The sequence below is a fragment of the Rhodococcus sp. ARC_M5 genome, from assembly GCF_022810405.1.
GTDB classification, from domain to species: Bacteria; Actinomycetota; Actinomycetes; order Mycobacteriales; family Mycobacteriaceae; genus Rhodococcoides; species Rhodococcoides navarretei.
Map to the genome: position 1 here is coordinate 1 of NZ_JALGQE010000016.1, position 57,671 is coordinate 57,671.

Genomic DNA, 57,671 nt, shown 5'->3' on the forward strand with positions numbered 1-57,671 from the left:
ACCACAACGCACGCTCGGAAATGCTCCGCAAAGCCGTCACCGGGACCCGCCAACCGCTACAGTGATCACCGCTACCGGGTGAGCACTTTCACTGAGCGAGGTTGAGCATTTTCGCTGAGCGCCGTCAGGGGTACGTCCGGCTGTACCAATGCGGAGACCATGAACGCCAGGACGAGTGGCCTGTCCTCTGGCGCGATGCTAATGAGCGCCCACAGGCTGTCAAGGTTGCCATCTGTGGTCGGCGGAGAGTATTGGCCGGTCAAGGCTGTCCTACGGAACAGCACCGGCACATTTTCGCGAGTCAGTGACCACTCGCCTGCCTGGATAACGATGACCGACTCGTCGATATCACCCAGGTCGATGTAAACCGCGTCGTTGTATTCAGCAGTCCGAAGGTACGCGTTCACCACGGGCCCGTCAGTTGCGATGCCTTCGAGGGTTGCTACAGCGTCTGTGAGTGCTGACGACGAGGCGATCTTGCTTTCGCGTCGATAAAATTCACGTGCCAGCTCGGCCCGCAGACCGCCCCTGCCGCCTTTGATCGGCCGAATAACATGGCCGGCGGGACCACGTGCGAAAGCCAACCCCTCCGGTGTGCAGCCAAACGTGTAGCGATCGAGCGCAATTCGCATAAGAACTGTCGCCGTCGAACTTGAACGAACCACACCGCGGGACGCGGCGACTGTTTCGCCTGAGTCCCCAGCCGCAGCCGCAGGATGGACAGCAGGCTCAGGCCATTCCGAGTAGACGAAGATCGAACCCAATTGCTGATCTTGGGTCGTCCTTTGTGCCGCGTCGTCAGCGGTGCCCTGCTTATTCGGAGCCAAGACGATCACCACCGTGGTAAGAGCGTTGCCGAGTACGACGCCAGACGTTGGCGGGCGCTAGGGGCGAACTTGGCCGTCTCGCTGGACCGTATCCTGCGCGCACGATCAGACCACGATGGCGGGCCTCTCCGATCAATCGAGCAGATTCATAGCTGTGATCGGGATGAGGAAGATCTCCCGCAATTTCAGCAAGGACAAAGCACCGGTTTCTTGGCAGCCTTTGTATGAGCGCAAGTCCGGCAAGGATGTAGGGCGAGAGTTCTCGCCTATGCTTGTTCATGGTGACCTTCCTGTCGGTAGGGAACCGGGCCCCCGCGTGGTCTCGCTGCTCGAACAGCAAGGCGGGGGCATTTCCGGTTTAGGGGTACTGAGCAGCTAATAGGACCTCAACCACTCAGTTCCTAACTGTGCTGATCCGTGCGGCAAAAGCGGTTGCGCTCGACCCAGCCGTTAACGTCCTCCCAGCGATACATGACTTTTCGATTCCCAGCTCTTACGAAGTCGGGACCGTTTCCTCGGTGTCTCATCTGCGCCATGCCCGCGACAGTGGTGCCGATGAAGTCAGCAACCTCACGCGGCGTAGCAAGTCTTGAACCTATGTCCATTTCGTCTCCTCATGCTTCGTCATTCGACGATGCTTGATACTGCGCTTCTAGTCATGAGTTGTCAACCTACGTCGAACGACGTAGCCTGCTGTTATGAGCAGTAAACAGTCTGCGCTCTCGCGGCTAATCGGCCTAAACGCCAAAGGGTTTCGCCTGTCAGCAGGTGTGACTCTCGACGAATTTGCGCTGTCGGCACGGCGGGTAGGGCTCCCTTGGACGGAGTCTCGGGTCGCCGATTTCGAGTCTGGTCGAGCCTCCCCCTCAGTACCCACACTCATCGCGGTTTGCCTAGCGCTGTCTGAGGCGGGTTGCCACGACGTGACCGTAGCGGCTCTGTTGTCGACGACCGAGAGTGTCGATATCAACGACTCCTTGACTGTCAGCGGGACTGAACTAGCAGGCTGGTTCTCCGGCAAGTCGATTGAGCGATTTCCAGAAGCCTCCCTACAGATACGGCGTGACCTAACGATCCCCGTCAAGAAGGAAGGCACGGTTCGAGCGGTACGAGTCAAGCGAGAGGCGACAATGCGGGAGTTATCTACCGCAGCCGCCATCTTGGCCGTATCAGGAAGCGCCGAAGAGCGCGTCCGCAAACGTCTTGGGCTTTCCAAGCGCGGTCTCGCGGAGCTATGCGCGGTTACGTGGGGACGGAGCTTTGCCGCCGAACGCGATGCGCGCGCTGGAGAGGGCGCAAACGCGCAATTACGCGGGAGCATCGCGCGCCAACTTCGGGCAGAACTACAAGAAGCCATCGATCGTGGCGACTGTAAGTAGCTACGACACTGCGCATGGGACGAGGTATCGCGTTCGTTACCGCACGCCAGATCGCAAGCAGACCGACAAGCGCGGCTTTAAGACCAAACGCGACGCCCGGGCGTTCGCCGCGACGGTAGAAGTTGAAAAGATGCGAGGCGAGTACGTGCCTCACAGATTGGGCATCGTTTCAGTGGAGGAAATCAGCGCGGGCTGGCTCTCTCGCAAACAGGTAGATGTCAAACCGTCCACGTTCAAGTCACTTGACACAGCTTGGCGCGTACACGTGCAACCTCGTTGGGGGACAACGCGGCTAAATGAGATCGACCTGGACGCGGTGGAGCGCTGGATTGCCGACCTGACCCGCTCGGGCAAAGGCGCAACGGTGGTTATACGGGCTTACGGAGTCCTCGCAGGGATTCTCGACTCGGCCGTCAAGGCCAAGCGACTCGCAAAGAATCCCGCTCGCGGAGTGGAAAATCTGCCACGAAAGACCAGGAAGTCCCACGTCTACCTCGACCACGTACAGGTGGACCAACTTGCGGCCGCCGCCGGCAGACATAGGGTGCTGGTCCTGTTGCTGTCGTACTGCGGTTTGCGGTGGGGCGAAGCAATCGGACTGCGCGTTCAACATCTCGATCTACTACGCAGGCGTTTGAACGTTGTCGAGAACGCCGTCCAGGTGGACAACCAGATCCACGTCGGTACGCCCAAATCTCACAAGACACGGTCGGTTCCCGTTCCACGATTCCTGATCATCGAGTTGGCGCGAGTCTGCGAGGGAAAGTGCCGCGGCGACCTCTTGTTCCCCGGTCGCGACGGTGACTACCTCCGGCGGTCTGTGTCGTCTACAGGCTGGTTCACACGGGCTGTTTACAAGTCCGGGGTTCCTCGGCTCACCCCTCACGACTTGCGGCACACTGCCGCAAGCCTTGCTATCAGTGCGGGAGTGAACGTCAAGGCGCTTCAGCGAATGCTCGGCCATGCGTCCGCTGCGATGACGCTTGATGTTTACGCCGATCTGTTCGACGACGACCTCGACGCAGTCGCGGAGGCGCTCGATCTGGCGGTATCAGCGCTACTGCACAGCAAGGCCTGAGTAGACCGCAACCCCTGCGGTCCCGATCCGAATCGACTAGCCGTACGAATGGACCCGCTGTCTGGTTTGTTGCGACACACCGGCCCACTAGCAGGAGATATTCCGGTTTTGTGCAAGAATATGAGGACGCAACCGGAAGCGAGACACCGTATGACTCAGCCCGTACCTCTGCAGCCGCCAACCGTCATCGGGCCGGATGAAGCAATCAGCTATCTCGAAAGAATGGACATAAGCCTCACCGACATCACGGAGGCCATCGAAGCGGGAGAGGTCGCAGCCGGGAACGTCACAAACTACTACCCCGTGACAGCTGCAGGGCTCAGTCGGTGGATGACGGTCGTCGCTCTCCTTCGAGAACGCCTCGCCGACGGTGGTAAGTGGTCGCCGCAGAACCCCCAGAACCGACCCATCTCGAAACACACGAACAAGCAGTACACGTTGTCGACAGTGGGCGGAGATGACGTCACGGGTATTGCCGACCATCCTCGCGGCCCAAATGCCGCGCGGAGGAAGGGGCGTTCAACTGCCGAGGCTGTAAACGGGACCGCGTCGTTGATCACCGTTCAGGCTCTGCGGGGCGATACCGGAGCCTTGGACTCGTCTGCACCGCCGAGCGGCAACTGGTTCCTGATCTATCACCGCGCAGAGGGGTCCATCAGGCGCGAGATCTCACTACCGTTAGGCTTCGACGAGTCACTTGGCCAGTTCACAGGATGGCGTGTGCGCGTTATCCTTCCGAGCTGGGAACCGCAGAACATCCCAGGCAAGAAGCCGCTCGACGTAGGAGGTCAGGATGTCGACTTCCGAGTGGTCGAGGCCGGATAGTTCCTATCTCGATCCGGATCGGATCCGTATCGCTCGTGCGCGACGCGGACTCACAAAGACCGAGTTGGCGAGAAAACTCGGCCTCACGCCACGCACGATCACTAAGTACGAATCTGGGAGCGCTCCTGCCTCAGCCGCAGCGTCAATAGCTGAATCGCTAGATTTTCCGGTTGAGTACTTCGGCCGGGGAGGCGCACCCAGCTTAGAGTCGTCTGAGGTCAGGTTTCGTGCTGCTCGGCGTGCGACCGCACGCGAGCGCGAGGCAGCCGTTTCGGCCGGCATCTCTGGTGTCGAGATAGACAGATGGATTTCTTCTCGTTTTGTCCTGCCCGAAGTCGACCTACCGTCCTTCGCGGGAGAGGATCCGCGAATGGCTGCGCGCCTCCTGCGGGGTATGTGGGGATTGGGTACGAAGCCTCTGCCAAACCTGGTCCAGTTGTGTGAGTCACGCGGCGTGAGGGTCTATAGCCTGCCCCCCTTCGCCGACGCAGTGGACGCGTACTCGGTCTGGCGCGGTACTTATCCGTACGTATTCCTCGCTAGACGCAAGACACCAGAAAGAATCCGGTTTGACCTGGCACACGAACTCGGACATCTTGTGCTGCACAGCGCCGAATCAGAGGAGACGACCGCCCAGGAACGCGAGGCCGACGCTTTCGCATCTGAGTTCTTGATGCCGGCCGCGAGCATCCTTGAATACCTACGGCAGAACCCTTCCGTTGACGATGTCATCGAGACTCGCAGTCAGTTCAAGGTGTCGGCGATGGCACTTGCGTTCGCAGCTCACAGAGCAGGCCGAATGTCCGAGTGGGCCTACCGCCACTGCTGCATCGAACTGTCTCAGCGCGGGTTCCGCAAGGATGAGCCCGGCGGAATGCCGACCTACGAGATCTCGCGCGTCTTCACGCAGATACTCGATCGCTATAGGTCGAGCAGCATCACGGCGCGAACAATCGCCAACGATCTCCACCTGCCCATCAGCGACGTTCACGCCCTGACCTTCGGCGTGGAACTCCGGACAGCCCAGGAGACAGAGGTACTGAGCGATTCCGAGCGTGAAGTTCCGACCGAACGGCACCTACGCGTCGTCTAGTTACTGCTGTGCGCCGTCGAGGCGGGTTGATCGATTCCCCGGTTCGTCCATGCTTTGTTGCAGATCGGTGCGCAATTCCCGCTGAGTCTGTCGCATTAGCCGGAGACCCGGCAGGCTGGCCGGTCGCTGGTTCCTGACTCGCTTTACTGGGGCGCTTGTGGGCAAGGTGTGGGCAACCCGGGCGTTGTTAGCCACCATAACCACAAAGAAAAAGCCCTGACCTGCACCGTTCGGTGAGATCAGGGCCTTGCTAGGTGGCGGAAGCGGAGGGATTTGAACCCCCGGACGCTTTTACACGTCTCTCGCTTTCAAGGCGAGTGCATTGGGCCGCTCTGCCACGCTTCCGTGTGCGATCTTAAACGGCCCGGCGGCCCGAGACCCAATCGCCCCTCATAGCCCGCCCCTCATCGTAGCGGTGTCGAGCCGGAGGCGTCCATCGCGGCGTCGACCTTCTCGAAGATGTCACCCAGCACCTCGAGTTCGTGGGGCGAGAGGATGTCCAGGAGGTGCCGACGTACGCCGCGGACGTGGGTGGGTGCCGCCTCCGCAAGTCGCCGACGGCCTTCCTCGGTGATCACCGCGAGCACGCCCCTGCCGTCGTTGACGCAGGTGCTGCGAGTCACCATGTCCTGCAGTTCCATGCGCCTGATCTGATGCGTCAGGCGACTTCTCGAGGACAGGACACCGTCGGCCAGCTCGCTCATTCTGATGGAGCCGTCGTCCGATTCCGACAGCATCACCAGAATGCGGTATTCCGCCATCGACAGATCGTGGCCGTCGTGCAGCTCCCTGTTCAACACCCCCATCAATCGTTGCCCGCCGTCCATGTAGGCGCGCCATGCTGTCATTTCCGCAGTATCGAGCCACTGCGGGTCCCCCCCGGGACCAATGGCTGGTTCGGCCGTCACGCGTGTCATCTTAGGCAGGAAATCTACCCACGAGTAGGTTGCCGTGGTTCGGGGCCCTGTTCGGCACCGCGCCTTAGGGTCGAGGTATGACAGACCCCAACATCGACCCGCCGTACGTTGCCGCTGCCGACAGGTACGAGTCCATGCTTTTTCGGCAAGTGGGCTCCCGCGGGCCGAAGCTGCCGGCGATCTCGTTGGGGCTGTGGCACAACTTCGGTGACGACGTACCGCTGATGAACCAGCGCGCGATCCTGCGTCGCGCATTCGATCTCGGGATCACGCACTTCGACCTGGCCAACAACTACGGCCCGCCGTACGGCAGTGCGGAGAAGAACTTCGGCCGCATCTTCTCGGAGGACTTCGCCGGATACCGCGACGAGCTGATCATCTCGAGCAAGGCAGGCTGGGACATGTGGCCCGGCCCGTACGGTTTCGGCGGTTCCCGCAAGTACCTGCTGTCCTCGCTCGACCAATCGTTGACGCGCATGCGACTCGACCACGTGGACATCTTCTACAGCCACCGCCCCGACCACGACACCCCCATCGAAGAGACTGCAGGCGCTCTGATCAGCGCGGTTCAGCAGGGCAAGGCCCTGTACGCGGGCATCAGCTCCTACAAACCCGAGGGGACTCAGAAGATGGCGGACCTGCTCGCCGACGCGGGTGTTCCCCTCCTGATCCACCAGCCCAGCTACTCGATGGTCAATCGCTGGATCGAGCCCGAACTACTCGGCACCCTCGACGCAGTGGGCGCGGGCGTCATCGCGTTCTCACCTCTGGCCCAGGGCATGCTCACCGACAGGTACCTCGACGGTATTCCTGCGGATTCACGAGCAGCACAGGGTAAGTCGTTGAACCCGGACTGGCTCACCGACGACCACATCGGACACCTTCGGGCGTTGAACGACATAGCCTCGACCCGCGGCCAATCCCTTGCCCAACTCGCCCTGAGCTGGGCCCTGCGCGACCCGCGGGTGACCTCGGTACTGATCGGCGCATCGAGCGTCGAACAGCTGGAGAACAACGTGGCGGCGCTGGACAATCTCGACTTCACCGACGCCGAGCTCACGCAGATCGACCAGCACGCCGAGGACTTCGGAATCAACCTCTGGGACCTGTAGGAGTGCCTGCGGTAGTGGTGCGACTCTGCCTGCGGGTCGTTCCGCAGGCTCCACTCCCGGGTGCTCCAGAGGGCACTTAACCGCACCACTGCGCCGGAGGCGCACTATGGAGACATGCGTGCCATCACACTGAAAGAGTTCGGCGATCCCGACGTCATGGAATGGACAGAGGTTCCCGACCCTCGTCCCAGCCGCGGGCAGGTGATCGTCGACGTCTCGGCCACCGCCGTCAACCGCGCCGATCTGATGCAGCGTCAGGGCAACTACCCACCGCCCCCGGGTGCGAGCGAGATTCTCGGACTCGAATGCTCGGGCATCATCTCCGAACTCGGCGAGGGGGTCAGCGGCTGGAACGTCGGCGACAGGGTCTGCGCCCTGTTGGCCGGCGGTGGTTACGCCGAGCAGGTCGCCGTGCCCGCCACCCAGCTGTTCCCCATCCCTCGTGGTCTCGATCTGCATGTGGCAGCGGCACTTCCGGAGGTGGCGTCCACAGTGTGGTCCAACCTGGTGATGGACGCGCACATGCGTTCGGGACAGGTCTTGCTCATTCACGGCGGCGGTAGCGGAATCGGAACGCACGCAATCCAATTGGCCAAGCAGATGGGCGTGACCGTTGCCGTCACGGCCGGATCGAAGTACAAGCTCGACATGTGCGCAGACCTGGGTGCCGACATCCTGATCGACTACAAGAACCAGGACTTCGTCGCCGAGATCCGTTCGCAGACCGAGGATCACGGCGCAGACCTGATTCTGGACAACATGGGTGCGAAGTACCTCGATCGAAACCTCGACGCCCTGGCCATGGACGGCACCATCGTGACCATCGGCATGCAGGGTGGTGTGAAAGGCGAGCTGAACTTTGGCAAACTCCTCGCCAAGCGCGGATCGGTGCACGCCGCCGGGTTGCGTGGCCGCCCCGAAACCGGCCCGTCGAGCAAGGCGAACATCGTCGCAGACATGACCGCACACCTGTGGCCGATGATCTCCGAGGGACGCGTCACCGCCGTGGTGCACGCCGAGATCCCGATAACCGAAGCAGCACAGGGACATCGAATGCTCGATGAGGCCGAGACGATCGGGAAAGTGATCCTGCGAATCCAGTAGCCCGACCCGCTGATGTGAGCGGAACTTCGTAGTGGGCTACGAAGTTCCGCTCACGTGCGGCGCAGCCGCTCTCAGAGGGCGAGTGCAGTGAGCGCTTTGACGAGCTGATCGATCTCGTATCGGGTGGTGTACGGAGCCAGACCGATGGTGACGGCACCACCCTCGTCGTTGACGCCCAACGCGTCGAGCAGCCGACTGCCGCCGTGGACTCCGCTGACACTGCCGATTCTTGCCTGCGCGAGTTGCTCGGACACCTTCACCGCGGGCATTCCCTCGACCGTGAAACTGACGGTGGGAACACGGGTGGGTGCGTTGCCCAGCACCATGACGTGATCCAAGGAGTTCAGGGCCTTCATCAGGTAGTCGAATAGACCGTCGTGGTAGTACTGCAACGATCCGATCGACAGCTCGAGCCGCTCACGACGCGTTCCCGTCGCAGCGTCGTCGAGATTGGCCAGGTAATCGATGGACGCCACCACACCGGCCAACAACGCGTACTGGTGCGCGCTGACCTCTAACCGCTCCGGCCCCTTGGCCGACGGGTTCAGCGACATCGACGGCAACTGTTCCAACAGCGTCGGATCACGGAAGATCAGCGCGCCGACCGACGGCCCGCCCCACGCGGCCGCGTCGATCGCGACGATGTCGGCCCCGAGTTCCTTGATGTCGACGTGGGCGTACGGGGCGGCTCCGGCGGCGTCGACGACGATCAGCCCACCGACCTCGTGCACCAGATCAGCCGCGACTCGAACGTCGGGCGCACTACCGACGATCGGCGACGCCGCAGTGACCGCGACGAGCCGAGTGGTGGAGGTGATGAGGTCGTCGAACTGCCACGTGGGCAACTCACACGTATCGATTTCGACTTCGGCCCACTTCACGTGCGCACCGGTTCGGCTGGCCACTCGCAGCCACGGGGCCACGTTCGCTTCCTCGTCCAGACGCGAGAGCACCAGCCCGGTCCCCAGACCGAGCCGCGAGCTCATCGAATCCGCGAGCCACGACAGCAACGTCGCGCGGTCCGGTCCGATGACGACCCCGGACGGATAGGCCCCGACGAGATCTGCGATTGCGGCGCGAGCGGATTCGAGCAGAGCGGCACTCCGCTTGGCCGCGATATTGCCGGCCGAATGATTGGACGCACTGTGCCGGAAAGCCGTCGAGACGGCCGTCGACACGCGGTCCGGAATCAACATTCCCAGCTGAGGGTCGAGATGAATCCACCCGTCGCCGAGGGAGGGAATGGACCCTCTGACCCGTGCGACGTCGTACCCCATGCCGGACACTCTAAGCGCCGACCGGTAAAGCATGTGTTCCACGTCCTGTTTCGCCAGGGAACGGTTGCCCACTTCGCACGCTCGATCCCTCCCTGCTTCCACTGTTCCCGACGACCGAACCAGGATAATCGCCCCGGACGATCGCGCAACGACGAGCGACGCGTAAAGATGGGTACATGACCCAATCCGAGTCGAACAGTGCCCCCGGGGACCACGTCGTTGTGATCGGCCCCAACGGAGAGCCGCTTGCTTTGAGCCGCGAGGAGGCCACGGCCGCAGCTGCGCGCGCCGCCGGATCGTCTGCGAACGGAGATTCGGACGACGGATCGGGCCTGTCGGAGATGGTCGAGCAGCCTGCGAAGGTGATGCGCATCGGCACGATGATCAAGCAACTGCTCGAGGAAGTGCGCGCGGCACCGCTCGACGACGCCAGCCGCACCCGTCTCAAGGAAATCCACAAGTCGTCGATCCACGAACTCGAACAGGGACTCGCGCCGGAACTCCGCGACGAGCTCGAGCGTCTGGTGCTTCCTTTCGGCGACGATGTCGTCCCCACCGATGCGGAACTGCGCATCGCCCAGGCTCAGCTCGTCGGCTGGCTCGAGGGACTGTTCCACGGCATTCAGACGGCCCTGTTCGCACAGCAGATGGCCGCCCGTGCCCAACTCGAGCAGATGCGTCAGGGCGCCCTGCCTCCCGGCGTGATGGGCGCACCAGGTGGCACCGGTCACGGTGGCAGCGGTACCGGCCAGTACCTGTGACGCGCTCGGAGTGAGCCGAGAAGACGATTGCAGGTAGTGTCGACCGTCGTGTCGGCACCAGCGAAGGATCCCGAGAGCGAGGCAGGAGATCAGATGCCTGCTCCGGTTTCGGACTCACAGACTTATCGGCGCGCGTTCGGCGACCTGAGAACCGGTTTCAATCAGCGCGAACTGTGGCTGCACCTCGGGTGGCAGGACATCAAGCAGCGGTATCGCCGGTCGGTGATCGGCCCGTTCTGGATCACCATCGCCACGGGCGTGCAGGCCATCGCCATGGGGTTGCTGTATTCGGTCCTGCTCAACATCGATCTGCGCGAGTTCCTGCCGCACGTCACGGTCGGCCTGATCGTGTGGGGCCTGATCAGTGCCGCGATCCTCGAAGGCGGAGACGTCTTCGTCGCGAACGAGGGGCTGATCAAGCAACTGCCGAGCGCGCTCAGCGTGCACATCTATCGGCTGGTGTGGCGTCAACTGCTGTTGTTCGGGCACAACATGCTGATCTACGTGATCATCATCGCGATCTTCTGGCCCGAGGGTGGGCTGCACTGGACCGTGGTCTTCGCGATCCCCGCGTTGGTGCTGATCCTGCTCAACGCCGTGTGGGTGTCCATTCTGTTCGGCATCATCGCCACCCGTTACCGCGACATCGCTCCCATTCTCGGCAGCTTCGTCACGCTGATGTTCTTCATGACGCCGATCGTGTGGACCACCTCGGGCCTGCAGCAGATGGGCGGCGAGGCCGCGAATCGCGCCAAGCTCGTCGAGATCAACCCGCTCTTCCATTACCTCGACATCATCCGGGCCCCCCTGATCGGCGAGGATCAGCAGGCGTACCACTGGTACATCGTGCTCGGATTCACCGTCGTCGGCTGGGCGCTGGCCATTCTCGCTCTCAAGAAGTACCGGGCCCGCGTGCCCTACTGGGTTTAGGGGTCAGCAGTTGTCCATCAGCATCAGTACCCATGACGCATGCGTCGACTTCCCCATCTTCGACGCCAAGACGCGGTCACTGAAGAAGGCGTTCCTCGGCAAGGCCGGTGGCGCGATCGACCGCAACTCCTCCGACGTCGTCGTCGTCGAGGCCCTCAAGAACATCACGATGAATCTGAAGGACGGCGACCGCGTCGGACTCGTCGGACACAACGGTGCAGGCAAGTCGACCCTGCTGCGGCTGCTCTCCGGCATCTACGAGCCGACCCGAGGCAGCGCGACCATCCGCGGCCGCGTCGCGCCGGTGTTCGATCTGGGCGTCGGCATGGACCCCGAGATCTCCGGCTACGAGAACATCATCATCCGCGGCCTGTTCCTGGGGCAGACCCGCAAGCAGATGCTCGCGAAGATGGACGAGATCGCGGACTTCACCGAACTCGGCGACTACCTCGACATGCCGCTGCGCACGTACTCGACGGGCATGCGCGTGCGCGTCGCGATGGGCGTCGTCACCAGCATCGACCCGGAGATCCTGCTGCTCGACGAGGGCATCGGAGCCGTCGACGCCGAGTTCATGAAGAAGGCTCGGCATCGCCTGCAGGAGTTGGTGAAGCGCTCGGGAATCCTGGTGTTCGCCAGCCACTCCAACGAATTCCTGGCTCAGCTGTGCGATACCGCGATGTGGATCGATCACGGCCAGATTCGGCAGCAGGGCGGCATCGAGGACGTGGTGCGCGCGTACGACGGTGACGACGCGGGAGACCACGTCGCGCAGATCCTGAAGGAGATCGAGCGGGACGACCGGCAGTGAGTGGAGCCTGCGGAACGAATAGGGGATCGAGAACGTGAGCGACAAGATCGTCGGGGTCATCGTCACGCACAAGCGGCGTGAGTTGTTGGCGCTGTCGTTGGACGTGATCGGTGCGCAGACGCGTCCGCTCGATCATCTGGTCGTCGTCGACAATGCCGACGAGTCCGCCGTGCGTGAATTGGTCGAGTCGATCGGCCTGCCGACGACGTACCTCGGCTCGCAGCACAACCTGGGCGGCGCAGGCGGATTCGCGCTCGGCATTCTGTATGCGCTCTCACTCGGTGCCGATTGGGTCTTTCTCGCCGACGACGACGGCCGACCCGAGGGCCCGAAGGTGCTCGAGACCCTGTACGACTGTGCCCTCACCCACGGACTCGACGAGGTCTCCCCCGTCGTCTGCGACATCGAGGATCCGGACCGGTTGGCGTTCCCGCTGCGCCGCGGCGTCGAATGGCGTCGACTGCGATCGGAATTGATCGACCCGGCGAACCCGGACGACGATCTTCTCGAAGGCATCGCATCGCTGTTCAACGGCGCTCTGTTCAAGGCGTCGACGATCGACGCGGTCGGCGTGCCCGATCTCCGTCTGTTCGTGCGCGGTGACGAAGTGGAAGTACATCGTCGACTGCAGCGTTCGGGGCTGAAGTTCGGCACGTGCCTCACTGCCGCCTACGTCCACCCCAACGGGGCCGAGGAGTTCAAGCCGATCCTCGGTGGCCGGATGCACACGCAGTACCCCGAGGACGCGACCAAGCGCTACTTCACCTACCGCAATCGCGGCTACCTGATGTCGCAGCCGGGCATGCGAAAGCTGCTGCCGCAGGAGTGGATTCGGTTCACCTGGTTCTTCCTGATCACCACTCGGAACCCGAAGGGTCTGGCCGAGTGGTTCCGGTTGCGCGGGCTGGGGCGTCGGGAACACTTTCGTAGGCCCTGACGCTGCCGCCAAGGGGTGCGCGCACCCACGTGATACCGCTACCGTGTGCCCATGACGGAACCTCGGAAGCTCGCTGATCGCATCAAGTCGTCGGCACGGGAGAAGCTTCAACGAGCGATCGGCGAGGTTCTGGCTCAGCAGACCGCACAGCTGGCCGAGCAGACCAGCGATCAGCAGGCGACATTGCTCGACGTTCTCGAACGTCAACGGCGTGAGATCGAGGATTTACGCGGCTTTGTGCGCGGGCTGGAGCTACGCATGCGCCGCGACCTCTATTTCGCTTCCGAGGTCGAGGCCGCCGCCCAAAGTGCCGAGTTCGCCGAAGAAATGATGTCGACTGCTCCCACCTTTCCGTTGCCCCACGCGACGTTGAGATTTGCGCTCGGCGAGGTGTCCATCCGCGGTATGGCACTCGAATTCGGTGTGGCCAGCGGCACGACGCTCGAGATCATCGCCGAAGAATTGGCGTCGCGTAAAGACATCACCGTAGTCGCCGGATTCGACGTGTTCTCCGGTCTACCCGAGACCTGGCGAACCGGCTTTCCGAAAGGACTGTTCGAGCAGGAGAGCATTCCCGAAGTGCCGGGCGCGCAGATTGTTCCCGGGTTGTTCGAGGACTCACTTCCGGGATTTCTGAAGGGCCACCACGAGAAATTGGCGTTCCTGCACCTCGACGCAGACCTGTACTCCTCGACGGTCACGGTGCTGGACCTGGTGGCCGATCGACTGGCCGTGGGCACCGTCATCGTGTTCGACGAGTACTTCAACTTCCCCGGCTGGCGCAACCACGAGTACCGGGCGTGGACGGAATTCGTGGCACGTACCGGAACCGAATTCGACTACCTGGGATACACGGTCGACAACGAACAGGTCGTCGTACGGATTCGTAAGGCACCAGTGCGTCGATCTCCGCGGTCCTCGTAGCCTCACCGCTGACGGGAGCGCCCAAATGTAGTATCGATGCGTCGGGTCGCAGGGACCTGCACGAGCGACAATATTCGATGGAGCGTTGATGACAGAGACAGCACCGGACATTGCACGCGACAGTGCACATGTGGAGGCGCGTCTGGTCGGACACGACCCGCAGGCCCGATTGGTCGCTCAACGTGGCCTGTTCGGTGGCCCGTCCACCCTCATTCGAGATGATCTGTACTTGCACGTGGGCTCCGGCAGAGCTCATCGGTCCAGGTTCGAGGTATCGATAGAGCCCAACGCCAAAGCCGACACCAATACGTATTTCGGGCGATTTCCGGCGAGTTACTGGCAACGATGGACCGCCGTCACCGAGGTTCAGGTGACATTCACGTACAACGGCTCCGGACGAGTGTCTCTGGTGGCTTCCGATGCGGACGGACGCAGCCGGACGGTCGCTGCGATCGACATCGAGGGCGCAGGGACCGCCGAACTGTCAGGTGCACTCGATCGCTTTGTCGATGGTGGGGCGTTGTGGCTTCGTTTCGACACCGACCGGTTTGCCCTGACGGTTTCTCAATTGACGTGGAATGTGCCGTCGCCCAACAAAATTCGTCCTGCTGCTGTGGTGGTGTGCACCTTCAATCGGGCAGACGAGTGCGCTGACACCGTAGCGTCGCTCGGGAACGACAGTCAGGTCATCGAGGGGCTCGACGCCGTGTACGTCGTGGATCAGGGTACCGACCTCGTCGAGAAGCGCGAGAAGTTCAAAGCCACGGCAGAGCGACTCGGGGACAAGCTCGTCTACATTCGCCAACCCAACCTCGGGGGTGCGGGCGGCTTCACCCGAGGCATGTACGAGGTGACCGACGTTGTCGGCGCGGAACACGCCAATGTCGTTCTGATGGACGACGATATCTTGTGCGAGCCCGAGACAGTCTTGCGCACAAACGCTTTCGCCAACATGACCGTAGAGCCGGCAATTGTCGGAGCGCAGATGCTCGGGTTGTTCCACCCCGACTGCGTTCTTGTCGGTGCTGAACATGCGGATCTGAACGGTCCCAAAGTAGGAATTCCGTCCAGCAATGCGTTGGTCAATGCCAGCGTTGTGAAGAAGAAGCAGGAAATCCGTGTAGACGCCGGATACAACGGTTGGTGGACATGCCTGATTCCTTCCGAGATCATCTCCCGAATCGGCTATCCCCTACCGCTCTTCTTTCAATGGGATGACGTCGAATACGGACTTCGCGCGTCTCGAAATGGTTTCGCCACAGTGACTCTTCCCGGGGCCGGCGTATGGCACGCCGACTTCTCCTGGAAGGACTGGGACGAGTGGCATCGGTATTTCAACATCCGAAACGGCCTTCTGACTGCTGCACTGCACAGTGAATTCGACGGAAAAATACTGTTTCGCAGCTTGTCCCGCGATCTACTGAAGTTTTTGGTCGGAATGCAATACGGACTGGCGTTCACACAGATCAAAGCCATCGAAGACTTCATGGAGGGTCCCGCCGCATTCGCCGACGGTGGCGTCGAGGCAGCCAGCATGATCAGGCGCGAACGCGCTTCCTACGCCGAGACCGTGCGTCACTCCGCTGCACACGCACCGGACCTCCAGAGCGCCGACTACCAGATAGCCAGCGCAGCGCCGTGGCCGAGCATGGAGGGCCTCGTCCTCGCCAAACGCCTGCTGCAGCAGCTGCGCGGACGCGTCAACCCGCATCCCGTGGCTATCGCGAGTCGGGACGCGCACTGGTGGCACGTCTCGCTCTTCGGTCATGCCGTCGTGACCGACGCCTCTCAGGAAGGCGTTCGCGTTCGACGGCACAACGCCGAACTGATGAAGCAACTGCTCGTCCGGGGTCTCCGTGCGCAATGGAAGTTGCGGTCCCAGGCTCCACGAATACGTGACAGCTACCGCAGTGAGTTCGAGTCCATGACGGACCGGTCCAACTGGGCAAGGCTGTTCGGCAAGTAGTCGACGTCTACCCCGCTTCCCACGCCTGTTCCAGCAGCACGCGAGCGGCATCGGCAGGGTGCGTGTACGGCCACCAGTGGCCCGCATCGACTCGGACGACGCGCAGCTGTGGGATCCATCGATCGAGACCGTCGGTCAGGTTCGTCGACAGCATGCGGTCGTGGGTCGGTACGACCACTGTGGTCGGCACGTCGCATCGAGGGTCGGGTCCGCGGAGCACACGCCGCAACACGTTCGCCCGGTACAGACCGATGCCGCGCTGTTGGTCGGCCACCGTCGGAGTCGGCTCACCCTCGACATTCAGTCGCGCCAACAAATCCGGCACGCGGCTGCGCAGAACGGGAACATGAAACCCGAAGACGTACCAGGACCGGGCCAACTGCCCGACCAGCGATGGCCATCGATGCGGCCGCACCAACCGCGCCCGCGCCACCTGCCGCAGGTGATCCAGACTGGGTCCGGACACCGATGTGTACGACGCGAAGGCGGTGGTTGCCCGAGGCGAGGCCATCGCCTCCCACAGCTGGACCGACCCCCAGTCGTGGGCGAAGACGTGCACCTTCCCGGTGAGCTCAGGAATCGACTCGACCACCGCGAAGACGTCTCGCGCCAGCTGCTCGATGGACACGTCCGCGGCGGGCTCGAGCGCGGACGCCCCACTGCCCCGCGTGTCGTAGGCGATTATTCGAACCGCGTCGCCGAGTTCGGCGATCAGCGGATCGAACACGTGACGGTTGTCGGGATAGCCGTGCACCAGCAGCACGGTCGAGCGCGCAGCCGGGTTCCCGTATTCGAAGACAGGAAGCTCGGCACCCGATATGCGCACCGTCCAGTGGGTCATCCGACGTCGCTCAGAGCGTGCAGAGTGCCTCCGCGCAGCAGGTGAGCAATCATCTTCAACCGCATGGCCTCCTGCTCGGGTTGCGGATGCACCACAGCTGCCAATGCCTCGCCGTCGAGCAGGTGGACCACGGTGAAGATCACTGTCTCGAGCTGTCGTGGATCGATCACACCGGCCACCGGTAGCGTGCGAGCAAGTTCGGCGATCTGCTCGTGATAACGAACAGTGAAGGGCTGCAGCCTCTCTCGCAGCTCGCTGTCGCTGCGCGCGGCAGTCAGGAGCTCGTACCAGGCACCGTTGATCGGGGCGCGGCACGCAGCTCTGAGCAATTCGAGGCAATGTTCGATGGACGCGCTACCGAAACCGGACAGCCCATGACGGAACTCCACGAACTGGCGTCGCCGAACCTCGTCCGCCGCGGCGACGATCAGATCGAGCCTGGTGTCGAAATGCCGGAACATGGCACCCGACGACACCCCTGCACGGCCGACGATCTCACTGACACTGGTTGCGGCATATCCCTTCTCGCACAACGACACGATCGTCGCGTCGAGCAACTTTCCGATGGTCTCGGTCCGACGCTGTTGTTGACTCGGGCTCACACACGCTCCCGGCGACGAGGAGCCGTTGGGGTGCCTGCCCGCAGGAAGCTACCTGCCCGCTCCGACACCCCGAACCAGGGCGCAAAGGTGCCGCCGGAGAACACTACTCGGCCCGCGATCAGAGTGGCGGTGACAGCGCGGTCGTTGCGATTGACCATTCGGCTCAGGCCACCGAACTCCGGCATGATCTCCTCGCGGTAGGCCAGGACATCCTCGTCCAGGCCCTCGGGATCGATCACGACGATGTCGGCTCGATCCCCCACCCGCACATGACCGGCATCGACACCGTAGAAGTCGGCCAACTCGCCGCTGAGCTTGTGCACGGCCTTCTCGACCGTCATGAACGGCTTACGATCGCGCTGCGCGTCGTGCACGCGGTGCAACAACCGGATGCCGAAGTTGTAGAACGCCATGTTGCGCAGATGAGCGCCGGCGTCGGAGAATCCCACGGTCACCCCGGGCTGGTTGATCAGCTTGTCCATCTGCCGCTTGCGATGATTGGCAACAGTGGTGTGCCAGCGTAGCTTTCGGCCGTGCTCGACCACCAGATCGAGGAATGCGTCGACCACGTGCACACCGCGCTCGGCCGCGACCTCCGCGACGTTCTTGCCGACGACCGACGCGTCGGGGCACTCGGTGATCTCGGCGTCGGCGAAGTCCCGATGCCAGACGCGCGAGCTGAACTTCTTCTCGAAATCGGCACGGAACCAGCGGCGGTAGGCCTCGTCCGAGAGCAACTCGTTGCGGCCCAACTCTTCTCGCAGATGCAGCGCGGCGCGGCCCGAACCGAACTCCTCGAACACCACCAGATCGATGCCGTCGGAGTAGACGTCGAACGTGGTGGGTAGGTGCTGCCAGCGGAACTGACCCTTGCCCGGTCCGTTGACGATGCGAGCGAGCGGGCCGAAGACGCGATGGATCCAGGGCGACGCCTTCGCGTCCGCCGCGGCCAGCAGCGAGATCTTGAGCGGAGTGCGCCCGATCCCGGTGGCCGAGGCGAGGAAGAACAGCATGTCGTATTTGGTGTTCAGGTTCGGGATGCTCTGCAACAACCGACCGCGTCGACGCAGAATCTTGTGCAGAGAACGGAATTCGCTCCAGTGCGCGTACGAGGATGGCAAGGAACGAGACCGGTATCGATCGCCGTCCAACTTGTCCCACGGGTTCGTCATGGTCGACATTCCGAGCAGCCCGGCGTCGAGCGCCTTCTCGAGCGCGTCGGACATGGCATGCCATTCCTCGCGGGTGGGCTTCTGACTGCGATCGGTCGAGCGGTCCAGGCCCATCACGTGTGCGCGTAGATCCGAATGACCAACCAAAGCAGCAATATTGGGGCCGAGGGGCAGGCGCTCGAGTGCTGCGATGTACTCGTCGGGGCTCGTCCACGTCTTGTGCGTATCGACGGCCTTGAGCACATGATCGCGCGGCAGCGCCTCGACCCGACTGAACAGATCCGCGATGTCGACCGGAGTGGAGTAGAGCGTCGACAACGAACAGTTGCCCAGGAGAACCGTCGTGACCCCGTGCCGGACGGACTCTTCGAGCCCCGGCCCGACGAGCACCTCCGCGTCGTAATGGGTGTGCACGTCCACGAAGCCCGGCGTGACCCACTTGCCGGTGGCGTCGACCACCTCGGTCGCCGGGCCCGCCTCGAGCGGAGTGGAGGACACGGCCCGCACGACGCCGTCGACGATGCCCACATCGGCACGCACTCCTGGACCGCCGGATCCGTCGTAGACGGTGCCGCCGGTGATGACGACGTCGAACGAAATATTCGGGTTCATGTGACCTCCGTCATAGGATGACGAAACTCTAACTTAGAGAGTGATCACTCGCAATAGCCGTGGGTCTTCCGACACCTCGGAGTTGCGCGGCTCGACGTTTCGGCTCGAGAGCAGGGCGAGAGATACAGTCGAGTGTCTTTGCCCGAACTCACGGAGTTGACCTTGCCCGCCACGGATACACAGATCGCGCCCGCTGCCCTGCAAGACAGCAGGGGAGAGCGCCTCGCGTGGGGAGCAGCGGTCGCTGCAGTCGTCATCCTCGGTTATCTCCTGGTGCTCAGCGTCGATCCCCGCTTCTTCTACATCGACGACACCGAATCGGGTGCTGTACCCAACTGGCTCCAGCTCGGGCGCATCATGCGCGACGGGCACTTCCCCTCGCTCGTGCTCGATCAGTGGATGGCGGGCAACTACCCGGTCGAAGGGCAGGGTGGGCTGTGGAACCCCGTCCAAATGGCGATCAACTACATCTCGCCGTCGATCGACAACCTGGTACTACTCGCGACGGCCGTCAAACTCGGATTCTCGATCCTGCTGGCCTGGGGCGTCTACCGCGTCGCCCTCGTCTACGGGGCACGTGCCCACTGGGCCGCGGTGGCGGGCGCGAGCGCACCGTTCGTCGGCTTCACGCTGTTCTTCGAGAACACGTCCTGGGTGACCGCTCTGATGGGCACGGCGTGGATCATGAACGCGTGGGCGAGCTCGGTGTCCTACGCCCGCGGCCGGTCCGGCCCGATCGTGCCGTTCGCCTTCCTCTACCTCGCCATCAGCGTGGGATACGTCCACGCCGCGGTGATGGCCGGAGTGATGATCGGATCCGTCGCCATCGGCGAACGACTGTTCCAGCGGCTGTGGCGTCCGGCACTGAAGGTGTGCGCGGTCGGCATCGCTGCCGCGGCCTGCGGGGCCGTCACCTTCCTGCCCGGGGTGCTGACGTCCGCGGTCACCTGGCGTAGCGGCGACGAGGGCACTTTCAACGACAACTTCCTGACGGCACCGTGGTCGGAATCGCTCACCGCGAGCATCCCGACCGCCGTGACGAGCATCGAATCCTGGGCGGGCGAGACCACCGAATCACCGGTCACGTACATCGCCTGGTTCGTGGTGCCCGCGCTGGCGTTCATCGCATGGCGTCGGGTGCCCACCGCTCTGCGTGAGCTGGCAGCCCCGCTGATCATGCTGGCGTTCGCCTTGATCTTCACCGCAGGCCCCAGCGACATCGGACCGATCCGCTGGCCCGCCCGCATTCTGCCGTTCGTCGCCCTCATCGCGCTGATTCTCGTGGTCACTCTCATCAGCCGGTACGGAACTCTCGACCGATTGCGGCCACGGCTGCTCGCGGCCGGCCTGCTGACGCTGGTGCTGCTGCTGCGCGCCGGTTCGTCGGGCCCGGAGTTCTTCGGTCGCCACGTCCTCGCTGCGCTGGTGATCCTGCTCGTCGGCGCGCTCGCTCTGCTGTTGGCCCACCGATTCTCCACCCGCGCCACCGCGGCACTGCTGCTCGTGACGATCGCGCCCGTCGCGATGTACCAGGTGGCCACCTACGAACCGCCGTTCGCCAAGTGGTGGCTGCCGGCGTCACAGTCCGAGGCCAAGGCCGAATTCCCGCAGTGGCAGGGCGCGACTCTGCAACTCGGCAGCCGTGCGCTCACCGAGACCGAAGCCGACGGACCCGACGACCCTCGGTTGCCGTGGGATTCCCAGGTGTACGGCAACTCCGCCAAGATCATGGGCCTGGACTACGCCAACGCCTACACTCCCGTCGGCTATCTCGACTTCGCCAACCTGCTGTGCTTCGAGCACGAGGGATCGACCTGCAAGGACGCCTTCCGGCGCGTGTTCGAGATCGAGCCGTACACCGGCAAGACCTACGCCGACCTGATGCAACTCGATCGAATCGTGCTGCAGAAGAACCAGTATCCGCTCGCCAACTCCCGCCCCGCACCCGCAGGCTGGATGTGGGTGACAGCTCCCACGCCCGCGTCCGCGCGACAGATCTACGTCCTCGAACGCGTCGACGGGTTGATTCCCGCCACGTCGGGACGCGTCGTCGCGACTGTCGACGCAACGGCCGAACCCCGATCCTCCGACCCGGACTCCGAGCACGTCGACGTCAGCGCACCGAACGGCGGCAGCGTCGTGTTCTCGCGTCTGGCCTGGCCCGGTTACACCGCAACCCTGAACGGTGAAGAGCTGCAGACGAAGGGGTTGGCCGACATCTTCCTCTACGTCGACCTGCCGCCCGGTACCGAGAACGCAGATCTGCACATCACCTTCCGGCCGCCGGGCGAACGTCTCGGACTGGCCGCGATGGCGGGCGGGGTGATGCTGCTGGCCGGTTTGGTGGTGCTCGATGTGCGACGACGCAGAAATTCGAGTTATCTGGAGTTCGGCGCAGGGACGTCGAACAGATAGGCTCAGACCTCGTGATGTCCGCCGCTGCTGCTGTTGATCCGCACCGCATCTCGATCGTGGTTCCGGTCTACCAAGGTGAGCGGACCCTCAGTGCGTTGATCGACGAGATCATTCCGTTGACGCAGGTGACACATACTCCGGTCGGACGGCCGATGATCGTCGAGGAAGTTCTGCTCGTCTTCGATCACGGACCCGACAATTCCGCTGCGGTGATTCGGCGTCTGACCTCTGCGCACACGTTCGTTCGCGGGGTGTGGCTGAGCCGAAATTTCGGTCAGCACCCCGCCACCCTCGCCGGCATGGCGTCCAGCGGCGGCGAATGGATCGTCACGATGGACGAGGACGGCCAACACGACCCTGCCGCCATCGGCGGAATGCTCGACACCGCCCTCGACCAGCAGTCCACCGTCGTCTACGCCAAACCGACCAACGTCGCACCGCACGGGATGTGGCGCAACGCAGCCTCCAAGGGTTCGAAGTGGCTGATCGCCAAGGCGCTGGCCGGTGACAACACCATCGACTATCAGAGCTACCGCCTGGTGCTCGGTGAGGTCGGCCGCTCCGTCGCCGCCTACGCCGGTTCCGAGGCGTACCTGGATATCGCACTCGGGTGGATCGCGGGCGACGTCACGACCAGCCCGGTGGCGTTGCGCGAAGAGGTGGACCGTCGATCGGGCTACCGCTTGCGCACCTTGCTCTCGCACTTCTGGCGGATGGTGCTCTCCAGCGGCACCAAGGGCCTGCGGCTCGTCAGCTTCATCGGCATCGCGTTCGCGCTGCTCGGACTCGTTCTGGTGGCGTACGTGCTGGTGTCGTATTTCGTCTTCGATTCGGGCGCCGAGGTGCGAGGGTGGGCGTCGACGATGGTGATTCTGCTGTTCGGCTTCGGGGCCACGCTGTTCTCCCTCGGTGTGGTGGCCGAATACGTGGGCGTCAACGTCAAGACCGCCATGGGCAAACCGCCGTACCTGATCGTCACCGATCCCGGAAACGGGCCGCTCGGTCGTACTGCGCCATCGCCCGAACCTGCACCGCCGGCGTGACCGCGACGCACACGTGGGTCGTCGGCAGCGGCGGACTACTCGGCGCTGCGGTGACCCGAGAGGCCGGTCGTCGCGGGCACCGGGTGCACACCAGCACCATCCCGTGGTCGGACAGGGCGTCTGCCGAACAGGCACTGCTGCAGCGCTGTTCGGAATTCTTCGACTCATGTGCCGACAGTGTGTGGAACGTCGTGTGGGCCGCGGGCGCGGGTGTCAACGGAACCAGCGCAGCGCAGTTCGCCGAAGAGAACGATCTGATCCGAGCCGTCCTGGCGCGCATCGGGGCCATCGCCGCCGACCGTGCGGGCGCCGGAACCGTGTTCCTCGCCTCGTCCGCCGGCGGTGTCTACGCCGGCTCGACCGGTGCCCCGCATCACGAGGGAACGAACCCGGTTCCGTTGGGCGACTACGGCTTCGCGAAGCTGGAGTCCGAGGCCATCGCAACCGAGTTCGGTGAACGCACGGGCATCAACGTGGCCATCGGGCGGTTCGCGAACCTCTACGGGCCGGGCCAGAACCTCGCGAAACCGCAGGGCCTCATCTCGCACCTGTGCCGCGGATACCTCATGGCCTCACCTGTATCCATATACGTGCCGATGGATACGTTGCGCGACTACCTCTACGTGTCCGACGCGGCCGAGATGGTTGCGGACACCCTCGCCCTGTCTGCCACACAACGACTCTCGCCGACGATCAAGATCTTCGCCTCCGGTGAGGCCGTCACCATCGGCTCGATACTCGGAGCGTGCCGGACGGTGTTCCGGCGTCGACCGAACGTGGTGCTGGCGGCGTCCCCGCTCGCGGTGTTCCAAGGTCGCGATCTACGGCTGCGGTCGACGGTCTGGCCACAGATCGATCGACGAACTCACCGAACGTTGCCCGCAGGCATCGCGTCGACCCTGTTCGCGACGCGTCAAGCATTGGGGGTCGGTCGATGACCGAACCACAGACTCCTGCTCCCCCGGCGGGCATGAACGGCGCGCCGGGGCCGCTGATGCGCATCGTCAAGAATCAGAAGATCGCGTTTCTGCTCGTCGGCGGTGTCAACACCGCACTGGGTACCGCATGGTTCATCCTGTGGCAGTTGCTGATCGGTGAGCAGTACGGATACCACGCCGCGATCGTGCTCGGCTATCTCTGCAATGTGCTGTGCGCGTTCGCGATGTACCGATACCTGGTGTTCCGCGTGCGGGGTCACTTCCTACGTGATCTGCTGAGGTTCTTCGTCGTGAACTTCGGCGCGTTCGTCGCCAACATCTCCCTGATGACGATCGCCGTGTCCGTCTTCCACTTCCCGCCCATCCCATCACAATTGGTCGTCACAGCAGTGATGGCAGTCGTGAGCTTCTTCGGCTACCGCGACTTCTCGTTTCGCAGAAAGAGTCAGGCCCCCACACCATGACCCCCCGTGTTTCCGTAGTCGTCCCTGCCTACAACAACGCCGAGTATCTGGCCGAGACCATCGATTCGATTCTCGCCCAGACGTTCACGGACTTCGAGCTGGTCATTGCCGACCACTCGTCGACCGACGGGACCCTCGCCGTCGCACAGAAGTACGACGACCCGCGCATCCGCGTTCTCACCACACCCGCGGGCGGCGGGGCACAGGCCAACTGGAATCGCGTCACCGAGGAAGCGTCGGGCGAGCTGCTCAAACTCGTGTGCGGTGACGACACCATCCACCGCACTGCACTCGCCGCCCAGGTACAGGCTTTCGACGACAGCCCGACCGCCGTTCTGGTCGCTTCGCAGCGAACGCTGATCGACGCCTACGGCAAAACTGTCATTGCCGCCCGCGGGCTCGGCGGACTGCACGGAACTGTCTCGGGTCGAGTTGCCGCGAGAACGGCAGTACGGGCCGGAGCCAACATCTTCGGTGAACCCGGCGGCGTCATGATGAAGCTCTCGGAACTGCGCGCAGTCGGACTGTGGGACAACAGTCATCCGTATCTGATCGACCAGGCCACCTTCATCGCCGTAGCGCTGCGCGGCGACATCGTTGCCATTCCACAGCCGCTGGCGTCGTTCCGCATCAACTCGGGACAGTGGAGCGTCGAGCTGGCCACCCAGCAGGCCCGTCAGGCCGCGGACTTCCACCGCTCATTGCAGGCAAGCGATCCGACGTTGCTGTCCGACAGCGACGTACGCATCGGAAACGCCAAGGCTCTGATGACGTCGTTCATGCGTCGTGCGGTGTATCTGCTGCTGCGCCACCGGATGTCGCGCAGCAGCTAGGCCCCGCCTCAGGGCAGTACGGACTCTTTGGCTGCGTAGGTGGCTTCGGTGGCGTCCTTCTGCGGTCGCCACCACTGCTCGTTGTCGCGATACCAGTCGACAGTTGCTTTCAGGCCGGCGCGGAAGTCGACATAGGTTGGTGTCCAACCCAATTCGGTGCGGAGTTTGGTCGAGTCGATGGCGTAGCGCAGGTCGTGGCCGGGGCGGTCGGTGACGAAATCGAAGGCGTCGGGGGCGTTGCCGGTTTCCTCGAGGATCGCTTCGAGGACGGTGCGATTGTTCGCTTCGCCGTCGGCTCCGATGAGGTAGGTCTCGCCGATGCGGCCGCCGTCGATGATGGCCCAGACGGCGCTGTTGTGATCGTCGACGTGGATCCAGTCGCGCACATTCTGACCTGCCCCGTAGAGCTTGGGGCGGGAGCCGCTGAGGATGTTGGTGATCTGACGCGGGATGAACTTCTCCACATGCTGATACGGGCCGTAGTTGTTGGAGCAGTTGGAAATGGTGGACCGGACGCCGAACGAGCGGGTCCAGGCACGCACCAGCAGATCACTCGACGCTTTGGTCGAGGAGTACGGGCTCGACGGGTTGTACGGGGTCGATTCGGTGAATCTCGCCGGGTCGTCGAGTTCGAGGTCGCCGTAGACCTCGTCGGTGGAGATGTGGTGATAGCGGACGTCGTGTTCGCGGACCGCGTTGAGCAAGGTGGTGGTGCCGATGACGTTGGTGTGCACGAACGGCCACGGGTCGGTCAACGAGTTGTCGTTGTGGGATTCGGCGGCGAAGTGGACGACGAGATCGGTCTCGCGGACGAGGCGGTCGACCAGATCGGCGTCGGCGATGTCGCCGTGCACGAACTCGATGCGATCGGCGACGGGGTCCAGGGAGGCCTTGTTGCCGGCGTAGGTGAGCTTGTCGAGCACGGTGACCTGGGAGTCGGGACGCTGCGCGAGGGTCTGATGTACGAAGTTCGCGCCGATGAACCCGGCCCCACCCGTGACGAGAATTCTCATGAACAGGCACTTTACCGGTGGATACTCGTGCGGGCCGTTCTTGTCGCGGCCCACAGACCGTTCCAGCGAGGGTGTCGCTGCACGGGATGCTCCACTCGACGCCCCCGCGGTGAGGATCCCGGCGACGAGACCGTCGAGTGGAGCAACAGTTGCACCGCTCACGTGGTCGATTCGAGCGACGGCCGATCTTGTCCGCCACGCGTGCTAGCTTCTGTTCGACTTCGGGGGGAGTACGTCAATGGGTCTCGGCAAAATTCTGATTCGTCTCGCGGCATCGGTAGCGCTGCTGTTCGGCCTCATGTGGGCAATTCCGCAGCTGGCACCGGAGGTGCCGGAACCGTACAAGGGCGTGCAGGCTCTTCCGCCGGTGTCGCCGGACCCCACGGGCTCGGCGACCGCCCCGCCACCCCTGCCGCCGGGGTTTCCGTCGATGAACCGACCGCCACCGAAAATCGAGGTGCCCGACGGGCAGCCGCAGCCCATCGCCACGAAATTCGGCTGGACCTACGACATTCCTGCGGACTGGGAGAATTGGAATGACGGATTCTCCGAATGGGTCGGCGAGGACGGATCGACCGCAACGTACGGCGCAATGGGCCTCCATGGTCGATTCGATTGCGAAGGCGGTGAGTTCGAGTCTTCGGCGATCAGCGGAATGACCGGTCGCCGCACCGGGGACTTGACGGTCCTCGCCTATCAAGAGGCGCAGAAAGCGTCGATGATCTTCACCAACCAAGACGGGTCACTGGCACCCACTGTTCAGATCAGCGACCCCGAATATCTACAGGTCGACGGAGTCCCGGCCGTCCGCTACACAGCCCTGGTGGAAGACATACCGGATTCGCCGTACTGCCCTCCTCCTCGTGCGACATTCGACGTTGTCACCACTACCGGTTTCGCCACGGCAGAGGTCGCGGTCTTCGTCGTGCTCGCCGACCGTGATGTCGAGAACGCACTCACCGATGAGGACGTCGACGGCCTCGTCTCGTCACTGAGAAGGAGCGCGACGCAGTGACCGAACCGCTGATCGCCAGATCCTCGGAAATCGCCGGCCTCGGGAATCTTCTCGATCGCATCGGCGCCGACACCCTGGCCAGTCACCACTATTTGCTCGACAACGCGGGCCTCGGCGAGAACGTGGTCGGGCAGATTTTGAAGCGACTTCAGCCGTATCTCGCACGGTTCCAGGAGATGACACGCACTCGGCAGGTTCACCTGTCCGTCAATTGCGGGGAGATGGGTGCCGAGCTCAACAAGGCTGCCTGGTTGTATGCCGATCAAGATCAGCAGAATTACGACCTACTCAACGCGCACACATCTCTGCCACCGCTACCGGGCATCGACCGCGGCAGCTCAGATCACGCCGCGGCCGGCCATGTAGACGAATTCGACGGTGCCGCTGACTACGGACATCCTCACGGAATCGATTATCCGCCAACCAATCCTGCCGTCGACGATCTCCGCGACGTGCTCGCCGATGCCTCCGAGTGGCTCGGTGAGATCGACCGAACGATCTTCGAACTCTCCGGATGGAGTCCGCTGCGCGAAGCGACCATTCCTGTCACCGGAAACTGGAACGAAATTCGCCGAATCGGTCAGGCGTACCAGATCGCGGGCGACGCGATGGAAGCTGCCGGTGGATCGTTTGCTGCAGGGGTGCGCCGCGTGGACAGCTATTGGAATGGCGCTGCCGCACAGGCATTCACCGACTATGCCGACCGACAACTGGCCGCAATGCGATGGGAAGGGCCTGCCGGACGGACGATCTCCGCAGTGTGCGGAGTGATATCCGAACAACTGCGCAACGCCGCCCTCGCCGTGGTGCGCAAGATCGTCGAATTGCTGGAGTCCGAAGTTGCCGTCGACAACGCCCGCGGTGCTTTGAAGGTCATGATCAAGAAGGTTCCGGTGGTGGGCACCGCCTGGCAGGTCGAGAGCATCGTCGAAATATGCTGGAAAGCAATGGATTTGACCAAAGAACTCATTGCAAAGATCGAAAAGGTGGTCGACGACTTCGGCGCGTTCCTCGACGCCCTCGGCGACCCCGAAGGCCAGGTGGGCCAGAAGATCGACGACACAATGCGCCCGTTGAACGACTTCCTCGATTACGGCAAGCAAGCCGTCGAAGCGGGTAAGACCGCGGATCTACGACCGATGCTCGACACGCCGGACGAGAACTTCTCCGTCGGAACCGGTGACGAACCATGGCGGGACGCATGATCGAGTACATGCCTCCGCACGCGCGAGCTGCATACGACCGTCTGATGACATCGTGCGGCAACCTCGAGGCCACACGCACTCGGGCCCTCGACACCGACCTCCAGGCCCGAGTGGGAACCCGTACTGTCACCGCAGAACTGCTGGCCCGACTGGCGTCTTCACCCCGGGCGTCAGCAGCAATGACTCGATTTGCCGATCGCGTCGCGTCGGGTGAATGCAGCTGGGAGCGCATCGAGTTGGAGGCGTCTCCGCTACCTCCTGAGGTCGACGACCTGAAGGGAGATCCGCAGATCGACTGGCCGGCCGAATGGCCGACACAGAACACTGAGGACGAGGTCGGAACTCAGCCGTACCGAATCCCGTGGGAATGAGCCACCTGCAGCGACGTCTCAGGAACGCGAGACAGTGCGTCCGGCGAAAGCCGCGAGGCGCTCATAAGCATTGGCCCCGTCCGGTGCGGGCTGCGCCGGGTGGAAAGCACCGGCGCGGCGTTCCTCGGTCAGATTCTCGGACATGAAGGCCATTCCCTCCTCCGCCACGGTCGAGTCGAAATCATCGGTGCCGCGACCGAGCGCGGTCGCGAGATCCCACGCGTGCACCGAGAATTCCGCTGCCACCATGCCGAGCGGCAGCGGTGAACCCGAATCGATCACTGCCAGCAGCTCATCGGTGCGCTCGGTCCACAGCGGGGTCGGGTCGGAGACGGACTGCGGCGAGATCGACCAATCGATGTCTTCGCCGCGGGCCATCGTCACCAACTGACCCGCCGTGTGCACCAGGTGGTCCGTCAGGTCGGCGACGGTCCACTCGGTACAGGGCGTCGCCGACGTTCTGGCATCGCCCTCAGCTGCCGCGAGAAGGGTGGTGACCTGCCTGATACCGGTTTCGATCTGGGTGCGGCTCGTCACGATCGTTGTCCTCGGTCCTCTCGGCGGGCGGGGTATGCGGCGAGCGTACGTGCACCTCATAGCTCACGCAGCGGAAACGGAGCAGGCACAACCGCGCGGTCGGCCGGAGGGTCTGGAAGACTTCGCCCTCATGCGGGGAATCATTCTGGCGGGCGGCACGGGCTCACGGCTTCATCCGATCACGATGGGCGTGAGCAAGCAGCTCGTTCCCGTCTACGACAAACCGATGATCTACTACCCACTCTCGACGCTGATCCTCGCCGGGATCCGCGAGATCCTCATCATCACCACACCCCAGGACGCCGATCAGTTCACCCGCTTGCTCGGTGACGGCTCCCAATTCGGCATCTCACTGACCTACAAGGTCCAACACGAGCCGAACGGCCTCGCCCAAGCGTTCGTCCTCGGTGCCGAGCACATCGGCACCGACAGTGCAGCACTGGTGTTGGGCGACAACATCTTCTACGGCCCCGGCCTGGGCACCCAACTCTCGCGCTTCGACACCATCGACGGCGGAGCCGTCTTCGCCTACGAGGTCTCCGACCCCACCGCCTACGGCGTCATCGAATTCGACGCCAACCGAAAAGCGATCTCCCTCGAGGAGAAGCCCGCCGCCCCGAAATCGAACTACGCCGTCCCGGGCCTGTACTTCTACGACAACGACGTCATCGCCATCGCCCGCGACCTGCAGCCCTCCGCCCGTGGGGAGTACGAGATCACCGACGTCAACCGCCACTATCTCGATGCCGGCCGCCTGCAGGTCGAGGTCCTGCCCCGCGGCACCGCCTGGCTCGACACCGGCACCTTCGACTCCCTCCTCGACGCATCGAACTACGTGCGCACCATCGAACAACGCCAAGGACTCAAGATCGGGTCCCCCGAAGAAGTCGCCTGGCGACGAGGGTTCATCACCGACGACGAACTGCGCGCCCGAGCTGAGACGCTCGTCAAGTCCGGCTACGGCCGCTACCTGCTGGATCTGATCGACCGAGGGAACCGATGACCTTTCGCGAGTTGAGTATTGCCGGTGCCTACGAGTACACCCCACGTCAGTTCGGCGACGACCGCGGCGTGTTCTTCGAATGGTTCAAAGCATCGGCGTTCGAGGAGACGACCGGGCGGTCGTTGGATCTGCTGCAGGCGAACTGCTCGGTCTCCGCCGCCGGGGTCCTTCGCGGGATTCACTTCACCACCAACCCACCCGGTCAGGCGAAATACGTCACCTGCGCCCGCGGAGCGTTCCTCGATGTCATCGTCGACCTGCGGGTCGGATCCCCGACGTTCGGGCAGTGGGACAGCGTGCTGATCGACGACATCGACCGCAAAGCAGTATTTCTCTCCGAAGGCCTCGGCCACGCCATCTTGTCGTTGGAAGACAACTCCACCGTCATGTACCTGTGCAGCCTCGAGTACACCCCGGCACTGGACCGCGACATCAACCCACTCGACCCGGCGCTGGGCATCGACTGGCCCACCACCGGCCGCGACGGCTCAACTCTGACCTACGAGCTCTCCGACAAGGACAAAGCCGCCCCCACCCTCGCCGAAGCCCTCGAAGCAGGGAACCTCCCCATCTTCTGAGCAAGTCGTCGTTGGGGCGACACCGCGGCCGTGCCGGCGTCGCCCCAACACCCGATGCTGTGCGCTGCGAAGGCTACGAACGGTCTGTCCGTCGACCGCGCCTGCTCCACAAAGGCTCAGCCGCAGCAAGTTCCGTTTCTGTCGCAGTTCGGAACGGAGACGCCGAGTGGTCGACCTGCGGGTGCGCAGCCTGCCCTCGTGTGGCTCGCAAACTGAGTACCACGGAGATCGCAAGAATCGACGAGATGACACCGAGCGAGACGGCGGTGGGGATGTAGAACACGTCGACCTTGAGTGCCATCTTGATGCCGACCCAGATCAGGACCAACGCCAGTCCCACCTTCAGGTACACGAATCGGTGCATCAGGTCCGCGAGCAGAAAGTACATCGCGCGCAGGCCGAGAATGGCGAATGCGTTGGCGGTGAACACCAGGAAGGGGATGTCGGTGACGGCAAAGATCGCCGGGATGGAATCGACAGCGAAGACGATGTCGGTGACCTCGACGAGGACCAGCACCGCCAACAGTGGAGTGGCCAACGCGACGCCCCCGATGCGCACCACGAATTTCTGCCCGTAGAACGCGTCGGTCATGGGAACGTAGCGACGAAACAGCCGCAGAGCTCGAGACTGCTCAGGATCGAGGTGCTCGTTGCGTTGACGCACCATCCGGTAGCCGGTGAAGATCAAGAACGCAGCGAAGAGGTAGAGCACCGCGCTGAAGCTGGCGATGAGGGCAGATCCCCCGGCAATGAAGATGCCGCGAAAGACCAGAGCACCGAGTACACCGAAGAACAGGACGCGGTGTTGCAGCTCTCTTGGCACCGCGAAATACGTGAAGATGATGGCCCACACGAATACGTTGTCGACCGCCAGCGACTTCTCGATCAAGTAGCCGGCGAAGTATTGCTGGCCGAACTCTGCACCGGCAGTGGCCCAGATCAATACTCCGAAACCGACGCCGAAGGCGACCCAGATACCTGACCAGACAGCCGCTTCGCGCACTCCGATGACGTGTGCTCGCCGATGAGCGAACAAATCGACCGCGAGCATGGCGACGATGAAGCCGAGTACTGCCACCCAAGCCCAGAATGGAACGGACATGACAACCTCCAGTTCTGTGAACTGGAGGTCTCTCCCGCCCGACGCGGGCCGCTCGCCGGGCCCGGATTGCCGGGCCGTGGTGACGACGAAGCTGCTGGGGGATACTCCCCTCCTGGGGCCATATTGAACCAGGACCTCGGCCCGGGATCAAGGATTCTTAGCGCACCTCAATATTCACCGAATCTTGAAGATCACGAACCGCTGAACGAGGAAGTTGATGACCGTCGCCGTTCCCTGCGCGATGACGAAGGCCACGTTGGCGTACCAGAAGCCGTCGGGAAGGGCCTGGTAGAGCCAGGTATAGATGCCGACCTGGACGGCGAAGGTGACTCCGTACAGCGCGACGACAGCGAGGAACCGGGCACGCGACGGTGCCGCGTTGAACGTCCACCGGCGGTTGATCAGGTACGCCGTGGTGGTGCCGAGCACGAAGCCGATCGCCTTGGCCAGCGTCACACCGACGCCGAACACGAAATGCAGGATCAGATTGACACCCTGGTCGACGATTGCCGACAGCACACCCGTGGCCAAGAACCGCACTACCTGGGTCTTGAGATCGAGGGCCGCGTCGGCGATGTTTTCGGTCAGCGGCAGCTCGACGGGTAGCGGGACGTGATGCTGCAACTCTTCGTCCTGGGGCGACCAGTCGTCGTCCGTCGAGCCTTCTTCTGCGGAGCGGTCGGGGGTGGGCACGAGGACTGACACTAGCGGCTCGCCGTTGGCAGGTGGCGTTCCTTGCCGGTCCTCATTCGTCTACGACATATGCAAGTAGCTTGTCCATGTGATGACGGCGCACGAAGTTTCGGCCAAGCACTGTTCGTGCTCCGGGGCGGCCGGACCCCGAAACGACTCACACCTGACGTCGACGTTCCTCGACAGCGCGGTAACTGCATTCTGGCGGCTACGACCGTGATCTCTCCGGGCAGAGTTGGTCTGGTGACGTCACAGTCGAATGTGGCCGACCTCGCTACGCTGGTGGGCACCCTTCGTCATAGACCCAGAGATGCGCTTCGCCCGCGATCAGAAACGGACGGTAGGTCCGAACGGAGTCGGCCTCGCGGTCGGGCTGCGGTGCCGCGGCGACCAAGTAACAGGACCTGTTTCCTGGAAACTTCCACGATCCCGGTGGCGACATACCCACTGCCGAGTGGAAGCCGTTCCACTCCAGACCGGCATTGATGTCGGTTGCTGGCACGCCGGCGGCGACCAACGCCTCGGCAGCATCCCAGCGTGCACCGTCGTAGGCGAATCCGGCGGCGGTGATGGCCGTCGAGAATGCTGCGAGAACTGCGAGAACAGCGCCCACCGCAACTCTTCTGATGATCAGCTGGCTACCCCGAACCTGAGCAACAGAATCCGCCGGACGCTTGGCGAGCACCATCGCAAGCAACGGCGGCACAGCCAGCAGCCAGTAACGGTCGTAGAGAGTCTGACCGGACAATGCACTGGCGAGGTTTCCGAGAACCACCAGTGTCACGAATATCCCCAGAACGGGGTCGGTACTGCGTGCCCGCTGCACCAGGATGCCGGCCAGCAGCACTGCGGAGATACATGCGAGCGAGACAACCAATGTCCATGACGAGATGGGGAAAATCTCTGCAGGACGGCTGTTTCCTGCTGCCCAGTAGGGGCCCGCCGGATCCAGGTAATTACCGACGAAGAAGGCTCTTCTCCCGAAGTAGTCCACGGCCACGACCGCAACAGCCGCCGTTACCACTGCGGCCAGAAGCGGGACCCGCCCCCACCTCCACGGGCGGGCGACCAGCAGCAATGCCGGTGACACAACAAGCGCCAGCAGAAAATAACCCTGTGCCAATACGGTTCCGCCGACCCTGATCAGGTTCTCTGGAACCGCAATCACCGGTGGGTCTCCGGCACCGTACGACTGGCGCCCGAGTTCGAACCCGACCATTGCCAGACCGAGCACAGCGCCAACGCAGCCGATTGTGATCACATCTCGCCGCCGGTGTGACCTCAACGCGAACGTGATGCCGACCAGGAGCACCGCTGCAGGCGCTGCAAGCGCTTGCTCGCGGATCGTGAAGCCCCAGAATCCGACACCGATCGATGCCACGAGCAGCGGTATCGACTGCCCCCGCAGAGCCCTACGTCCGACGGCGAGACAGACCATGATCGCTGCCATCGCGGGTACGTCGAGCATGAAGCTCGTAGCAAGCAACCCGAACCCAGGCCAGACCGCGACGATCAGTACCGCGAGCGAGGCTCGGACCCGTCCTGCCGTGGTGACGACCAGGTCGTACACAGCCGCGAGTGCGACCACGCTCAACGCCGCTACGAAGAGATGTTGGGCCACCAAGGAACGGGCAAGTGGCCCCAGCACCACGAATTGCCCGAACAGCGCCGACCTGTTCCAGCCCAGCAGTTCGATGTGCCCGCTGTATCCGAAAGTCTGCGCGATCCGGCCGTAGGACCAGGCGTCGTTGTGCGGAATGGCCAGCCCTCCCGAGACCGTCGCGAGAACCAGTGGCACCGCCACACCCAACAATGCGGCCGACGCAAGCAATATCCAGACGGCCCAACCAGTCGGCTTGACGCCGCCTTCGCCGGCACGTGAGGGTTCGCCCCGCAACGTGTCCACCGTGGCAGGGGGAGGAATTCGCGTCATCGACAACCTTGTTCGGTCAGTTCGCCCGCGTGCGGCTCGCTGAAGTTCGGATCCGCTGGCGCGTCGGTGTGGGACGGACGACGACCGCAGTCTGGCAACTTCGTCAGTATGCCGACCAGAGCTCACATGGCTGGGCGACACCCTGACCGGCAGACAACATGATTCCGACATGGATACAACCGTTCCGTGCAGGATTCTGTGCGCTGAGACGACTACCCCCTGACCGGACCTCACTCCGTCGAGGTTGTGCATGGAAGCAACCAACGGCGCTTGTGCTGAACAGACACTTCTCCCCGGCCGGTCGGTGGATCTCAGCAGTCGTCAGTCCTGGTGAGCTGGTTCCCATCGCAATGCGGGTACCCTCTTGAGCGATGTCCACGACAGCCGACGACGCACTCTTCCCCCTGGAACCACAGGCCGGGAACACTGCGCCGCTACCCACGCAGACCCGCACACTCACCGGTTGGGGCCGCACTGCGCCCTCCACGGGAGAGGTGCTCTCGACCTCCGACCCCGAGCTCATCGCGAACGCGGTCAAGCAGGTCGCCGAGCAGAACGACTCCAAGCCGGCCCACCTCCGACGCGGCGTCATCGCCCGCGGCCTCGGCCGCTCCTACGGTGACAACGCGCAGAACTCCGGCGGCCTGGTCATCGACATGAATGCCTTGAACGGCATTCACAGCATCGACGCGTCGACGCGGATCGTCGACGTCGACGGCGGCGTCAACCTCGACCAGCTGATGCGAGCGGCGCTGCCGTTCGGTCTGTGGGTACCGGTGTTGCCGGGTACTCGTCAGGTCACCATCGGTGGTGCCATCGGCACGGACATCCACGGCAAGAACCATCACAGCGCGGGTAGCTTCGGCAACCACGTCCGGTCGATGGAACTGCTCACCGCGGACGGTCAGATCCGCCATCTGACACCGTCGGGCAAGAACGCCAAGCTCTTCTGGGCGACGGTCGGCGGCAACGGCCTGACCGGCATCATCCTGCGCGCGACCATCGAGATGACGCCAACGGAAACGGCCTACTTCATCGCCGACGGGGACGTCACCAGCACCCTCGACGAGACCATCGCCCTGCACAGCGACGGCAGCGAGAACAACTACGACTACTCGAGTGCCTGGTTCGACGCGGTCGCTCCGCCGCCCAAGCTCGGCCGCGCAGCCCTCTCCCGTGGATCGCTTGCAACGCTGGACCAGCTGCCCGCCAAACTTCAGAAGGACCCGCTGCGGTTCAACGCCAAACCGCTGGTGACGTTCCCGGACGTGTTCCCCAACGGCCTGGCCAACAAGTACACGTTCTCCGCCGTCGGCGAGGTCTGGTACCGCAAGGCCGGCAACTACCGGAACAAGGTTCAGAGCCTGACGGCGTTCTATCACCCGCTGGACATGTTCGGTGAGTGGAACCGCGCCTACGGCTCCAAGGGATTCCTGCAGTACCAGTTCGTGGTGCCGCCGGAGGCCATCGACGAGTTCAAGAAGATCATCGTCGACATCCAGAAGTCCGGGCACTACTCGTTCCTCAACGTGTTCAAGCTGTTCGGACCCGGAAACAAAGCGCCACTGAGCTTTCCGATTCCCGGATGGAACATCTGCGTCGACTTCCCGATCAAGCCGGGCTTGAACGAATTCGTCCGCGAACTCGACAAGCGGGTGCTCGAATTCGGTGGTCGTCTCTACACCGCGAAGGACTCGCGCACCGACGCCGAGACGTTCCACTCGATGTACCCGCGGATCGACGAATGGATCAAGGTTCGCCGATCCGTTGACCCCACAGGCGTTTTCGCCTCCGATATGGCAAGAAGGTTGGAACTGCTGTGACGATAGATGCCGTCGGTAACCCCCAGACGATTCTGGTTCTGGGTGGCACCAGCGAGATCGGTCTCGCGATCACCGAGGAGTACCTGTCGAAGTCCCCGGCACGTGTCATCCTCGCTGCGCTGCCGAACGATCCGCTGCGCGAAAGTGCCGTCGCACAACTGACGGCCAAGGGCGCGAAGGCCGTCGACGTCATCGACTTCGATGCACTCGACACCGCCTCGCACCCGAAAGTCATCGACGCGGCCTGGGCCAAGGGTGACGTCGACGTCGCCATCGTGGCTTTCGCCGTCGACTTCGATGCCGAGCAGCTCTGGCAGGACCAGCGCAAGGCCGTCCTCGCCGCGAACATCAACTACACCGCCTCCGTCTCGGTCGGCGTGCTGCTGGGCGAGAAGATGAAGGCGCAGGCCTACGGCCGCATCATCGTCATGTCCTCGGTGGCAGGCGAGCGGGTACGTCGCTCCAACTTCGTCTACGGCTCCACCAAGGCCGGACTCGACGGGTTCTACCTCGGACTCGGAGAAGCGTTGCGCGAGTTCGGACCTCGGGTCACCGTCGTTCGCCCGGGCATGGTGCGCACCAAGTTCAGCGCGCACGTCAAGGAAGCCCCGATGACGGTCGACAAGGAGGTCATCGCGAAGCTCGCGGTGAACGCGTCACGCAAGGGCACTCCACTCATCTGGACTCCTGCGCCGTGGCGTCTGGTGATGATGGTGCTGCGGCACGTACCGCGGCCGATCTTCCGCAAGCTGCCCATCTGATTTCGATGACAATCGGGGTTGCACCGGCTCGAAGAACCGCCTCTGCCGTCGGCGAGATCGCTGCCGGTGTTCTTGTCGCCGTCGTGGTGGCGACGGTCGGGTTGTACGCCTTCTCACTGGTTCAGTGGCCTGCGTTCAACTCGTCCAACGTCACCCGCGCCATCACGACGCTCGGGCAGGTGGTTGCCGCAGCACTGTTCGCCGCGTCGATCTACCTGTACCGGATTCACAAGTGGCCGTGGATCGCTCGGCTCGCAGCGTGGATCGGGCTGAGCGGATTCGTCACCGTCACCCTCGGGATGCCGCTGGCTGCAACCAAGCTCTACCTGTTCGGCATCTCCGTCGACCAGGAGTTTCGCACCGAATACCTGACGCGGCTGACGGACTCGGCGTCGTTGCGCGACATGACGTACGCAGACATTCCGCCGTTCTACCCGGCCGGCTGGTTCTGGCTCGGCGGACGCGTCGGCAATCTGCTGGGCATGGACGGCTGGGAAGTGTTCAAGCCCTACGCAATCGGGCTGCTCGCCGTCACCGCTGTCGTGTCGTTCGTGCTGTGGAAGGCCCTGATCCGAGCCGACTGGGCCGTCGCCGTCAGCGCCGTCACCACCGCACTCGTCGTCGCCCACGCCTCCCCCGAGGCATACAGCGCCGTGATCGTGATGCTCTTCGCTCCCGCGCTCGTCCTCGCCTGGGGAGCGCTGCACCGCACCGCATCGGGTGGGTGGGGAGCGGTGGTCGGCACCGGGCTCTTCCTCGGCCTGGCCGCGACGTTCTACACCCTGTACCTCGGTTTGGCGGCGTTCACCGTCGTACTCATGGCGCTGTTCGCCGCCGTCCTCGCCTATCGCGAGCGGAAGTCCTGGAACGTACTGGTTCCCATCGCGATCAAGGTCGCCGCGATCGCCGCGATCTCGGGCCTCATCGCCGCGACCGTGTGGCTGCCGTACCTGGTCGAATTCCTGCGCGGCGCGCCGAGCACATCGGGCACGGCCCTGCACTACCTACCGGAAGCCGGTGCGACACTTCCGTTCCCGATGTTCGAGTTCTCCCTGATGGGCGTACTGTGCCTCATCGGCACGGTGTGGGTGGCGGTTCGATTCTCGTCCTCGCGCCGAGCGCAGGCACTCGGCGTCGGCGTCGTCTCCATCTACCTGTGGACGCTGCTCTCCATGGCCGCCACGGCCGCGGGCACCACGTTGCTCTCGTTCCGCCTCGAAGCCGTGCTGATCGTATTGCTCGGTAGCGCAGGCGTTTTCGGCTTCCTCGAAGGCAGCCACGCGATCTACCAGGCCATCAACGAGCCACCGAAGTTCCGTATCGCCGCTGTCGTCGTAGCGGCCATCGGTGCCATGACCTACGCGCAGAACATCCCCCAGGTACTGCAGACCGAGATCACCGTCGCGTACTCCGACACCGACGGCGACGGCAACCGCGCCGACATGCGCCCACCGAGCGCGGTCTCGTACTACCGCGAGGTCGACGCCGCCCTGACCGAGCAAACCCAGCGCCCGCGCGACGAGACCGTCGTACTGACCGCGGACACGTCGTTCCTCAGCTACTACCCGTACTTCGGCTTCCAAGGACTGACCTCGCACTACGCCAACCCACTGGCGCAGTTCGATCAGCGAGCCGGCGCCATCGAGCAGTGGACCGAACTCGAGACACCCGATCAATTGATCGACGCGCTCGACAACAGCCAGTGGCGTGCGCCCGACGCCTTCCTGTTCCGCCGCGGCGCGGACGGCTACACGTTGAGACTGGCCGAGGACGTCTACCCCAACGATCCGAACGTGCGCCGCTACACCGTCACCTTCCCCGATTCACTGTTCGAGGACCCACGCTTCACCGTGACCGATATCGGCCCCTTCGCTCTGGTGGTGCGCACGAGTTGAACGCGAACGCACTACCTCGGCGATGCGGTGTGAGATCGAAATTCCCTCGGTGAGCGTCCGGTCCATCGCGTGAAGGCGTGCGAGAAACTGGCGACGTCGCTGTAGCCGAGTTCGGCGGCGATCTCCCCTACCGTCACCGAACTGTCGAGCAGACGCACGGTCGCGCGCTCCTGAAGGAACGCCTGGCGCACCGCACGGAACGTGGTTCCCTCGTTGCCGAGCTTCCGTTTGAGGGAACTGGTCGAGATGGCCATTCTCCGTGCACAGTGCGCACTGTTCGTGCAGTCGCGGTCGGTGTCGAACAGCGCGCGCACGGTGTCCGTGTACGACTTCGCGCGACGGCCGTCGACAGCCTTCTTCAGTTCCGCGATCCCGAGTTGATACGACAACGAATCGGAGAACCGGCATGCCTCGGCGAGGATGGACGCAGGCACGAAGACGAACGGTGACGGCGCATCGAACACGATCCGCCGGATCTCGTCGTCGTCGAGCGTATCCCGCACCGGCGTCGGGATATCGAGGTGAAGTTCGACCGCGTGCGCCGAGCCGGCGAGCATGCCGATCAAACGAAGAAGGCACGAACCGGCGTACGCGACAGCAATGCTGTCGAGCCCGTCGTCCCCCGTGCGCCCGGCGAGTCCGATGGTCAACCCTCGATCGGTGTGGTGGATGTGCACGGCGAGAGCCGTGGAAATCAGCGGTAGGAACTCCAGCAACTCGACCATCTCTGCCACCGATCCGGCACTGATCAGCGGGAGACTGAGACGGCCGAACGACGTGGGCTGCACGTATCGCGCGAACGTCGCGCCGAGCCGGAACCCCTGTTGGCGGTCGAGATCCGGGTACACCTCCCGAAACCACCGCAGCGGCACCTGTCCGTCGCGAGTGACCAGCTCCGTCATGCTGACGCCGTCACGAACCAAGATGCGCCGGAACGCCGCTTCGGCCCGCTCGCCCAGCGCGCCACTACCGAGCAGCTGCGCGAAGGCGAGCGGGGGCACTCCCGACTCCTCGACTCCCACGTGAGCCAAATTAACAACAAATCGACGCGTTCGAGCCTGGTTCGGCAAGACCGTCGCAGAGAGACTTGGAACACAGTTACTCAGCGAGGAGAACACCATGGCCGACGTCACCTTTGTCACGCACGACGGCGAGAAGCACGAGGCGCCGCTGACCGAGGGCACATCCCTCATGCAGATCGCCGTCGACAACAACATCCCGGGTATCGACGGGGACTGCGGCGGCGAAGCAGCCTGCGGAACCTGTCACGTCGTCGTCGACGAGGCATGGAGCGACGTCGTCGGCACCAACGACGAGGTCGAGGAAGACATGCTCGCCATGAACCCCGAGCGTGAGCCGACATCTCGGCTCTCGTGCCAGATGACCGCGCGCGAATCCTGGGACGGCTTGACGGTCCGCGTTCCCGAATTCCAGATCTGACCTGCGGACCGGAGGAGAGAACAATGAGTATCGCCGACACCGTCGCGACCACCGCGAGATCCATCATCCCGATGGAACTGCAGATCCGCGGCGCGCACCTCTACGACAAGACGCGCCGGATCGTGACCCGCACCGACGGCCAGGTCATGTTCACCGAGACCCCTATACCGCCGGTCGACGACGTCGATCTCGCCGATATCGACCTGAGCAACCCGTTTCTGTACCGCCAGGGGCTCTGGAAGTCGTACTTCGAGCGGGTCCGCAACGAAGCGCCGGTGCACTTCCAGCCGAACAGCCCGTTCGGGCCTTTTTGGTCCGTCACCCGGCATGCGGACATCATCGCTGTCGACAAGAACCACAAGGTGTTCTCGGCGGAGCCGTTCATCATCATCGGCAAGCCCCCGCGCTTCATGGATATCGCCATGTTCATCGCGATGGACCCCCCGCGGCACGACTCTCAGCGTGCCGCGGTCCAAGGGGTGGTGGCCCCGAAGAACCTCCGCGAGATGGAGGACCTGATCCGGTCCCGGGTTCAGGAAGTCCTCGACGACCTTCCCGTGAACCAGCCGTTCGACTGGGTTCGCACGGTGTCCGTCGAACTCACGGCGCGGATGCTGGCGACGTTGCTCGATTTCCCGTACGAGCAGCGACACAAGCTCGTGGAGTGGTCGGACCTGGCGACGGCAATGGAACAGACCAACGGTGGCCCCTCGGACAACGACGAGGTGTTCGGTGCCATGGTCGACGCGGCCAAGGGGCTGAGCGCTCTCTGGCACGACAAGGCCGCTCGGAAAGCAGCAGGAGAAGAGCCCGGCTTCGACCTGATCTCGTTGCTGCAAGCCAACGACGACACGAAGGACCTCATCGACCGGCCGCTGGAGTTCCTGGGAAATCTCACCCTGCTCATCGTCGGCGGTAACGACACCACACGTAACTCGATGAGCGGTGGGGTGTTGGCGCTCAACGAGTTTCCCGATCAGTTCGAGAAGCTGAAGGCGAATCCCGATCTCGTACCCGGCATGGTGTCGGAGATCATCCGCTGGCAGACCCCGCTGGCCTACATGCGCAGGATCGCGAAGGAAGACACGATCCTGAACGGCCAGTTCATCCGCAAGGGCGACAAGGTGGTCATGTGGTACGCCTCTGGCAACCGTGACGAGCGCGTGTTCGATCGGCCGAACGACTTCGTCATCGACCGCAAGAACGCACGCAACCACATCGCGTTCGGGTTCGGCGTGCACCGGTGCATGGGCAACAGGCTCGCCGAGATGCAACTCCGAATCCTCTGGGAAGAACTACTGATTCGCTTCGAGAACATCGAGGTGGTCGGGAAACCCGAGTACGTGCAGTCGAACTTCGTGAGAGGCATATCCAAGATGATGGTCACCCTCACCCCGAAGCAGCAGGCTTAAGTGAGCGCCGAGCGCGCAGTGATCGTCGGCGCCAGCCACGCCGGCGCTCAGCTCGCCGCACATCTGCGACGCGAGAAGTGGGCGGGGGACATAGTTCTCATCGGTGACGAGGGGACATTGCCCTACCAGCGGCCTCCCTTGTCGAAGGCGTATCTGGCCGGCACCTCGACCCTAGAGGCCATGGCCATCCGCGGAGCGGATTTCTACGACAAACAGAACATCGAGCTGGTCGATGGTTCGGTGACCAGCATCGATCGGGAGGCTCGCACGGTCACATTCGATACCGGAGTCACGCAGTCGTACAGCAAGCTCGCCCTGTGCACCGGTGCGCGAACTCGCCGATTGACAACTCCCGGAGCAGATTTGGCGGGCATTCACTACCTGCGCACCGCCGCCGACTCCGCATCGCTACGCTCGGCCGCGACGCCGGGCACACGGGTAGTCGTCGTCGGTGGCGGTTACATCGGTTTGGAAACCGCAGCGTCCCTCCGGGCATCGGGTCTCGACGTCACCGTCGTCGAGGCTGCGGAGCGTGTTCTGGAACGCGTCACCGCACCGGTGGTCTCGGAGTTCTTCACCCGAATCCACCGCGAGGCGGGCGTAGACATTCGAACGCGGGCCCTCGTGGAGGAGTTCCGCGGAGACAGCCATGTGCGCGAGGTCGTGCTGGCCGGCGGAGACACGCTACCGGCAGATCTGGTCGTCATCGGAGTGGGCATCGTGCCCAACACCGAACTCGCCGAATCAGCAGGAATCACCGTCGAGAACGGCATCGTCATCGACGATCGGGCACGCACCAACGATCCCTACATCGTCGCCGCCGGTGACTGCGCCGCCTACGACGTTCCACGCTACTCCCGACGCGTTCGCCTCGAATGCGTCTCCGCCGCAATCGAACACGCGAAGGTGGCGGCATCGACCATGACCGGAGGGTCCGCCACCATCACCGCGCTTCCGTGGTTCTGGTCCGACCAGTACGACCTCAAGCTTCAGATCGCCGGACTCAACACCGGATACGACGAGGTCGTCATCGACGGCGACCCGGAGCGCGATCGCGACTTCACCTGCTACTACCTCCGCAGCAGCGAACTCATCGCCGCAGACTGCATCAACCGCCCGCGCGATTTCATGAACAGCAAGAAGAAAATCGCCGAGCATTCCACAATCGAACGCGCGGAATTGATCGGATAGGTTGTATTTCGGCCCGCTCGCATTGCCGGGAGCCGGCGATCCTCACCGTGTGACCCAGGTCGTTCGAGTTTTCGCCCATCGTGATCTTTCTGTAACCTCGACGCGATGACCACCCACGACCAGAGCGTTCTCGAGCGGCAGCCGACTACGGCACCGGCTCGACACTCCGGCGTCGGACGTGGTGATGTCGTTGCGGCAGTCGGATTTCTGATCGCCGCCCTGTACGTCCTGCAGGGTCAATGGCGCAATCTGGGTGGCGGCTACCTCTACAACAGCGGCCAGGACCAGACGATGTGGGAGTGGTTCTTCTCCGTCGCCGCGCATTCGGTTGCTTCACTGGACAACCCGCTGTGGAGCGACCTGCAGAACTACCCGCTCGGGGTGAATCTGATGGCGAACACGGCGATGTTCGGTATCTCCATCCCGCTTGCCCCGATCACGTTGCTCTTCGGACCCACCGTGACCTGGGCGATTGCCCTCACCGTCGGCCTGGCCGGCACCGCGTTCGCGTGGTACTGGTTGTTCTCTCGTCAGCTCAACGCGTCCAAGGGTGCCGCTGCCATGGGCGGTGCGCTGTGCGGCTTCGCACCCGGCGCAATCTCCCACGCCAACGGCCACCCCAATTTCGTGGTTCTGTTCCTGCTTCCGGTCATCGCGATGCTGGTCACGCGCATCGCACACGGCGGCGGAACCACCAAGAACACCGTCGGACTGGGCCTGATCGTCGCGCTGCAGATCCTGCTCGGTGAAGAACCCCTGCTGATCTTCGCGATGTCGTTCGCCATTTTCGCCGTCGTCTACTACCTGTCGCGCCCGCGTTCGCTGTGGCCCGCCGTCCGCAACGCCGTTCCCCGACTCGCGGTGTCGGCCGGTATCGCGTTGACGCTCGTCGCATTTCCGCTGTGGTGGCAGTTCTTCGGCCCGCAGTCGTACTCGTTCCTCGAACACGGACCGATGGGCAACGACGCCAAGGCCCTGTTCCAGTTCCCGGCGCAATCCCTCGGCGGCGAGGCGACGCCGGGGCAGAACGTCCGCATCAACGCCACCGAGGAGAACGCGTACTTCGGCTGGCCGCTGCTGGTGCTGTGCCTCGTGGCAGCGGTGTGGATGTGGCGCGTCGCGTGCGCCCGGGCTGCCGCCGCGACCGCGATCGTCATGAGCGTGCTCTCGCTCGGTGCAACGCTGGTGATCGGCAAGGACGACACCGGCATCACGCTGCCGTGGACGAAGCTCGCCGAGTACCCACTCGTCGAATCCGTGCTCGAGACCCGCTTCGCGTTGGGCGCGGTGCCCGCCCTGGCCCTGCTGCTCGTTCTGGCCACCGACCGCACCGTTCGCAACGGACTTCGCCCGCTGCCTGCGTTCTGGATCGCCGGACTCGCCCTCGCCCTCGTACCACTGATCCCGACGCCGCTTCTTGCCGTCGACAAGTCCCCGACCCCGCAGTTCTTCGCCGACGGTGACTGGCAGAACTACGTCGACGACGGTTCCGTCGTCACCGTTCCCCTGCCACGGCCCGAGGATGCGCGTCCGCTGCGCTGGCAGATGGACGCCGACATGGGCTTCAGGCTCGCCGCCGGATACTTCGTCGGACCGAGCGACAAAGAAGACAAGGTCGCCAAGTACGGGGCCGTCGACCGTCCGACGGCGTTGCTGCTCGGCTCGGTCTACGACTCGGGCAACGTCCCCGAGATCACCACGGATCAGCGCAGTCAGGCTGCGCAGGACATGGCCTTCTGGGAGGCCGACGTCGTGGTGCTGCCGCCGAGCGAGAACACCATAGCCCTGCGCACCACCGTCACCGACCTCGTCGGTGTCGAGCCTCGATACACCGGTGGCGTGTGGGTGTGGGATGTGCGGACGCTCGTCCCATAGCATCGTCGGCGTGCCCGAGACCGCTCCGAACATCGTGACCGCCCGACTGGTAGCGATCGTCACCGGCATCATCGGTGCGATTCTGGCCATCGCGACTCCCCTGCTGCCGGTTCAGCAGGACGTCGCAACCCTGTCGTGGCCGCAGAGCTCGTTCGGCAGCGTCAACGCCCCGCTGGTGAGCTACTCGCCCGTCGACCTCGAGGCGACCGTGCCGTGCAGCGCGGCCACTGCTCTCACCGACGGCGGCACGCTGATCTCCACCGCACCCATCGCAGCTGCGAAGTCCGAGCAGAGGGCACTGATCGTGCGGGTCGACGACGGCCGACTGCAGGTTCTGCTGCGTGATCGCGTCCTCGCCGAGGCTCCCGTGTCCGAGCTGTCCGAAGACTGCGCACTGACGGTGTCCTCGAACGCCACCAGCACGATCGTCGACCTCGACGGCGAGGCCAATACCGTGGACGGCGACATCCGGCCGCAGGTCGTCGGCATCTACACCGACCTCACCGCTCCGGTCGACGGCCTGAACGTGCGCGCCGACATCGACTCGCGGTACTCCTCCAGCCCCACCACGTTCAAGTTGCTGGCCATGATCGTCGGCGCGCTCGCCGTCATCGCCTCCCTGTTCGCACTGCATCGGCTCGACGGCATGGATGGGCGACGCCACCGCCGATTCCTCCCCTCCCGCTGGAAATCGATCACCGGCGTCGACGCCGTCGTGGTGGGTGTGTTGGTGCTGTGGCACTTCATCGGCGCGAACACCTCCGACGACGGCTACCTGCTCAACATGGCCCGCGTCTCCGAGAACGCCGGCTACATGTCCAACTACTTCCGCTGGTTCGGTGTCCCGGAAGCGCCGTTCGGCATGCCGTACTACGACATGCTCGCCGCCCTGGCCAAGGTCAGCACCGCCAGCATCTGGATGCGCTTGCCCGCCACCATCGCGGCGCTGCTGTGCTGGCTGGTGATCAGCCGCGAGGTCATCCCCCGCCTCGGCCGCGCGGTCGTGACCAACCGGGTCGCGCTGTGGACCGCGGGATTCGTGTTCCTCGCCTTCTGGCTGCCCTACGACAACGGCCTGCGCCCCGAGCCGGTCATCGCCCTCGGCGCGCTCCTCACGTGGTGCTCGATCGAGCGCGCCATCGCCACCGGACGACTGCTGCCCGCCGCCGTCGGCACCCTGATCGCCGCGTTCTCGCTCGCCGCCGGACCCACCGGACTGATCGCCGTCGCCGCCCTGCTCGCCGGCCTGCGCCCACTGGTGATGATCGTGGTCAAGCGTGCTCGCCAGGTGGGACTGCTCGCCGTTCTCGCGCCGCTGGTCGCGTCGGGACTGGCGGTGCTGATCGCGATCTTCGCCGACCAGACTCTGAGCACCGTCCTCGAGGCGACCCGGGTGCGCTCGGCCATCGGACCGAACGTGCCGTGGTTCGAGGAACGCGTCCGTTGGGACGCGTTGATGACCATCTCGCCCGACGGCTCGCTCGCCCGACGATTCGGCATGTTCGCGATGTTGCTCTGCATCGTCGTGTGCATCGCGGTGATGCTCCGCAAGAACGGACGCATCCCTGGTACCGCCACGGGGCCGTCGCGTCGGATCCTCGGAATCATCCTGGGCGCACTGGCTCTGATGATGTTCACGCCCACCAAGTGGACCCACCACTTCGGTGTGTACGCCGGTCTCGCGGCGTCGTTGGCCGCGTTGGCTGCTGTGGCCGTGACCGCGGCGACCGTCCGATCTCCGCGCAACAGAACGCTGTTCACCGCCGCTGTCCTGTTCCTGACGGCCGTGGCATTCACCAGCTCCAACGGGTGGTGGTACGTCTCGAGCTACGGGATTCCGTGGTTCGACAAACCGCCGTCCGTTGCCGGAAAGGGCTTTTCGACGATCCTGCTCGGACTGACGGTGTTGACGTTGCTCTACGCCGCCTATCAGCACGTCCGATTGCCTTATCGCAGAAAAGAACCCACCACGCGTCGACGCTTCGCGCCGTCCGCGCTGACCATCGTCGCCGGTGGGGTCGTCGCCTTCGAGGTGCTCTCGTTCGTCAAAGGCGCTGTGGCGCAGTATCCGGCGTACTCCATAGCACGCTCGAACTTCTCCGCCCTCGCCGGAAACTCGTGCGGACTCGCCGGTGACGTACAGGTGGAAACCGACGTCAACGGCTCGGTCCTGCAACCGATCGATCCCGCAGCCGACGCATTGGGTGCCGGTGGGAATACCGGATTCACCCCCGACGGTGTCGCCCGAGACCTGACCGCAGACTCCGAGGACACCGCGCAGGGCAGCGCCAACTCGATCCGCCCCGAGGACTCCGAACAGAGTGCGGCGGCCACCTCGTCGAACTCGGCGGGCACCTCCGGTGGAACCAACGAGAACGTCGGAATCAACGGCAGCGCGGTTGCTCTGCCGTTCGGACTCGATCCGAGCACCACACCGGTACTCGGCAGCTTCGGGGCCACCGAGCCTGCATCCCTGACCTCCGGTTGGTACGTGTTGCCGGGGGAAGGCGACCTGATCACCATCGCCGCCGCCGGCCGCATCCGATCGGTGGACAAGGACGGGATCGTCACCCCGGGCCAACGCGTCGAACTGGAATACGGACGCCGCGACGGCGATGACGTGCTCGCGCTGGGACGGATCACCCCACTCGACATCGGTCCGTCGCCGTCGTGGCGCAACCTGCGGGTCCCGATGAACGACCTGCCTGCCGACGCGGACGTCGTGCGTATCGTCGCCGAGGACAACGACCTGGCCGGCGATCAATGGCTCGCCGTCACCCCGCCGCGCGTGCCGAAGACACAGACGCTGAACTCGTTGGTCGGATCGACCGATCCGGTGTTGCTGGACTGGGCCGTCGGACTCGCGTTTCCGTGCCAGCGGCCGTTCGATCATCGCGACGGCGTCGCCGAGGTACCGGAGTACCGGATTCTGCCCGACCGCACCGGTGCCGAATCCACCAATGCCTGGCAGGACTCCATCGGCGGCGGCCCGCTCGGTTGGACCGAACTGCTGCTCGACGCGCAGACACTGCCGTCGTACCTCGCCGACGACTATGCCCGAGATTGGGGATCGATCGAGAGATACATGCCACTCGATCCTGACGCGACGACGGCCGAGATCGCCGTCGAGCAGCAGTCTCGGTCCGGATTGGCCAGCGACGGACCGATGAAAACCGACTGATCCCCTGGTTCCAGGATTATTCCCGGGGACGGTGCCTGTGTGACCTCTTCGTCACGCTCGCATAACATCGACTCTCGTGCCCGACGTCGTGACAGATTCATCAGCTGGTCCGCCCGTCCCCGCTCCACTGCGAGCCTCGGACGAACTTCGTGCTCAGGTACGAGTTCCCCGGCTGATCGCCATGGTCGCCGGCGTGCTCGGCGTACTGTTCGCGCTGATCACTCCGTTTGCACCCGTCACGCAGACCACCGCCACCATCGAATGGCCCCAGAACGGGCTGCTGCAGGACGTGGACGCCCCACTGGTGTCCCAGGCACCTCTGAGCCTGACTGCGACCCTCCCGTGCTCTGCCGTCGCCTCACTCCCCGCGTCGGGCGGGCTGTTGCTGGCGACTGCTCCCCCGCAAGGCGAAGGCGCCGCACTGAACAGTCTGTTCGTTCGCGTCGGCGAGGCGAACGTGGACGTTCTCGACCGAAACGTCGTCGTCGCGACGGCACCTCGCGCCGACGTCCAGAGCACCCGCTGCGCGGCCATCGAGATCACCTCGAACGACGAGTACACCTCGGCGGCCTTCACCGGAATCACCGACGACGACGGCCAGCCGATCCAGGGCAGGCTCGACGGCGACCTCCGTCCCCAGGTCGTCGGCATCTTCAGCGATCTCAGTGGCGCGGCTCCGGCCGACATGTCCGTCACCGTCGACGTCGACTCCCGCTTCTCGTCGTCGCCGACGCTGCTCAAGTCCTTGATCATGATCCTCGCGATCGCCTGCACCCTGCTGGCCATCGGCGCACTCGGTCGGCTCGACGGCACCGACGGTCGCGCGCACCGCCGCTTCTTCCCCTCTCACTGGTGGAAGTTCACCGGCGTCGACGTCACCGTTCTCGGCGTGCTGGTGGGCTGGCACTTCGTCGGCGCGAACACCTCCGACGACGGCTACTTGCTCACGATGGCCCGCGCCGCGGACCACTCCGGCTACATGGCCAACTACTTCCGCTGGTTCGGCGTACCCGAGGCCCCGTTCGGCTGGTATTACGACGTACTCGCAGTCTTCGCCAAGATCTCGACCGCCAGCCCGTGGATGCGACTGCCCGCCCTCATCGCAGGCGTCCTCTGCTGGATGGTGATCAGCCGTGAGGTGGTGCCACGCCTCGGACGCGCCGTCCGCAAATCCAACGTCGCCCTGTGGACCGGCGGACTGGTGTTCCTCGCGTTCTGGCTGCCGTACAACAACGGTCTGCGTCCCGAACCGATCGTCGCCCTCGGCGCATTGCTCACCTGGTGCTCGGTGGAACGATCCATCGCCACCGGTCGACTGCTCCCCGCCGCCGCAGCATGTCTCATCGGAGCCTTCACCCTCGCCGCAGCGCCGACCGGATTGATGTGTGTGGCAGCACTTCTCGCCGGGGCCCGCCCCATCGCGCGCATCGTCGTCCGACGCCACCGCCAGGTCGGCACCCTCGCGATGCTCGCCCCGCTGGCTGCAGCAGGCGTACTGGTACTCGTCGTCGTCTTCGCCGACCAGACGTACGCGACGGTCATCGAGTCCACCCGAGTCCGCACCATCATCGGCCCCAACGAGGCCTGGTACCAGGACTTCCTGCGTTACTACTACCTCTTCGTCCAGACCGTCGACGGCTCGGTCGCACGCCGCTTCGCGTTCCTGACGATGATCCTGTGCCTGTTCACGACACTGTTCGTGCTGCTTCGCCGCCGACGCATCCCCGGCATCTCGAACGGACCGGCCTGGCGACTCCTCGGCGTCGTCCTCGGCACCATCTTCTTCATGATGTTCAACCCCACCAAGTGGACTCACCACTTCGGTTCCTACGCCGGAATCGCCGGTGGCCTGGCCGCGCTGACGGCCGTCGCCGTCTCGGCCAGCGCCCTGCGCTCGCGGCGCAACCGATCGCTGTTCACAGCCGGGCTGATGTTCGTTCTCGCACTGTCGTTCTCGGGCATCAACGGCTACTGGTACGTCTCGAGCTACGGCGTGCCGTGGTTCGACAAGACGGTGTCGCTGAGCGGCAACGAATCGGGCACCCTGTTCCTCATCCTCTTCGGACTGGTCCTCGCCGTCGCCGCATTCCAGTACCTGCGCGAGGGATACGCTCCCCCACAACCGAAACCGACCTCCGCGCGCGGCAAGCGCATCCGTAAGTTCGCCGCCGCACCGCTGACCGTCATCGCCGGAATCATGGTGTTGTTCGAGGTGCTCTCGCTCGTCAAGGGAGCCGTCTCCCAGTACCCCGCCTACTCGCTGGCACGATCGAATGTGCAGTCCGTCCTGGGTAACTCGTGCGGACTCGCCAACGACGTGCTCGTCGAGTCCAACCCCAACGCAGGTGTACTGAGCCCACTGCCGGAGGACTTCGACCCCGTCGCAGGCCCCCTCGGCGGATCGAGCTCCACCCTGCGCAACTTCACTGCCAACGGCGTGCCAAGCGACCTCAGCGCCGACGCCGTGGAAGTCAAACCAGGACAGGGCAACACAGACCAACAAGCCGTCGGACCCGCCTTCGAGGAAGGCCAGAGCTCCGGAACCGCAGGAGGCACCGGCGAAGTCGGCGTCAACGGCTCGTCCGCCGCCCTGCCCTTCGGACTCGACCCGGCCACCACACCGGTACTCGGCTCGTACCAGGAGGGCATCCAGGAGCCCGCGGAGGCGACGTCGAGCTGGTACCAACTACCTGCTCGTAGCGATGATGCTCCCCTGGTCGTCTTCTCCGCAGCCGGCCGCATCTGGTCCTACGACGACACCGGAGCACTCACCTACGGACAGTCCCTGCTGCTCGAATACGGCAAGCGTCAGCCCGACGGCAGCGTCCAGGCCCAGGGCACCTACCTGCCCCGCGACATCGGACCGGCACCCTCGTGGCGCAACCTCCGAATCCCGTTGGCGGACATCGCACCCGACGCCGACGCCGTCCGCATCGTCGCCAACGACCCCAACCTCACCGGCGACCAATGGCTCGCGTTCACCCCGCCCCGGGTGCCGGTGATGGAGAATCTGAACACCATGATCGGCAGCGATCAACCCGTGCTGCTCGACTGGGCCGTCGGACTGCAGTTCCCGTGCCAGCGCCCCTTCGACCACCGATACGGCGTCGCCGAGGTACCCGAATACCGCATCCTCCCCGACCGCCCACTCGCCGTCAGCTCCACCGACACCTGGCAATCCGGCGAGAACGGCGGCCCCCTCGGCTGGTCCGAACTGCTCGCCAAACCCGTCACCGTCCCCACCTACCTCGAAAACGACTGGGCGAGGGACTGGGGTTCGTTGGAGCGCTACGAGCAGTACTACCCGAGCGCTGTGCCCGCTGAACTCGAGACCGCCGACGTCACCCGATCGGGTTTCTACCAAGACGGCCAATTGCGAGTATTCGAGGACTGATCGCCCGCCCCCGCCCCGCGTCAATGGACCCTTGCATACGTCTCGACCGTGCAAGGGTCCATTCACGTCTCGGCCTGTAGTGGGTCAATGGACCGTTGCATACGTCTGAGCGCGTGGATGGTTCATTCACGCTGCCGGACGGCTTCACCCGCGGACGCCATCTGACTCCATCGGCCGGCCTTAGCATCCGAGTCCGACAGCGTCGTCCACCTTCCGACCGGTGACAGCCGATCCATCCACAGACAGGTCGTCTATCCACAGACATCCTGTAATACCGCCCAAAGCCGTCTGACGTGTCGGTACCGACTTCCACTCTTCGGGCATGAAGAGACGACTGTGGAACGCAGCTTCACTATCCGAATTGAGCTCGACCGGCGTCGTGACGCGACGGCAGCTTCGCGAGGCGGGCGTGAGTGACGCAGCGATCGATGGCAGGTGCGCAGCCGGCGGCCCGTGGCAGCGATTGCTACCGGGTGTCGTACTGCTGCGCAACGGTCATCCGTCGACACTCGAGCGGTCAGCCGCAGCGCTCGCATACGGCGGACCGTCGAGCATGATCACCGGCTGCGTCGGACTCGATTCGTTCGGATACGGGACCAACGGATCCGCCGGGGAGGTTCATCTGCTGCTACCCGCGGAAATGCGTCGGGCATCGGTGTCATTCGTCCGAGCAGAGCGGACATGGCGGCTTCCAGAGTCGATCACCAAGGGCAGCATCCGAGTTGCTCCTCTGGTGCGTTCACTGGTCGACGCCACGCGAGCCGCGAAATCCGAGGCACGGTGCGTCGCCCTGCTGACCGAGGTGCTCCAACGAGACGGCGTGACCATCGACGAGATCGCCGCCGAATTGGCCGAAGGGCCGCGCCGCTACAGCGCGCTCACCCGCCGTGTACTTCTCGAGTTGCGGGACAACGCGCACTCGGTGGCAGAACTCGAAGACCAACGCCTGTACAGAACCAGCGGTCTGCCTGCGATGACACACAACTGCGACATCTACGCCCGGAGCGGAGAGTTCATCGCCAATACCGACGGGTGGATCGACACCGTGGCGCTGGCACGTGAAATCGATTCCGTGGCCCATCATCTGTCACCGGCCGACTACCAGCGGACCCAAGCCCGACGTAACCGAATGCAGGCCCACGGTCTGATCGTCGTATCCCATTCACCGCAAGACATCCGCGATCGGCCGACACAGGTGCTCGACGACTTACGGATGAACTACCAACATGCTCTCGCCAGACCTCGACCGGATGTCGTGATGCTTCCGCGCGAATCGACCGCGTGAATGGACCATCGGACACGTCTGACCGGTGCAGTGGTCCATCGACGCAGACGACGCCCGCACGTGAATGAACCATCGCATACGTCTGACCGGTGCAGTGGTCCATTGACGCGAACGGGAGCGAAGCGACCCCCGAGGGACGAAGGACCGCCGAACTTCAGTTCTCTAGATGGGGAGCAACGAGTGCTTACGCGGACTCTTGTGCACTTCCTTGTCCTTCAGAATGTGCAGGGCCTTGCGGATTTCGAGGCGGGTGCTCGACGGCTCGATGACCGCATCGATGTAGCCACGCTCGGCGGCGATCCAGGGTGTTGCGACATGCTCGTTGTAGAAGTTGATGAGCTGCTTGCGCAGGGCCGGGGCATTCTCGCCCGCCTCGGCGAGTTGCTTGCGACTCATGATGTTGATGGCACCCTCGGCACCCATGACGGCGATGCGAGCCGTCGGCCAGGCGAGGTTGATGTCGGATCCGAGCTGCTTGGAGCCCATCACCGCGTATCCGCCGCCGTACGACTTGCGAATCACGACAGTCAGTTTCGGCACCGTGGCTTCGACGAAGGAGAAGATGAAGCGACCACCGCGATGGATGACGCCGAGAGTTTCCTGATCGACGCCGGGCAGGAATCCGGGTGTGTCGACGAGGAAGATGATCGGGATGTTGTAGGCATCGCTGAGGCGGATGAACCGAGCACATTTGTCTGCGGCTTTGGCATCGAGTGCCCCGGACAGATGCATCGGCTGATTGCCGACGATTCCCACCGGCCGACCGTCGACGCGGGCGAAGCCGGTGATGACGTTCGGTGCCGTCTGGCCGGACAGTTCGTGGAATTCACCGTCGTCGAAGATGCGCAGGATGATGTCGTGCATGTCGTAGCCGGCGTTGTCGGCGTCGGGCATGAACGAGTCGAGCTTGCGGTCGGATTCGGTGATCTCCGGCTCGAGCCCCGGGTTGATCACCGGTGCTTCTTCCTGGCAGCTCGACGGCATGTAGCTCAGGTAGTTCCGGATCCAGTCGAATGCGGCCTTCTCGTCGGCAGCGACGTGGTGCACGTTGCCGTTGATGGCCTGGACGCGGGCACTACCCAGTTCGTCGAGGCTGACGTCCTCACCGGTGACGGACTTGATGACGTCCGGTCCGGTGACGAACATGTACGCCTCTTCGGTGGCGACGACGATGTCGGTGTTGATCGGTGCGTACACCGCGCCACCGGCGCACTTACCGAGGATCAGCGAGATCTGCGGGCACAGGCCGGACAGCGCTTCGTGGCGTCGGCCCAGTTCGGCATACCACGCGAGGGAGGTGACGGCGTCCTGCACACGAGCTCCACCGGAATCGTTGATGCCGACGACCGGGCAGCCCATCTTGATCGCGAAGTCCATGATGCCGGCGACCTTGCGGCCGAACATCTCGCCGACGGTGCCACCGAACACGGTCTGATCGTGCGAGAACACGGCGATCGGACGGCCGTCGACGGTTCCGTGGCCGGTGACGACGCCGTCGCTGTACAGAGCACCGGGATCGTTGGGGGCCTTCACCAATGCGCCGATCTCGACGAAGCTGCCGGGATCGAGCAACGAATTGACGCGATCGCGAGCACTGGGAATGCCCTTCTTCGCACGCTTCGCTATCCCGATCTCGCCGGCCGGTTCCTTGGCCAGTTCGAGCCTCGCCCGTAGTTCGGCCAACTTCTCCGCAGTGGTGCCACTCAAGATCTACGCTCCGGTTCTTGCAGACTCGATGTTCTCGAGCGTCTTCGACAAATGGGCCGCAATTTTTCCAATGTACGGCTCGTCGACGACGGCGAGGTGATCGCCTCCGACGTACACGATCTCGAGGTCCTTCACCACCGGTCCCCAACCACCGTGCTCTTCGCGGGTGGCGTACGCAGGCTCGAGGGCGATCGCATCGTCGTGGTACTTGTCGGCCAGGTACAGCGTCACGTGCCCGCCGTACTCCTTGAGCTCGGCCGTCTGGATGGCTCGATTGTCGAGCCACGACGTCCGCTGATGCTCGATGATGCCGCCGGGAATCTTTGCCCCACTGAGCTTGACCAGATCGGTGATGATCCGAATCTGGCCCTCGTCGTCGGAGTCGACCAACTTGTCGTACGGGATCGGGTAATCGACGTTGTACGTCTTCTTGGCGAACGCCGCGTACCGCTCCCAGCGCTTACGGACTTCGTCCTTGGTATCGGGAATCGCGGTGCCGGGCATGACGGTATCGAGCAGCCCGACGTAGGCGACCTCGATGCCTTCCTCTTCCATCTGACGCGCCACCTCGTAGGCGAGGATGCCGCCGAGCGACCAGCCGACGAACACGTACGGCCCCTCGGGCTGGATCGCCTTGATCAGCGGCACGTACTCCGCGGCGCGCACGGCGATGGGGCCTTCGACGCGCTCGAGTCCGTACATCGGCGTGCCTGCCGGCAACTTCCGCAGCAACGGCTCGTAGGCGACGGTGGAGCTACCGGCCGAGTGGAACGCGAACACCGGTGTGGCGGTGGATCCTTCGGGCCGAGCACGCAGGTTGCGTACGACGCCGTCGATCTCACCGTCTTCGAGGTGCGGGCGCACCTTGTCGGCCAACTGCTCGATGGTTTCCGAATCCAGCACGTCGTCGAAGGTGATTTCGCCGCCGGCCCGCTCGGTCAGACGGGCGGCCAGCTTCTCTGCCGTCTCGTCGTCGAGGATCGGCAGGGTGTTGAAGATGCCCTTGGCCGATTCCTTCGTCACGACCGCCCACGTCGCGAACGTCATCCGCTCGGCGTTGTCGCGCGGGGGCACATCGGAACCGGCGGCCTCGGCGAACGCTTCCTTGCCGCCCAGGTCGGTCTGCGCTGCGGCGGCCGGAGCCGGTGCAGCGACTGCGGGCGCTTCCTCGGCAACCGGAGCAGTCGCCTGAACCGGTGCAGCCTCGACGGCCGCCTGCTCGGCGGCCTTTTCTGCGGCCTGCTTGTCTGCCAGCGCCTGCACCTCGTCGCGGTTCTCGATCGCGTAGCGCAGGTACTTCTCCACCTCACGCAGGTTCGCGTCGCGCACGGCCTGCAATTGCACTGTGGGAATGTCGAATTCGTACTCCACCCGGTTCTTGATGCGCACAGCGCTGAGTGAGTCGAGCCCGAGCTCGATCAGCGGAACCTCGGGTGGCAGGTCCTCGGGCGCATAGCCCATGGACTCCGCGACGATGATGGCCAGTCGATCCTCGAGTTTCTGGTTGCCGTTGGGATCCCAGCGGTCACCGAACGTCTCCACGACCTCGGGTAGCTCTTCCATCGGCGACGACGAGCGCTGCTCCACCGCCCCAACGGGTTCCGGACGCGCATCTCCGGAGGTGACGACGGCCTCGTGCAGCAGGGTGAAGGCCGAGCCCTCGTGTGCGTGTACCTGGACCGAGGCGCCACCGAGGTGGGAGGTCAACGTGGTGACGACAGTGCCGACCTTCGGCACCGACGCATGGGACACCGAAACGCCCAGTGTCACATCGGAGAACACCTGCGATGCGGCGGCCGTGACCAGTGCATCGAAATCGGCGACGGCCGAGGCCTGGACTTCCCACACGTGACGGCCGTCCGGCAAGGCGACTCGCGCACCGGGAACTCGCGCGTTACCGCTGGAGCTGACCTGCGAGTTGAGCCAGAACTCCTTGCGCAGGTACGCAGTTCGCGGAATCGGCGCGTACGGGCCGGACTCGAACAGGGTCGCCAGTTCCAGTGCGTGTCCGTGGACGTAGAGCTGCGCCAGAGCGGCGAGGAAGGTCTCGGACTCGTCCTCCTTGCGCTTGAGCGTCGGAATCAGAGTCGAATCGGCGACGCCTGCAGCCCATGCCGTGGCCGCCACCGACATCAGCGCGACGGGGTTGGGGGCGAGCTCGACGAACGTCGTGTGGCCATCTCCCACAGCAACATTGACGGCCTGCGTGAACCAGACCGGGTGACGCATACCCTTGGTCCAGTAGTCGACGCCATGGATCGCCGCATGCCCGACGCGATAGTGGGCCTCACGATCGACCGACGAGTAGACCCCGGCAGTGAGTGTGGCGGGTTCGATTCCGGCGAGTTCGGCGGCCAGCTCACCGAGCAGGACGTCGACGGCCGCGGTGTGGCCTGCTCCCTTGACGTCGAGTAGACGGGCCATCTTGCCTGCGGCCTCGGCCATCTCGACGAGAGCCTCGACCTCGGCGCGCGGTCCACCGACGGTGGTGTGCGTCGGTGCGGCGTAGACGCAGGGCTCGACATTGGGGAACTGGTCGGTCAGGGTCTTGACCTCGTCCGGGGTGTACTCGACCAGAGCCATGGCACCCTGCGATGCCGGTCCGAGTCCGTCCTGGCCCTCGGCCAGCAGGCGCGAGCGGGCGTAGATGATGCGCACCGCGTCTTCGAGATTCAGCCCACCGGCAACGTATCCGGCCGCGACCTCGCCCATCGAGTGTCCGATGACGGCCGACGGCTCGGCACCATGCGCGCGAAGCGTTGCGGCCAGGGCGATCTGGATGACGAAAATGGCGACCTGGGAGTTCTCGAACTCGTAGGTCTGCGAGTCGTCGAGGATGATCTCGCGGATGGAGTAGCCGGCTTCGTCGACGAGCAGCTCGTCCACCTTGTCCACCTCGGCGGCGAACACAGTGTTGGTGCGGTACAGCCGCGAGGCCATCTTGCGGTGTTGCGAGCCGAAGCCGGAGAACACCCACACGGCGCCGTTGGACGCGGGTGAATCCGCGGAGAACACGCCGGGGCCCGGCTTGCCGGCGGCGATGGCGCGAAGGCCGGCGATGGCCTCGGCTGTGGTGGAGGCGAGAACCACTGCGCGCGAACGCCCGTGGTTGCGTCGGGCCAAGGTGCGGCCCACGTCGACGAGGGGCGTCGTGCTGCCCTCTTCGGTCTCGAGCCAGTCGGCCAGTTCCGATGCGGCGCGCTTACGACGCGACGGCAGAGCCGCGGACACTGCGAGAATTACTGTCTCCGGCACACTTTCGGACTCGGCCAGGATGGTCTCGGCCTCGGCGACCGGGCTGGTCGTCTCGGAATCGAGTTGCTCCTCGTAGATGCCCTCCACCACGGCGGCCTCGGGATCCACTGCAGCGGGGTCGAATTCGGCCGAGGTCTCGCC

At 64.0% G+C, this 57,671-nt stretch carries 45 protein-coding genes and 1 tRNA gene (1 of these 46 running past the window's edge); 31 read left to right on the forward strand and 15 right to left on the reverse strand.

Features of this window, described 5'->3' with window-relative positions; genetic code table 11:
• Positions 1-71: 71 nt before the first annotated feature.
• Positions 72-839 carry a hypothetical protein gene (locus tag MTX34_RS20380; protein WP_243610597.1) on the reverse strand — a complete coding sequence of 256 codons (768 nt, stop codon included), beginning with the start codon at positions 837-839 and terminating at the stop codon, positions 72-74.
• A gap of 1,350 nt (positions 840-2,189) precedes the next feature.
• Here MTX34_RS20380 and MTX34_RS20390 point away from each other — a divergent pair.
• From MTX34_RS20390 to MTX34_RS20400, 3 genes are all read left to right on the forward strand, one after another.
• The gene (locus MTX34_RS20390) at positions 2,190-3,284 is read left to right on the forward strand and encodes a tyrosine-type recombinase/integrase (RefSeq protein WP_243610649.1); all 1,095 of its coding nucleotides are present in this window, start codon (positions 2,190-2,192) and stop codon (positions 3,282-3,284) included.
• A gap of 150 nt (positions 3,285-3,434) precedes the next feature.
• Entirely contained in the window at positions 3,435-4,109 is a 675-nt protein-coding gene (locus MTX34_RS20395; protein ID WP_243610599.1) for a hypothetical protein, read from the forward strand.
• A complete protein-coding gene (locus MTX34_RS20400; RefSeq protein WP_279393544.1) occupies positions 4,078-5,202 on the forward strand; it encodes an XRE family transcriptional regulator in 1,125 nt (374 codons plus the stop codon). The genes MTX34_RS20395 and MTX34_RS20400 overlap by 32 nt, the downstream gene beginning before the upstream one ends.
• A 255-nt stretch (positions 5,203-5,457) precedes the next feature.
• On the opposite strand, the gene MTX34_RS20410 is transcribed toward MTX34_RS20400, so the two are convergent.
• Both MTX34_RS20410 and MTX34_RS20415 read right to left on the reverse strand, forming a co-directional pair.
• Positions 5,458-5,547: transfer RNA gene (locus MTX34_RS20410), tRNA-Ser, on the reverse strand.
• Between the two features lie 59 nt (positions 5,548-5,606).
• Entirely contained in the window at positions 5,607-6,119 is a 513-nt protein-coding gene (locus MTX34_RS20415) for a MarR family winged helix-turn-helix transcriptional regulator (RefSeq protein WP_374640133.1), read from the reverse strand.
• 77 nt (positions 6,120-6,196) lie between these two features.
• On the opposite strand from MTX34_RS20415, the gene mgrA reads away from it, so the two are divergent.
• Both mgrA and MTX34_RS20425 read left to right on the forward strand, forming a co-directional pair.
• Complete coding sequence (gene mgrA / locus MTX34_RS20420) at positions 6,197-7,231, forward strand: L-glyceraldehyde 3-phosphate reductase (protein ID WP_243610601.1); 1,035 nt, start codon at positions 6,197-6,199, stop codon at positions 7,229-7,231.
• A 114-nt stretch (positions 7,232-7,345) separates the two neighbouring features.
• Positions 7,346-8,335, forward strand: coding sequence for an NAD(P)H-quinone oxidoreductase (locus MTX34_RS20425; protein WP_243610602.1), 990 nt, complete (start codon positions 7,346-7,348; stop codon positions 8,333-8,335).
• Positions 8,336-8,406: 71 nt separating this feature from the next.
• On the opposite strand, the gene MTX34_RS20430 is transcribed toward MTX34_RS20425, so the two are convergent.
• Positions 8,407-9,612, reverse strand: a complete 1,206-nt coding sequence (locus MTX34_RS20430; RefSeq protein WP_243610603.1) for a cysteine desulfurase-like protein — start codon at positions 9,610-9,612, stop codon at positions 8,407-8,409.
• 176 nt (positions 9,613-9,788) lie between these two features.
• Here MTX34_RS20430 and MTX34_RS20435 point away from each other — a divergent pair, with 176 nt between their 5' ends.
• The 6 genes from MTX34_RS20435 to MTX34_RS20460 all read left to right on the forward strand — a co-directional run bounded on the left by MTX34_RS20435 (position 9,789) and on the right by MTX34_RS20460 (position 15,941).
• Positions 9,789-10,373 (forward strand): bacterial proteasome activator family protein, encoded by a 585-nt coding sequence (locus MTX34_RS20435; RefSeq protein ID WP_243610604.1) that lies wholly within the window; start codon positions 9,789-9,791, stop codon positions 10,371-10,373.
• 93 nt (positions 10,374-10,466) lie between these two features.
• Positions 10,467-11,303, forward strand: coding sequence for an ABC transporter permease (locus MTX34_RS20440; protein WP_243610650.1), 837 nt, complete (start codon positions 10,467-10,469; stop codon positions 11,301-11,303).
• Between the two features lie 10 nt (positions 11,304-11,313).
• Positions 11,314-12,114, forward strand: a complete 801-nt coding sequence (locus MTX34_RS20445) for an ABC transporter ATP-binding protein (RefSeq protein WP_243595919.1) — start codon at positions 11,314-11,316, stop codon at positions 12,112-12,114.
• A 34-nt stretch (positions 12,115-12,148) separates the two neighbouring features.
• Positions 12,149-13,051 (forward strand): glycosyltransferase, encoded by a 903-nt coding sequence (locus MTX34_RS20450; RefSeq protein WP_243595918.1) that lies wholly within the window; start codon positions 12,149-12,151, stop codon positions 13,049-13,051.
• A 51-nt stretch (positions 13,052-13,102) separates the two neighbouring features.
• Positions 13,103-13,975, forward strand: a complete 873-nt coding sequence (locus tag MTX34_RS20455) for a TylF/MycF family methyltransferase (protein WP_243610605.1) — start codon at positions 13,103-13,105, stop codon at positions 13,973-13,975.
• Between the two features lie 88 nt (positions 13,976-14,063).
• Complete coding sequence (locus tag MTX34_RS20460) at positions 14,064-15,941, forward strand: glycosyltransferase (RefSeq protein WP_243610606.1); 1,878 nt, start codon at positions 14,064-14,066, stop codon at positions 15,939-15,941.
• Between the two features lie 7 nt (positions 15,942-15,948).
• Here MTX34_RS20460 and MTX34_RS20465 read toward each other — a convergent pair whose 3' ends face one another.
• From MTX34_RS20465 to MTX34_RS20475, 3 genes are read right to left on the reverse strand one after another with little or no spacing between them, the layout of a single operon-like run.
• Entirely contained in the window at positions 15,949-16,782 is an 834-nt protein-coding gene (locus MTX34_RS20465; RefSeq protein ID WP_243610607.1) for an alpha/beta fold hydrolase, read from the reverse strand.
• Positions 16,779-17,384 (reverse strand): TetR/AcrR family transcriptional regulator, encoded by a 606-nt coding sequence (locus tag MTX34_RS20470; protein ID WP_243610608.1) that lies wholly within the window; start codon positions 17,382-17,384, stop codon positions 16,779-16,781. The genes MTX34_RS20465 and MTX34_RS20470 overlap by 4 nt, the downstream gene beginning before the upstream one ends.
• Positions 17,381-19,168 carry an amidohydrolase family protein gene (locus MTX34_RS20475; protein ID WP_243610609.1) on the reverse strand — a complete coding sequence of 596 codons (1,788 nt, stop codon included), beginning with the start codon at positions 19,166-19,168 and terminating at the stop codon, positions 17,381-17,383. The genes MTX34_RS20470 and MTX34_RS20475 overlap by 4 nt, the downstream gene beginning before the upstream one ends.
• A gap of 132 nt (positions 19,169-19,300) precedes the next feature.
• On the opposite strand from MTX34_RS20475, the gene MTX34_RS20480 reads away from it, so the two are divergent.
• The 5 genes from MTX34_RS20480 to MTX34_RS20500 are packed head-to-tail and all read left to right on the forward strand — an operon-like array spanning position 19,301 to position 24,861.
• A complete protein-coding gene (locus MTX34_RS20480; protein ID WP_243610610.1) occupies positions 19,301-21,583 on the forward strand; it encodes a hypothetical protein in 2,283 nt (760 codons plus the stop codon).
• 14 nt (positions 21,584-21,597) lie between these two features.
• Positions 21,598-22,626: a glycosyltransferase gene (locus MTX34_RS20485; protein ID WP_243610651.1), complete on the forward strand. Its 1,029-nt coding sequence runs from the start codon at positions 21,598-21,600 to the stop codon at positions 22,624-22,626.
• Positions 22,623-23,564, forward strand: a complete 942-nt coding sequence (locus MTX34_RS20490; RefSeq protein WP_243610611.1) for an NAD(P)-dependent oxidoreductase — start codon at positions 22,623-22,625, stop codon at positions 23,562-23,564. Before MTX34_RS20485 ends, MTX34_RS20490 begins: the two co-directional genes overlap by 4 nt.
• Positions 23,561-24,028 carry a GtrA family protein gene (locus MTX34_RS20495; protein WP_037187241.1) on the forward strand — a complete coding sequence of 156 codons (468 nt, stop codon included), beginning with the start codon at positions 23,561-23,563 and terminating at the stop codon, positions 24,026-24,028. Before MTX34_RS20490 ends, MTX34_RS20495 begins: the two co-directional genes overlap by 4 nt.
• Complete coding sequence (locus tag MTX34_RS20500; RefSeq protein ID WP_243610612.1) at positions 24,025-24,861, forward strand: glycosyltransferase family A protein; 837 nt, start codon at positions 24,025-24,027, stop codon at positions 24,859-24,861. Before MTX34_RS20495 ends, MTX34_RS20500 begins: the two co-directional genes overlap by 4 nt.
• A gap of 8 nt (positions 24,862-24,869) precedes the next feature.
• Here the strand turns inward: MTX34_RS20500 and rfbB are convergent, their stop codons facing one another.
• Positions 24,870-25,874, reverse strand: coding sequence for a dTDP-glucose 4,6-dehydratase (gene rfbB / locus MTX34_RS20505; RefSeq protein ID WP_243610652.1), 1,005 nt, complete (start codon positions 25,872-25,874; stop codon positions 24,870-24,872).
• A gap of 238 nt (positions 25,875-26,112) precedes the next feature.
• Between rfbB and MTX34_RS20510 the strand changes: the two genes are divergently transcribed.
• From MTX34_RS20510 to MTX34_RS20520, 3 genes are read left to right on the forward strand one after another with little or no spacing between them, the layout of a single operon-like run.
• The gene (locus MTX34_RS20510) at positions 26,113-26,889 is read left to right on the forward strand and encodes a hypothetical protein (protein ID WP_243610613.1); all 777 of its coding nucleotides are present in this window, start codon (positions 26,113-26,115) and stop codon (positions 26,887-26,889) included.
• Positions 26,886-28,094 carry a WXG100 family type VII secretion target gene (locus tag MTX34_RS20515; RefSeq protein ID WP_243610614.1) on the forward strand — a complete coding sequence of 403 codons (1,209 nt, stop codon included), beginning with the start codon at positions 26,886-26,888 and terminating at the stop codon, positions 28,092-28,094. The genes MTX34_RS20510 and MTX34_RS20515 overlap by 4 nt, the downstream gene beginning before the upstream one ends.
• Positions 28,079-28,465, forward strand: coding sequence for a hypothetical protein (locus tag MTX34_RS20520; RefSeq protein WP_243610615.1), 387 nt, complete (start codon positions 28,079-28,081; stop codon positions 28,463-28,465). Before MTX34_RS20515 ends, MTX34_RS20520 begins: the two co-directional genes overlap by 16 nt.
• 18 nt (positions 28,466-28,483) lie before the next feature.
• On the opposite strand, the gene MTX34_RS20525 is transcribed toward MTX34_RS20520, so the two are convergent.
• Entirely contained in the window at positions 28,484-29,002 is a 519-nt protein-coding gene (locus MTX34_RS20525) for a maleylpyruvate isomerase N-terminal domain-containing protein (RefSeq protein WP_243610616.1), read from the reverse strand.
• Between the two features lie 130 nt (positions 29,003-29,132).
• On the opposite strand from MTX34_RS20525, the gene rfbA reads away from it, so the two are divergent.
• Both rfbA and MTX34_RS20535 read left to right on the forward strand, forming a co-directional pair.
• Positions 29,133-30,005 (forward strand): glucose-1-phosphate thymidylyltransferase RfbA, encoded by an 873-nt coding sequence (gene rfbA, locus MTX34_RS20530; RefSeq protein WP_243610617.1) that lies wholly within the window; start codon positions 29,133-29,135, stop codon positions 30,003-30,005.
• Positions 30,002-30,583, forward strand: coding sequence for a dTDP-4-dehydrorhamnose 3,5-epimerase family protein (locus MTX34_RS20535; protein ID WP_243610618.1), 582 nt, complete (start codon positions 30,002-30,004; stop codon positions 30,581-30,583). Before rfbA ends, MTX34_RS20535 begins: the two co-directional genes overlap by 4 nt.
• Before the next feature lie 73 nt (positions 30,584-30,656).
• Here the strand turns inward: MTX34_RS20535 and MTX34_RS20540 are convergent, their stop codons facing one another.
• From MTX34_RS20540 to MTX34_RS20550, 3 genes are all read right to left on the reverse strand, one after another.
• Entirely contained in the window at positions 30,657-31,685 is a 1,029-nt protein-coding gene (locus tag MTX34_RS20540) for a TerC family protein (RefSeq protein WP_243610619.1), read from the reverse strand.
• Positions 31,686-31,859: 174 nt separating this feature from the next.
• Complete coding sequence (locus tag MTX34_RS20545) at positions 31,860-32,378, reverse strand: GtrA family protein (RefSeq protein WP_374640143.1); 519 nt, start codon at positions 32,376-32,378, stop codon at positions 31,860-31,862.
• Positions 32,379-32,652: 274 nt separating this feature from the next.
• Positions 32,653-34,311, reverse strand: a complete 1,659-nt coding sequence (locus tag MTX34_RS20550) for a hypothetical protein (protein ID WP_243610620.1) — start codon at positions 34,309-34,311, stop codon at positions 32,653-32,655.
• 371 nt (positions 34,312-34,682) lie between these two features.
• Here MTX34_RS20550 and MTX34_RS20555 point away from each other — a divergent pair, with 371 nt between their 5' ends.
• The 3 genes from MTX34_RS20555 to MTX34_RS20565 are packed head-to-tail and all read left to right on the forward strand — an operon-like array spanning position 34,683 to position 38,790.
• Complete coding sequence (locus tag MTX34_RS20555; protein WP_243610621.1) at positions 34,683-36,134, forward strand: FAD-binding oxidoreductase; 1,452 nt, start codon at positions 34,683-34,685, stop codon at positions 36,132-36,134.
• Entirely contained in the window at positions 36,131-36,895 is a 765-nt protein-coding gene (locus MTX34_RS20560) for a decaprenylphospho-beta-D-erythro-pentofuranosid-2-ulose 2-reductase (protein ID WP_121871831.1), read from the forward strand. Before MTX34_RS20555 ends, MTX34_RS20560 begins: the two co-directional genes overlap by 4 nt.
• A gap of 5 nt (positions 36,896-36,900) precedes the next feature.
• A complete protein-coding gene (locus tag MTX34_RS20565) occupies positions 36,901-38,790 on the forward strand; it encodes a galactan 5-O-arabinofuranosyltransferase (RefSeq protein WP_243610622.1) in 1,890 nt (629 codons plus the stop codon).
• Positions 38,791-38,801: 11 nt separating this feature from the next.
• On the opposite strand, the gene MTX34_RS20570 is transcribed toward MTX34_RS20565, so the two are convergent.
• Positions 38,802-39,812: an AraC family transcriptional regulator gene (locus MTX34_RS20570; RefSeq protein ID WP_243610623.1), complete on the reverse strand. Its 1,011-nt coding sequence runs from the start codon at positions 39,810-39,812 to the stop codon at positions 38,802-38,804.
• A gap of 97 nt (positions 39,813-39,909) precedes the next feature.
• Here MTX34_RS20570 and MTX34_RS20575 point away from each other — a divergent pair, with 97 nt between their 5' ends.
• The 7 genes from MTX34_RS20575 to MTX34_RS20605 all read left to right on the forward strand — a co-directional run bounded on the left by MTX34_RS20575 (position 39,910) and on the right by MTX34_RS20605 (position 52,568).
• Complete coding sequence (locus MTX34_RS20575; protein ID WP_243595896.1) at positions 39,910-40,230, forward strand: 2Fe-2S iron-sulfur cluster-binding protein; 321 nt, start codon at positions 39,910-39,912, stop codon at positions 40,228-40,230.
• A gap of 23 nt (positions 40,231-40,253) precedes the next feature.
• Positions 40,254-41,642 carry a cytochrome P450 gene (locus MTX34_RS20580; protein ID WP_243610624.1) on the forward strand — a complete coding sequence of 463 codons (1,389 nt, stop codon included), beginning with the start codon at positions 40,254-40,256 and terminating at the stop codon, positions 41,640-41,642.
• On the forward strand, positions 41,643-42,833 hold the full coding sequence (locus MTX34_RS20585; RefSeq protein ID WP_243610625.1) for an FAD-dependent oxidoreductase: 1,191 nt from the start codon (positions 41,643-41,645) through the stop codon (positions 42,831-42,833). It abuts the gene before it with no gap.
• A 105-nt stretch (positions 42,834-42,938) separates the two neighbouring features.
• The gene (locus MTX34_RS20590; protein WP_243610626.1) at positions 42,939-44,708 is read left to right on the forward strand and encodes a YfhO family protein; all 1,770 of its coding nucleotides are present in this window, start codon (positions 42,939-42,941) and stop codon (positions 44,706-44,708) included.
• The gene (locus MTX34_RS20595) at positions 44,686-47,889 is read left to right on the forward strand and encodes an arabinosyltransferase domain-containing protein (RefSeq protein ID WP_374640148.1); all 3,204 of its coding nucleotides are present in this window, start codon (positions 44,686-44,688) and stop codon (positions 47,887-47,889) included. Before MTX34_RS20590 ends, MTX34_RS20595 begins: the two co-directional genes overlap by 23 nt.
• Positions 47,890-47,965: 76 nt before the next feature.
• Positions 47,966-51,283, forward strand: coding sequence for an arabinosyltransferase domain-containing protein (locus MTX34_RS20600; protein WP_374640150.1), 3,318 nt, complete (start codon positions 47,966-47,968; stop codon positions 51,281-51,283).
• A 322-nt stretch (positions 51,284-51,605) separates the two neighbouring features.
• A complete protein-coding gene (locus tag MTX34_RS20605) occupies positions 51,606-52,568 on the forward strand; it encodes a hypothetical protein (RefSeq protein WP_243610628.1) in 963 nt (320 codons plus the stop codon).
• A 162-nt stretch (positions 52,569-52,730) separates the two neighbouring features.
• Here the strand turns inward: MTX34_RS20605 and MTX34_RS20610 are convergent, their stop codons facing one another.
• The gene (locus MTX34_RS20610) at positions 52,731-54,275 is read right to left on the reverse strand and encodes an acyl-CoA carboxylase subunit beta (RefSeq protein WP_243595890.1); all 1,545 of its coding nucleotides are present in this window, start codon (positions 54,273-54,275) and stop codon (positions 52,731-52,733) included.
• A 3-nt stretch (positions 54,276-54,278) separates the two neighbouring features.
• Positions 54,279-57,671: the 3' portion of a polyketide synthase Pks13 gene (gene pks13, locus MTX34_RS20615; RefSeq protein ID WP_243610629.1), read on the reverse strand. The gene runs 1,626 nt beyond the window's last position; only the last 3,393 of its 5,019 coding nucleotides appear in the window; its start codon lies beyond the right edge, outside the window; it ends in the stop codon at positions 54,279-54,281.

Excerpts from the sequence above, each read along its gene's own strand:
- MTX34_RS20575 (WP_243595896.1), top strand. The coding sequence starts at position 39,910 with ATGGCCGACGTCACCTTTGTCACGCACGACGGCGAGAAGCACGAGGCG.
- MTX34_RS20605 (WP_243610628.1), top strand. The coding sequence starts at position 51,606 with ATGAAGAGACGACTGTGGAACGCAGCTTCACTATCCGAATTGAGCTCG.
- MTX34_RS20565 (WP_243610622.1), top strand. The coding sequence starts at position 36,901 with ATGACAATCGGGGTTGCACCGGCTCGAAGAACCGCCTCTGCCGTCGGC.
- MTX34_RS20520 (WP_243610615.1), top strand. The coding sequence starts at position 28,079 with ATGGCGGGACGCATGATCGAGTACATGCCTCCGCACGCGCGAGCTGCA.
- rfbA (WP_243610617.1), top strand. The coding sequence starts at position 29,133 with ATGCGGGGAATCATTCTGGCGGGCGGCACGGGCTCACGGCTTCATCCG.
- MTX34_RS20425 (WP_243610602.1), top strand. The coding sequence starts at position 7,346 with ATGCGTGCCATCACACTGAAAGAGTTCGGCGATCCCGACGTCATGGAA.
- MTX34_RS20400 (WP_279393544.1), top strand. The coding sequence starts at position 4,078 with ATGTCGACTTCCGAGTGGTCGAGGCCGGATAGTTCCTATCTCGATCCG.
- MTX34_RS20595 (WP_374640148.1), top strand. The coding sequence starts at position 44,686 with ATGTGCGGACGCTCGTCCCATAGCATCGTCGGCGTGCCCGAGACCGCT.
- MTX34_RS20430 (WP_243610603.1), bottom strand. The coding sequence starts at position 9,612 with ATGGGGTACGACGTCGCACGGGTCAGAGGGTCCATTCCCTCCCTCGGC.
- MTX34_RS20395 (WP_243610599.1), top strand. The coding sequence starts at position 3,435 with ATGACTCAGCCCGTACCTCTGCAGCCGCCAACCGTCATCGGGCCGGAT.
- MTX34_RS20590 (WP_243610626.1), top strand. The coding sequence starts at position 42,939 with ATGACCACCCACGACCAGAGCGTTCTCGAGCGGCAGCCGACTACGGCA.
- MTX34_RS20460 (WP_243610606.1), top strand. The coding sequence starts at position 14,064 with ATGACAGAGACAGCACCGGACATTGCACGCGACAGTGCACATGTGGAG.
- MTX34_RS20435 (WP_243610604.1), top strand. The coding sequence starts at position 9,789 with ATGACCCAATCCGAGTCGAACAGTGCCCCCGGGGACCACGTCGTTGTG.
- MTX34_RS20415 (WP_374640133.1), bottom strand. The coding sequence starts at position 6,119 with ATGACACGCGTGACGGCCGAACCAGCCATTGGTCCCGGGGGGGACCCG.
- MTX34_RS20455 (WP_243610605.1), top strand. The coding sequence starts at position 13,103 with ATGACGGAACCTCGGAAGCTCGCTGATCGCATCAAGTCGTCGGCACGG.
- MTX34_RS20555 (WP_243610621.1), top strand. The coding sequence starts at position 34,683 with ATGTCCACGACAGCCGACGACGCACTCTTCCCCCTGGAACCACAGGCC.
- MTX34_RS20500 (WP_243610612.1), top strand. The coding sequence starts at position 24,025 with ATGACCCCCCGTGTTTCCGTAGTCGTCCCTGCCTACAACAACGCCGAG.
- MTX34_RS20485 (WP_243610651.1), top strand. The coding sequence starts at position 21,598 with ATGTCCGCCGCTGCTGCTGTTGATCCGCACCGCATCTCGATCGTGGTT.
- MTX34_RS20495 (WP_037187241.1), top strand. The coding sequence starts at position 23,561 with ATGACCGAACCACAGACTCCTGCTCCCCCGGCGGGCATGAACGGCGCG.
- MTX34_RS20550 (WP_243610620.1), bottom strand. The coding sequence starts at position 34,311 with ATGACGCGAATTCCTCCCCCTGCCACGGTGGACACGTTGCGGGGCGAA.
- MTX34_RS20440 (WP_243610650.1), top strand. The coding sequence starts at position 10,467 with ATGCCTGCTCCGGTTTCGGACTCACAGACTTATCGGCGCGCGTTCGGC.
- rfbB (WP_243610652.1), bottom strand. The coding sequence starts at position 25,874 with ATGAGAATTCTCGTCACGGGTGGGGCCGGGTTCATCGGCGCGAACTTC.
- MTX34_RS20465 (WP_243610607.1), bottom strand. The coding sequence starts at position 16,782 with ATGACCCACTGGACGGTGCGCATATCGGGTGCCGAGCTTCCTGTCTTC.
- MTX34_RS20475 (WP_243610609.1), bottom strand. The coding sequence starts at position 19,168 with ATGAACCCGAATATTTCGTTCGACGTCGTCATCACCGGCGGCACCGTC.
- MTX34_RS20510 (WP_243610613.1), top strand. The coding sequence starts at position 26,113 with ATGGGTCTCGGCAAAATTCTGATTCGTCTCGCGGCATCGGTAGCGCTG.
- MTX34_RS20540 (WP_243610619.1), bottom strand. The coding sequence starts at position 31,685 with ATGTCCGTTCCATTCTGGGCTTGGGTGGCAGTACTCGGCTTCATCGTC.
- MTX34_RS20535 (WP_243610618.1), top strand. The coding sequence starts at position 30,002 with ATGACCTTTCGCGAGTTGAGTATTGCCGGTGCCTACGAGTACACCCCA.
- mgrA (WP_243610601.1), top strand. The coding sequence starts at position 6,197 with ATGACAGACCCCAACATCGACCCGCCGTACGTTGCCGCTGCCGACAGG.
- MTX34_RS20580 (WP_243610624.1), top strand. The coding sequence starts at position 40,254 with ATGAGTATCGCCGACACCGTCGCGACCACCGCGAGATCCATCATCCCG.